This window comes from Paraprevotella sp., from assembly GCF_986071375.1.
On sequence record NZ_CFQRNQ010000006.1, the window covers coordinates 1 to 57,671 of the forward strand.

The 57,671-nt window shown below is 50.7% G+C and carries 57 protein-coding genes (1 of these 57 running past the window's edge); 34 read left to right on the plus strand and 23 right to left on the minus strand.

The features are described 5' to 3' along the window. Window positions 1-210 precede the first annotated feature (210 nt). The 9 genes from AC5RDV_RS04490 (at window position 211) to AC5RDV_RS04530 (ending at window position 7,805) form a co-directional block, all read left to right on the plus strand. Window positions 211-1,140, plus strand: coding sequence for a VapE domain-containing protein (locus AC5RDV_RS04490; protein ID WP_494222141.1), 930 nt, complete (start codon window positions 211-213; stop codon window positions 1,138-1,140). A 347-nt stretch (window positions 1,141-1,487) separates the two neighbouring features. Continuing rightward, a complete protein-coding gene (locus tag AC5RDV_RS04495; protein ID WP_276789264.1) occupies window positions 1,488-1,763 on the plus strand; it encodes a tetratricopeptide repeat protein in 276 nt (91 codons plus the stop codon). 25 nt (window positions 1,764-1,788) lie between these two features. After that, window positions 1,789-2,019, plus strand: a complete 231-nt coding sequence (locus tag AC5RDV_RS04500; protein ID WP_130892980.1) for a 4Fe-4S dicluster domain-containing protein — start codon at window positions 1,789-1,791, stop codon at window positions 2,017-2,019. A gap of 5 nt (window positions 2,020-2,024) precedes the next feature. Next, on the plus strand, window positions 2,025-3,110 hold the full coding sequence (locus AC5RDV_RS04505; protein WP_008627483.1) for a 3-methyl-2-oxobutanoate dehydrogenase subunit VorB: 1,086 nt from the start codon (window positions 2,025-2,027) through the stop codon (window positions 3,108-3,110). A 6-nt stretch (window positions 3,111-3,116) separates the two neighbouring features. Beyond that, window positions 3,117-3,353: a hypothetical protein gene (locus AC5RDV_RS04510; RefSeq protein ID WP_282747234.1), complete on the plus strand. Its 237-nt coding sequence runs from the start codon at window positions 3,117-3,119 to the stop codon at window positions 3,351-3,353. 11 nt (window positions 3,354-3,364) lie between these two features. Next, window positions 3,365-4,147 carry a thiamine pyrophosphate-dependent enzyme gene (locus AC5RDV_RS04515; protein ID WP_282747232.1) on the plus strand — a complete coding sequence of 261 codons (783 nt, stop codon included), beginning with the start codon at window positions 3,365-3,367 and terminating at the stop codon, window positions 4,145-4,147. Window positions 4,148-4,161: 14 nt separating this feature from the next. After that, window positions 4,162-4,707 (plus strand): 2-oxoacid:ferredoxin oxidoreductase subunit gamma family protein, encoded by a 546-nt coding sequence (locus AC5RDV_RS04520; RefSeq protein WP_040602849.1) that lies wholly within the window; start codon window positions 4,162-4,164, stop codon window positions 4,705-4,707. Between the two features lie 181 nt (window positions 4,708-4,888). Beyond that, window positions 4,889-7,153, plus strand: coding sequence for a putative porin (locus AC5RDV_RS04525; RefSeq protein ID WP_282747230.1), 2,265 nt, complete (start codon window positions 4,889-4,891; stop codon window positions 7,151-7,153). Between the two features lie 19 nt (window positions 7,154-7,172). Further along, window positions 7,173-7,805 carry a chloramphenicol acetyltransferase gene (locus AC5RDV_RS04530; protein WP_282747228.1) on the plus strand — a complete coding sequence of 211 codons (633 nt, stop codon included), beginning with the start codon at window positions 7,173-7,175 and terminating at the stop codon, window positions 7,803-7,805. 122 nt (window positions 7,806-7,927) lie between these two features. Here the strand turns inward: AC5RDV_RS04530 and AC5RDV_RS04535 are convergent, their stop codons facing one another. Continuing rightward, window positions 7,928-8,863, minus strand: a complete 936-nt coding sequence (locus tag AC5RDV_RS04535; RefSeq protein WP_282747226.1) for a hypothetical protein — start codon at window positions 8,861-8,863, stop codon at window positions 7,928-7,930. Between the two features lie 199 nt (window positions 8,864-9,062). Here AC5RDV_RS04535 and AC5RDV_RS04540 point away from each other — a divergent pair, with 199 nt between their 5' ends. The 3 genes from AC5RDV_RS04540 to AC5RDV_RS04550 are packed head-to-tail and all read left to right on the plus strand — an operon-like array spanning window position 9,063 to window position 11,808. Next, window positions 9,063-10,052 carry a Gfo/Idh/MocA family protein gene (locus tag AC5RDV_RS04540; RefSeq protein WP_008627474.1) on the plus strand — a complete coding sequence of 330 codons (990 nt, stop codon included), beginning with the start codon at window positions 9,063-9,065 and terminating at the stop codon, window positions 10,050-10,052. A gap of 1 nt (window position 10,053) precedes the next feature. Continuing rightward, window positions 10,054-11,199 (plus strand): DUF4421 domain-containing protein, encoded by a 1,146-nt coding sequence (locus AC5RDV_RS04545; protein ID WP_282747225.1) that lies wholly within the window; start codon window positions 10,054-10,056, stop codon window positions 11,197-11,199. Between the two features lie 6 nt (window positions 11,200-11,205). Further along, complete coding sequence (locus tag AC5RDV_RS04550) at window positions 11,206-11,808, plus strand: uracil-DNA glycosylase family protein (protein ID WP_172604649.1); 603 nt, start codon at window positions 11,206-11,208, stop codon at window positions 11,806-11,808. A gap of 139 nt (window positions 11,809-11,947) precedes the next feature. Here AC5RDV_RS04550 and AC5RDV_RS04555 read toward each other — a convergent pair whose 3' ends face one another. The 3 genes from AC5RDV_RS04555 to AC5RDV_RS04565 form a co-directional block, all read right to left on the minus strand. After that, entirely contained in the window at window positions 11,948-14,137 is a 2,190-nt protein-coding gene (locus tag AC5RDV_RS04555) for a fasciclin domain-containing protein (protein ID WP_008627469.1), read from the minus strand. 207 nt (window positions 14,138-14,344) lie between these two features. Next, entirely contained in the window at window positions 14,345-15,136 is a 792-nt protein-coding gene (locus AC5RDV_RS04560; protein WP_282747221.1) for a Cof-type HAD-IIB family hydrolase, read from the minus strand. Between the two features lie 4 nt (window positions 15,137-15,140). After that, the gene (locus AC5RDV_RS04565) at window positions 15,141-15,593 is read right to left on the minus strand and encodes a DUF1573 domain-containing protein (RefSeq protein WP_008627467.1); all 453 of its coding nucleotides are present in this window, start codon (window positions 15,591-15,593) and stop codon (window positions 15,141-15,143) included. Window positions 15,594-15,730: 137 nt separating this feature from the next. Here AC5RDV_RS04565 and AC5RDV_RS04570 point away from each other — a divergent pair, with 137 nt between their 5' ends. The 12 genes from AC5RDV_RS04570 (at window position 15,731) to AC5RDV_RS04625 (ending at window position 26,892) form a co-directional block, all read left to right on the plus strand. Next, window positions 15,731-16,042 (plus strand): DUF4286 family protein, encoded by a 312-nt coding sequence (locus AC5RDV_RS04570; RefSeq protein WP_008627466.1) that lies wholly within the window; start codon window positions 15,731-15,733, stop codon window positions 16,040-16,042. A 3-nt stretch (window positions 16,043-16,045) separates the two neighbouring features. Next, entirely contained in the window at window positions 16,046-16,624 is a 579-nt protein-coding gene (gene ruvC / locus AC5RDV_RS04575) for a crossover junction endodeoxyribonuclease RuvC (protein WP_008627464.1), read from the plus strand. Between the two features lie 10 nt (window positions 16,625-16,634). Next, the gene (locus AC5RDV_RS04580; RefSeq protein ID WP_282747218.1) at window positions 16,635-18,167 is read left to right on the plus strand and encodes an ATP-binding cassette domain-containing protein; all 1,533 of its coding nucleotides are present in this window, start codon (window positions 16,635-16,637) and stop codon (window positions 18,165-18,167) included. Between the two features lie 127 nt (window positions 18,168-18,294). Beyond that, window positions 18,295-18,891, plus strand: coding sequence for an imidazole glycerol phosphate synthase subunit HisH (gene hisH, locus AC5RDV_RS04585; protein WP_282747217.1), 597 nt, complete (start codon window positions 18,295-18,297; stop codon window positions 18,889-18,891). Then, a complete protein-coding gene (locus tag AC5RDV_RS04590; RefSeq protein WP_282747215.1) occupies window positions 18,888-19,619 on the plus strand; it encodes a 1-(5-phosphoribosyl)-5-[(5-phosphoribosylamino)methylideneamino]imidazole-4-carboxamide isomerase in 732 nt (243 codons plus the stop codon). The genes hisH and AC5RDV_RS04590 overlap by 4 nt, the downstream gene beginning before the upstream one ends. 2 nt (window positions 19,620-19,621) lie before the next feature. Then, complete coding sequence (hisF, locus tag AC5RDV_RS04595) at window positions 19,622-20,380, plus strand: imidazole glycerol phosphate synthase subunit HisF (RefSeq protein ID WP_130892994.1); 759 nt, start codon at window positions 19,622-19,624, stop codon at window positions 20,378-20,380. 23 nt (window positions 20,381-20,403) lie between these two features. After that, on the plus strand, window positions 20,404-21,024 hold the full coding sequence (gene hisIE / locus AC5RDV_RS04600) for a bifunctional phosphoribosyl-AMP cyclohydrolase/phosphoribosyl-ATP diphosphatase HisIE (RefSeq protein ID WP_261795444.1): 621 nt from the start codon (window positions 20,404-20,406) through the stop codon (window positions 21,022-21,024). A 19-nt stretch (window positions 21,025-21,043) separates the two neighbouring features. Further along, complete coding sequence (locus AC5RDV_RS04605; RefSeq protein WP_282747213.1) at window positions 21,044-21,781, plus strand: cell division ATP-binding protein FtsE; 738 nt, start codon at window positions 21,044-21,046, stop codon at window positions 21,779-21,781. Window positions 21,782-21,796: 15 nt separating this feature from the next. Then, window positions 21,797-23,116, plus strand: a complete 1,320-nt coding sequence (locus tag AC5RDV_RS04610) for an aspartate kinase (protein ID WP_008627444.1) — start codon at window positions 21,797-21,799, stop codon at window positions 23,114-23,116. Between the two features lie 9 nt (window positions 23,117-23,125). After that, window positions 23,126-24,286, plus strand: a complete 1,161-nt coding sequence (lysA, locus tag AC5RDV_RS04615; RefSeq protein WP_282747212.1) for a diaminopimelate decarboxylase — start codon at window positions 23,126-23,128, stop codon at window positions 24,284-24,286. Next, window positions 24,286-25,467, plus strand: coding sequence for a glycosyltransferase (locus AC5RDV_RS04620; RefSeq protein WP_282747211.1), 1,182 nt, complete (start codon window positions 24,286-24,288; stop codon window positions 25,465-25,467). The genes lysA and AC5RDV_RS04620 overlap by 1 nt, the downstream gene beginning before the upstream one ends. A 69-nt stretch (window positions 25,468-25,536) precedes the next feature. Further along, complete coding sequence (locus AC5RDV_RS04625; protein ID WP_008627440.1) at window positions 25,537-26,892, plus strand: MATE family efflux transporter; 1,356 nt, start codon at window positions 25,537-25,539, stop codon at window positions 26,890-26,892. 604 nt (window positions 26,893-27,496) lie between these two features. Here AC5RDV_RS04625 and AC5RDV_RS04630 read toward each other — a convergent pair. From AC5RDV_RS04630 to AC5RDV_RS04640, 3 genes are read right to left on the minus strand one after another with little or no spacing between them, the layout of a single operon-like run. Next, window positions 27,497-28,264: an MBL fold metallo-hydrolase gene (locus tag AC5RDV_RS04630; RefSeq protein WP_008627434.1), complete on the minus strand. Its 768-nt coding sequence runs from the start codon at window positions 28,262-28,264 to the stop codon at window positions 27,497-27,499. Further along, window positions 28,261-29,301 (minus strand): UDP-N-acetylmuramate dehydrogenase, encoded by a 1,041-nt coding sequence (gene murB / locus AC5RDV_RS04635; protein ID WP_282747210.1) that lies wholly within the window; start codon window positions 29,299-29,301, stop codon window positions 28,261-28,263. The genes AC5RDV_RS04630 and murB overlap by 4 nt, the downstream gene beginning before the upstream one ends. A gap of 8 nt (window positions 29,302-29,309) precedes the next feature. Then, window positions 29,310-30,155 carry a DUF4348 domain-containing protein gene (locus AC5RDV_RS04640; RefSeq protein WP_282747209.1) on the minus strand — a complete coding sequence of 282 codons (846 nt, stop codon included), beginning with the start codon at window positions 30,153-30,155 and terminating at the stop codon, window positions 29,310-29,312. A gap of 130 nt (window positions 30,156-30,285) precedes the next feature. Here AC5RDV_RS04640 and pheS point away from each other — a divergent pair, with 130 nt between their 5' ends. The 4 genes from pheS (at window position 30,286) to AC5RDV_RS04660 (ending at window position 33,553) form a co-directional block, all read left to right on the plus strand. Continuing rightward, the gene (gene pheS, locus AC5RDV_RS04645) at window positions 30,286-31,305 is read left to right on the plus strand and encodes a phenylalanine--tRNA ligase subunit alpha (protein ID WP_282747208.1); all 1,020 of its coding nucleotides are present in this window, start codon (window positions 30,286-30,288) and stop codon (window positions 31,303-31,305) included. Window positions 31,306-31,311: 6 nt separating this feature from the next. Beyond that, complete coding sequence (locus AC5RDV_RS04650) at window positions 31,312-32,508, plus strand: MFS transporter (protein ID WP_282747206.1); 1,197 nt, start codon at window positions 31,312-31,314, stop codon at window positions 32,506-32,508. Window positions 32,509-32,792: 284 nt separating this feature from the next. After that, window positions 32,793-32,975, plus strand: coding sequence for a hypothetical protein (locus tag AC5RDV_RS04655; RefSeq protein WP_008622266.1), 183 nt, complete (start codon window positions 32,793-32,795; stop codon window positions 32,973-32,975). A gap of 203 nt (window positions 32,976-33,178) precedes the next feature. Then, window positions 33,179-33,553, plus strand: a complete 375-nt coding sequence (locus AC5RDV_RS04660) for a thioesterase family protein (RefSeq protein ID WP_282747204.1) — start codon at window positions 33,179-33,181, stop codon at window positions 33,551-33,553. A gap of 114 nt (window positions 33,554-33,667) precedes the next feature. Here AC5RDV_RS04660 and AC5RDV_RS04665 read toward each other — a convergent pair whose 3' ends face one another. From AC5RDV_RS04665 to AC5RDV_RS04690, 6 genes are all read right to left on the minus strand, one after another. Then, window positions 33,668-34,240 carry a hypothetical protein gene (locus tag AC5RDV_RS04665; protein WP_130893004.1) on the minus strand — a complete coding sequence of 191 codons (573 nt, stop codon included), beginning with the start codon at window positions 34,238-34,240 and terminating at the stop codon, window positions 33,668-33,670. A gap of 95 nt (window positions 34,241-34,335) precedes the next feature. Next, on the minus strand, window positions 34,336-35,247 hold the full coding sequence (locus AC5RDV_RS04670; RefSeq protein WP_282747203.1) for a dihydroorotate dehydrogenase: 912 nt from the start codon (window positions 35,245-35,247) through the stop codon (window positions 34,336-34,338). After that, entirely contained in the window at window positions 35,235-36,011 is a 777-nt protein-coding gene (locus AC5RDV_RS04675; RefSeq protein ID WP_282747201.1) for a dihydroorotate dehydrogenase electron transfer subunit, read from the minus strand. The genes AC5RDV_RS04670 and AC5RDV_RS04675 overlap by 13 nt, the downstream gene beginning before the upstream one ends. Before the next feature lie 254 nt (window positions 36,012-36,265). Further along, a complete protein-coding gene (locus AC5RDV_RS04680; RefSeq protein WP_443688491.1) occupies window positions 36,266-36,763 on the minus strand; it encodes a helix-turn-helix domain-containing protein in 498 nt (165 codons plus the stop codon). A 765-nt stretch (window positions 36,764-37,528) separates the two neighbouring features. Continuing rightward, a complete protein-coding gene (gene holA, locus AC5RDV_RS04685; RefSeq protein WP_282747244.1) occupies window positions 37,529-38,548 on the minus strand; it encodes a DNA polymerase III subunit delta in 1,020 nt (339 codons plus the stop codon). A 24-nt stretch (window positions 38,549-38,572) separates the two neighbouring features. Continuing rightward, window positions 38,573-39,349: an AMP nucleosidase gene (locus tag AC5RDV_RS04690; RefSeq protein WP_008627401.1), complete on the minus strand. Its 777-nt coding sequence runs from the start codon at window positions 39,347-39,349 to the stop codon at window positions 38,573-38,575. 70 nt (window positions 39,350-39,419) lie between these two features. On the opposite strand from AC5RDV_RS04690, the gene AC5RDV_RS04695 reads away from it, so the two are divergent. Next, window positions 39,420-39,872 (plus strand): type I restriction enzyme HsdR N-terminal domain-containing protein, encoded by a 453-nt coding sequence (locus AC5RDV_RS04695; protein ID WP_008627400.1) that lies wholly within the window; start codon window positions 39,420-39,422, stop codon window positions 39,870-39,872. A gap of 119 nt (window positions 39,873-39,991) precedes the next feature. On the opposite strand, the gene AC5RDV_RS04700 is transcribed toward AC5RDV_RS04695, so the two are convergent. The 6 genes from AC5RDV_RS04700 to AC5RDV_RS04725 form a co-directional block, all read right to left on the minus strand. Continuing rightward, window positions 39,992-40,246, minus strand: coding sequence for a hypothetical protein (locus AC5RDV_RS04700; protein WP_282747197.1), 255 nt, complete (start codon window positions 40,244-40,246; stop codon window positions 39,992-39,994). Between the two features lie 24 nt (window positions 40,247-40,270). Continuing rightward, window positions 40,271-40,954, minus strand: coding sequence for a hypothetical protein (locus tag AC5RDV_RS04705; protein WP_282747194.1), 684 nt, complete (start codon window positions 40,952-40,954; stop codon window positions 40,271-40,273). An 840-nt stretch (window positions 40,955-41,794) separates the two neighbouring features. After that, window positions 41,795-42,622 (minus strand): zinc ribbon domain-containing protein, encoded by an 828-nt coding sequence (locus tag AC5RDV_RS04710; RefSeq protein WP_008627390.1) that lies wholly within the window; start codon window positions 42,620-42,622, stop codon window positions 41,795-41,797. Window positions 42,623-42,630: 8 nt separating this feature from the next. Then, window positions 42,631-43,440, minus strand: coding sequence for a Nif3-like dinuclear metal center hexameric protein (locus AC5RDV_RS04715; RefSeq protein ID WP_040602844.1), 810 nt, complete (start codon window positions 43,438-43,440; stop codon window positions 42,631-42,633). Window positions 43,441-43,511: 71 nt separating this feature from the next. After that, a complete protein-coding gene (locus AC5RDV_RS04720) occupies window positions 43,512-44,312 on the minus strand; it encodes an ABC transporter permease (RefSeq protein ID WP_008627385.1) in 801 nt (266 codons plus the stop codon). Window positions 44,313-44,322: 10 nt separating this feature from the next. Continuing rightward, window positions 44,323-44,952, minus strand: coding sequence for an ABC transporter ATP-binding protein (locus AC5RDV_RS04725; protein ID WP_008627383.1), 630 nt, complete (start codon window positions 44,950-44,952; stop codon window positions 44,323-44,325). 91 nt (window positions 44,953-45,043) lie between these two features. On the opposite strand from AC5RDV_RS04725, the gene AC5RDV_RS04730 reads away from it, so the two are divergent. The 5 genes from AC5RDV_RS04730 (at window position 45,044) to AC5RDV_RS04750 (ending at window position 52,034) form a co-directional block, all read left to right on the plus strand. Beyond that, the gene (locus AC5RDV_RS04730) at window positions 45,044-46,174 is read left to right on the plus strand and encodes an agmatine deiminase family protein (RefSeq protein ID WP_282747190.1); all 1,131 of its coding nucleotides are present in this window, start codon (window positions 45,044-45,046) and stop codon (window positions 46,172-46,174) included. 12 nt (window positions 46,175-46,186) lie between these two features. Continuing rightward, on the plus strand, window positions 46,187-47,071 hold the full coding sequence (locus AC5RDV_RS04735) for a carbon-nitrogen hydrolase (RefSeq protein WP_282747189.1): 885 nt from the start codon (window positions 46,187-46,189) through the stop codon (window positions 47,069-47,071). Between the two features lie 32 nt (window positions 47,072-47,103). Further along, complete coding sequence (locus AC5RDV_RS04740) at window positions 47,104-49,296, plus strand: glutamine synthetase III family protein (RefSeq protein ID WP_282747188.1); 2,193 nt, start codon at window positions 47,104-47,106, stop codon at window positions 49,294-49,296. An 87-nt stretch (window positions 49,297-49,383) separates the two neighbouring features. After that, the gene (locus AC5RDV_RS04745) at window positions 49,384-51,105 is read left to right on the plus strand and encodes a GIN domain-containing protein (protein ID WP_282747186.1); all 1,722 of its coding nucleotides are present in this window, start codon (window positions 49,384-49,386) and stop codon (window positions 51,103-51,105) included. A 5-nt stretch (window positions 51,106-51,110) separates the two neighbouring features. Further along, a complete protein-coding gene (locus AC5RDV_RS04750; protein ID WP_282747185.1) occupies window positions 51,111-52,034 on the plus strand; it encodes a head GIN domain-containing protein in 924 nt (307 codons plus the stop codon). 86 nt (window positions 52,035-52,120) lie between these two features. On the opposite strand, the gene AC5RDV_RS04755 is transcribed toward AC5RDV_RS04750, so the two are convergent. From AC5RDV_RS04755 to AC5RDV_RS04770, 4 genes are all read right to left on the minus strand, one after another. After that, window positions 52,121-53,038: a DMT family transporter gene (locus AC5RDV_RS04755; RefSeq protein ID WP_130893015.1), complete on the minus strand. Its 918-nt coding sequence runs from the start codon at window positions 53,036-53,038 to the stop codon at window positions 52,121-52,123. Window positions 53,039-53,048: 10 nt separating this feature from the next. After that, the gene (locus AC5RDV_RS04760) at window positions 53,049-53,579 is read right to left on the minus strand and encodes a nitroreductase family protein (protein ID WP_008627375.1); all 531 of its coding nucleotides are present in this window, start codon (window positions 53,577-53,579) and stop codon (window positions 53,049-53,051) included. Window positions 53,580-53,660: 81 nt separating this feature from the next. Then, window positions 53,661-55,007 (minus strand): MATE family efflux transporter, encoded by a 1,347-nt coding sequence (locus tag AC5RDV_RS04765; protein WP_282747184.1) that lies wholly within the window; start codon window positions 55,005-55,007, stop codon window positions 53,661-53,663. Between the two features lie 615 nt (window positions 55,008-55,622). Then, window positions 55,623-57,671: the 3' portion of a leucine-rich repeat domain-containing protein gene (locus tag AC5RDV_RS04770; RefSeq protein ID WP_282747182.1), read on the minus strand. 4,185 nt of this gene lie beyond the right edge of the window; 2,049 of the gene's 6,234 nt are visible here — the last part of the coding sequence; its start codon lies off the right edge, out of view; it ends in the stop codon at window positions 55,623-55,625.

Genomic DNA, 57,671 nt, shown 5'->3' on the forward strand with positions numbered 1-57,671 from the left:
AAAGCCGCCAACCTCGAATCCGCCCTCGGCAGCTTCCTTGCCGGACGATACGGGTTCCGCTTCAACGTGCTCACCGGAGCCACGGAATTCCGCTGCCTGCCTGATAAGGAAAACGGCACCTTCCGGCCCGTCACGGAACGAGACCTGAACGCCGTATGCCTCGAAGCGCACCGACACGGCATAGACTGTTGGGACCGGGACGTGGCACGCATGGTGCACTCCGCAGACATACCGGAATACCATCCCTTCCGGCAGTATTTCCAACGGCTACCGGCATGGGACGGGCGCGACCGGCTGCACGACCTGGCCGCCCACGTGTCGGACAGCCCCTTGTGGATACAAGCCTTCCACCGGTGGATGCTCGGGTTGGCCGCGCAATGGGCAGGTCTCTCCGACGGGCTGCACGCACACAGCACCGCGCCCCTGCTCGTCAGCGACGAACAGGGACTCGGGAAGTCCACCTTCTGCCGCGCCCTGCTGCCACCGCAGTTGCAGGCCTACTACACCGACAGCGTCGACCTCGCACGTCCCGACAAGGTGGAACGGCAGCTCACCGAGATGGGGCTGCTGAACCTTGACGAGTTCGACCGCATCCCCGAGAAGAAACACCCGCTCCTGAAAAACCTCATGCAGCTCTCCGCACTCAACCTGCGCAAGGCCTACCAAAGGCACGGCCAAGCCCTGCCGCGCATCGCCTCCTTCATCGGCACATCCAACTCGCGCGAACTGCTTTCCGACCCTTCGGGAAGCCGCAGGTTCATCTGTGTGCTCGTGGAGCATCCCATCGACTGCACGGGCATCGACCATGCGCAAATCTACGCCCAACTGAAGGCGGAACTGGAAAACGGGGAACGGTACTGGTTCAGCCACGGGGAAGAGAACGCCCTGCGGTTGCACAACGCGGCTTTCTACCGCATCTGCCCGGCCGGGGAGGTGTTGCGCCGCTACTATCGTGCGGCTCAGCCGGGCGAGAAGGTACGCCCGCTTTCGCTACCCGAAATATTCGCACGGTTGCGACGGTTGGAACCCGGGGCAATGGCAGGCGTGACGCTGCCGAAACTTGCCCAGGCCCTCGTGGCCGAAGGGGTGCAGAAAGTGCACACGCATTACGGCAACCGGTACAGAGTGGTGGAATTGTAACATCCCATTCATACAGAATTATACCATTTGACAAAAAGTGCAAAAAAAACTGATTTTACTAAATAAAAGACAGGATTACACACTTCTACCCCTTGATGTGCAATTTGCATAAAAACGGCACAAAAGAAAGAAATATGCGCAAAAAATACGTATTTCAAACGGCATATATCGTTTCATTTACAACCATATACAGCAACAAATGTCTTATACTGATATACAATAATTTAAAGAAAACACGGCATCATATATAGCTGTTTTAATTATTTAAAAGTATTTTAAAATGCAACTTTTTTAGCAGTTTTGATAAATATAGATTATCTTTGTAAAGACAGCAAACATCAGTAAAGATGGACATACAAAATGAAATCGACAAAATGCTACGTAAAGGGCAAATTGATGAGGCTATCTTACGGTTGGACAAACAGATTCAGGCCACAGCTACCCCCTGCGACCGGCTTTACTACCTTTTGGGCAACGCCTACCGCAAACGTGGAGATTTCGCACAAGCCTTGAACTGTTATTTAGAGGCCATGGCCATTAACCCGGACAGTCCGGCTGTCGAAGCCCATCAGATGTTGATGAATATCATAGAGTTTTATCACAAGGATTATTATAACCCGTAAAAAGATTTTTTAGTATTAAAGTATCATGGGGAAATTCAGAGGTATGATTGTAGTAGACCGCGAACGCTGCAAAGGTTGCAACCTGTGTGTGGTGGCTTGTCCGCTCCATATATTAGCGCTCACGGAGAAACAAGTAAACAAAAAAGGGTATCATTATGCCGAACAGGTCCAGAAGGATTTGTGCAACGGATGTGCATCTTGCGGCGTGGTGTGCCCGGACGGATGCATTACCGTGTATAAAAAGAAAGAAGAATAAAAGCTATGGCAGAAAAAGAAGTTGTATTAATGAAAGGTAATGAAGCCATCGCCCATGCAGCGATACGTTGCGGCTGCGACGGCTATTTCGGTTACCCCATTACTCCCCAGTCGGAAGTATTGGAAACGTTGGCTTTGGAAAAACCGTGGGAAACGACGGGGATGGTCGTATTGCAAGCCGAAAGCGAAGTGGCTTCCATCAATATGGTGTATGGTGCCGGTGCGGCAGGCAAACGCAGCATGACCTCGTCTTCAAGCCCCGGCGTGGCCCTGATGCAGGAAGGCATCGCATATATGGCCGGAGCGGAAATACCGGGACTGATTGTCAACGTGCAGCGGGGAGGTCCGGGATTGGGCACGATACAACCGAGCCAATCCGACTACTTCCAGGCCACACGCGGAGGCGGAAACGGCGACTACAATGTGATTGTGTTGGCTCCGGCTTCGGTACAGGAAATGGCCGACTTCGTGGATTTGGCGTTCGAACTCTCTTTCAAATACCGTAACCCGGCCATGATATTGAGTGACGGCGTCATCGGGCAAATGATGGAAAAGTTGGTGCTTCCCCCGTTCAAGCCGCGCCGTACGGAGGAAGAAATACGCCGGGAATGCCCTTGGGCCGCCATGGGTCGGATGCGTGGAGGAAGCCCCAACGTGCTTACGTCGCTCGACCTCGACAGCGCAAGCATGGAACAAAAGAACTTGCATTTGCAAGCCAAATACAAAGAAATCAAGGAAAAAGAAGTCCGCTTCGAATCCATCTTGTGCGATGATGCAGAGTATCTGATTGTCGCTTTCGGTTCTGCGGCCCGTATCGGACAAAAAGTCATTGAAATGTGCCGAGCCGAAGGAATTAAAGTCGGCTTGTTGCGCCCTATCACCTTATGGCCCTTCCCGTCTGCGGAAATTGCCCGTTTGAGCCGACAGGTCAAAGGAATCCTAAGCTTTGAAATCAATGCCGGGCAGATGTTGGAAGACATCCTGTTGGCCACGAACGGACGGACACCGGTAGCCCACTATGGCCGTATGGGGGGAGTCGTGCCCGCCCCGGATGAAGTGATACAAGCCCTGAAAGAAAAACTCATTAAATAAAATATCATGAACCGCGAGGAGATAGAAAAACTGATAGAAGAAACCGCATGCAAAGAACGCGCCAAAAAAGGAGTTTCCGTAGAAAAAGTGCGCAGCATATTAAACGTGATTTTTTTACTGTGCGCCGTGGTGGGGCTTATCCTCTATTTTGCCTGGCCGGACAACCGGTTGGCAGGCATGGCCGTTATCGGTGCCGGCATGGGCTTCAAAATCATCGAATTCTTTTTGCGTTTCTTGTTTTAACCGTTTGAACCATGACTGAAGAAGAAATCATACGACCGGAAAATCTGGTCTATAAGAAACCTACGCTGCTCAACGACACTCCGATGCATTACTGCCCGGGGTGCAGCCACGGAGTAGTTCACAAATTAGTGGCCGAAGTCATCGAAGAAATGGGTATGGAGAATAAGACCGTAGCCATCTCTCCTGTCGGCTGTGCCGTTTTTGCCTATAATTACATAGACGTGGATTGGGTAGAAGCCGCCCACGGGCGTGCTCCTGCCGTGGCTAGCGCCATCAAACGCTTGTGGCCCGACCGTCTGGTCTTCACCTATCAGGGTGATGGCGACCTGGCGTGCATCGGCACGGCCGAAAGCATCCATGCCCTGAACCGGGGAGAACATATCGCCATCATCTTCATCAACAATGCCATTTACGGCATGACGGGCGGACAAATGGCCCCCACGACGCTCATGGGGATGAAAACCGCCACGTGCCCTTACGGGCGGGAAGCTGACCTGCACGGTTACCCCCTGAAGTTCACAGAAATCGCCGCCTCTTTGGAGGGTACATGTTACGTTACCCGTCAATCCGTCCATTCCGTGGCTTCCATCCGGAAAACAAAAAAGGCTATCCGGAAAGCTTTTGAAAACTCCATGAACGGCAAAGGTGCCAGTCTGGTGGAAGTGGTAGCCACCTGCAACGCCGGTTGGAAACTTTCTCCGGAAAAAGCCAACCAATGGATGGAAGACAACATGTTTAAATTCTATCCGCTCGGTGATCTGAAAGACACCGCAACAGCAAACGATTCACATTAAACGAACTAATGGTCATGAAAGAAGAAATCATCATAGCCGGTTTCGGCGGCCAGGGCGTGCTTTCCATGGGGAAAATATTGGCATACGCTGCCTTGGTGGAGGGCAAGGAAGTAACCTGGATGCCCTCTTACGGCCCTGAACAACGTGGCGGTACAGCCAATGTCACCGTAATCGTCAGCGACGACAAAATATCCTCTCCCATCCTGAGCATGTATGATACGGCCGTTATCCTGAACCAACCTTCGTTGGAAAAATTCGAACAACGCATCAAACCGGGCGGTACACTGATTTACGACGGATACGGCATCAGCACGCCGCCTTCTCGCAAGGACATCACGGTCTATCGTATCGACGCCATGGACGCGGCCGCAGAGATGAAAGCAGCCAAGGCATTCAATATGATTGTCTTGGGAGGACTGTTGAAAGTACGTCCGTTGGTAGAAGTGGAAGATGTAATCCACGCACTACGCAAGACGTTGCCCGAACGCCATCACCACCTCATCCCGATGAACGAGGCAGCCTTACGCAAAGGCATGGAAATCATCAACCCGGCAGATTGACGGAAACCTCCGGTTGAAAAAACTTAAAGGGATGTATTTCCAAATCGGGAAATACATCCCTTTTTCTTTTCCATAACCTTGTACTATCGTCAAAACAGGATGCAGCCTGGCAGATCCAAACTTGAAAAACTTTGTTTTTCGTTTGCCTCTGCGCTCGCCTTTCGCTATCTTTGCACCCGTTATGAGACTCAAACTTACTTTTTTCTTATATGTCAGTTTGTGCATGGTGTCGCCCGCCATGGCACAAATGCCTGTCGGTAACCCCATCTATGGCACGGATGCCTACGGTAATCCGGTGGATGCCAACGGCAATCCCGTCCAACTCGATGCCAACGGCAATCCTGTCATCGACGGTTACGGTAACGATGCGTACACATGGGGACGCGACACAACACAAGCCGAAGACAAAATCATCCCTATCGGCTCATACGCCTGGAATATCGACGAACGTTTCGGCAACATCACTCCTGTAGACGTGGACACGCTGCCGAACAATTTCCAGAACTTCAACCTGACGGCCGGGCCTACGGGACAGTACAACTTTCTGGGCAATTTGGGTTCTCCCCGCCTGTCGCGCCTTTTCATGAACCGCAAGCCTTACAGCAACTTCATCTTTGCCGACCCGTTCGACTATTTCTACACTCCGGTGAGCGAATTCCAATTCACCAACACGCTAAGTCCCATCACCAACTTGTCTTACCACTCCTGCGGCAACAAGCAGGACGGAGAAGACCGACTGAGAGCTTATTTCGCCAGCAACATCAATAAGATTTCCGGTATCGGGTTCAAGCTCGACTACTTATACGGACGCGGGTATTACAACAACCAAGCCACTTCACTTTTCAACGGTTCGCTATACGGCTACTATCTGGACGACCGCTACAACATGCATGCATGGATTAGCGTGAACCACATGAGAATGGGCGAGAACGGCGGTATCGAGAATGACGACTACATCACCCATCCGGAAGACTTCACACGCTCCTACGGTTCAAGGGATATCCCGACCATCTTGTCGGAAAACTGGAACCGTAACGAAGACCAGACGTATTATCTCACACACCGTTATAACTTAGGATTCTACAAAGACATCGAACTGCCCGATTCGCTCCGTCCGGTGATGCCTGCCGATTCCGTATTGCTGAAAGGACTGCGCGACAGCTTGTTCACCGTATACCAAAAGGCGGACACGGCATACCAACATGCCGTCATGGACTCGTTGCGCAACGACTTCATGGCCAAACAGGACAATCCGCAGGATTTCGTACCGGTCACCAGTTTCATCCATACCCTGCGCATCCGCAACACCAAGCACACGGTGTATTCTTACGATACGCCCGACCACTATTATGCCGACTTGTTTTATGGCGACCCCAACAATATGAGTGACCGCACGCGGGGTTACGCCATCCAAAACACTTTAGGCATAGCCCTTCGCGAAGGTTTCAACAAATGGGCGAAAGCCGGCCTCACAGCCTTTGCATCCCATGAATACCGGCATTATACCATGCCGGACCTGAACGGCGGAAACAAAATCATCCGAAGCTATTCGGAAAATAATATCTCGGTAGGCGGACAACTGAGCAAACGGGAAGGAAAAACCCTGCACTACGATGTGACAGGCGAAGTGACGTTGCTCGGAGAAGACGTCGGGCAATTCGATGTGGAAGGCCGGGCAGACCTGAACTTCCGGTTGTTTAAAGATACCGTACAGTTGGCAGCCCGTGCATTCGTCAAGAACCTGAATCCGAGTTTCTACATGCGCCACTACCATTCGCAGTTCGCCTGGTGGGACAACGACCTGAACAAAGAATTCCGTACCCGGATAGAGGGAACGCTTTCCTTGAAACGTACACGGACAGCCCTCACCGTCGGAGTGGAAAACATCAAGAATTATGCCTACTTCGCCACAGACAAAATAGCTTATAACGATGAAGGGGGACAATTCGCCGGTTACAGCAACCGTATTTCCGTCAAACAATACGGGGGCAGCGTACAAGTGTTCAGCGCACGGCTTAACCAAAACTTCAAATTCGGTATCCTGCATTGGGACAACGAGGTGGCTTACCAGAAGACTAGTAATCAGGACATCCTCCCCCTGCCGGACCTCTCTGCCTACAGCAACCTCTACATCGTATTCCACATTGCCAAGGTACTGCGCGTGCAGTTGGGCGGCGACGTCCGTTATTTCACGGAATACTATGCTCCGGACTATGCCCCCATCATCCAACAGTTTACGGTGCAGTCGCCGGAAACGCGGATGAAGTTAGGCAACTATCCCATTTGCAACGCCTACGTCAATCTCTTCCTGAAGCACTGCCGCTTTTATGTGAACGTGAACCATGTAAACAACGGAACAGGCAACAAGAACGCATTCCTCGTCCCCCACTATCCCATCAATCCGATGAACATCCATTTCGGACTCTCGTGGAATTTCTTCAATTAAAAAGTTTTCACTCATATCCATGAAACAAAGCATCGACATCACCCATTGGAACCGCAGGGAGCATTTCGAATTCTTTTCCCGGTTCGACGATCCTTTTTTCGGAATCACCACACTCGTAGACTTCACTAAAGCCTACGAACATATCAAAGCACACCAACGCCCCTTCTTCCTCTCGTCCGTACATTTCCTGTTGAAATGCGCCAATGAAACGGAAGCCTTCCGGCTCCGGATAGAAGACGGGAAGCCCGTGCGGTACGACACCATACACGTATCTCCCACCATTGGACGAGAAGACGGAACTTTCGGGTTCGGCTTTTTCGAGTACCATGACGACATCGACATTTTTATACGGAATGCGGAAAAAGAAATAGAACGAGTGAAAAAAGGGAGTGGCCTGTCCGTTACCGAAAACACATGGCGACCCGATGTCATCCGCTATTCGGCATTGCCCTGGTTCGCATTTTCCGAAATGAAACATGTCGGTTCCATCCGGACCGGAGATTCCGTCCCTCGTATTTCCACGGGAAAGCTGACACAGGAAAACGGACTATATAAACTTCCTCTTTCTATCACCGTGCATCACGGGCTCATGGACGGGCGTGACGTAGCTGAATTTCTGCAAAAAATAGAATACCATCAACACTTTCTATAAATCCATTCGCCCGCACAGGAGAACACCTTTCCCGAGCAAAAAACTCCCTTTCCATATACCGTCATGCCCCGTATCAAATCATTCATTGATACGGGGCATGACGGTTTTATTCTTACCTGAAACTACTGCAAACCCTGCAAACGGCGTTCTTCCTCTTCAAAAGAGGCCTTCTCCTGTTTCCGTGCCTCGACCGAACCATACAAGTAAGACAACGGGAACAGCGTAAGCCAACTGAACACGTTCGCTATCACCGAAGCCAACATAAAGAAGAATACGACCAAAGCCGGGACGTATGAAGGCAGGTCTGTTGCGTCTCCTTCCAACACCCCCGTCAGGGAAGCATGACCGGCGTATGCCAGAATCCCCGCCGGCAACCAACTCACAGCTGCCAACACTCCCATGATAAGACCTCCGCAAAACAAGATTATGAAAAACGCACCCCAGTACTGGTAACCATCTTTCATACGCTTCAGGCTATACCAAAAGTCGCGGCGTTCGCCCAACATATAGTCCATAATCACCATACAGTAAGGCACTCCCAACGCAAGCAGCAGGACATACGACACCACAGTCACCCAGACGTTGCCCGGCCCCAACCACAAAGTCACAGGCACGATGAGCAAAGAGAAAACCACGACGGCCACCAACGTACACGTCAAAGCCCGCAGGGAAGCATCGAATACCTCACGCTTGGCCTCACCGAACCGCAACACAGGCCACGCCCCGGCCGTAGCAAAACGGGAAATAGCCGTCATCACGTTACCCATATAAAAGCTATCGGCCAACAGGGACAACACACTTAATAGGATAAGAGTAAACAATGGAAAAGAAAGCACGACCGGTTCGCTTGCTGCCATCCAACGCGTCAAAGCCACGGTAATCTGATTGAAAAACACGCCCCACAATCCCATCACCACCGCACCCACGATGAGCGAAGGGTACAAAAACTTCAATAAAGGCAGGATATGACGTGTAGGCAATTTCAGTCCCTCGTTCAGACAACTCAGATAACTACGGCTTTTGAACAAGCCCCCATCCATTTCTTTCTTCTCTTCCATAACCGAATTTGAAACTTTAATGTTCTTTTGCCGGACAAAAATACCATATTTTTCCATACCTCAGTGATGAGATAACATTTTTTATACCTCGTCGGAAACGGCACTACCGGCTTTATCCAAACTTTCTGCCGCCCATCAGCCGGAATATGCCGCCTTTTTTGTACATTTGCGTAAAGATTACATTTTTCATTGCACGAATATGGACGCGGAAATCATCATCAAATGGGGATTTATCGGATGTGGGGAAGTGACGGAAAAGAAAAGCGGGCCGGCTTTCAGTCTCGTGCCCGGCTCTAAAATCGAAGCCGTCATGAGCCGTAATAAAGAAAAAGCACGTTCGTACGCCGAAAGGCACGGTATCCCCAAATGGTACACCGACGCACAGGAATTAGTGGACGACCCCGACGTAAATGCCGTCTATATCGCCACTCCTCCTTCTTCACATGCCACTTTTGCCATCATGGCCATGAAGGCCGGCAAGCCGGTATATGTAGAGAAGCCCCTCGCGGTAAGCTACGAAGAATGCTGCCGCATCAACCGTGTCTCCCAACAAACGGGTGTGCCTTGCTTCGTGGCCTATTACCGGCGTTACCTGCCTTACTTTGCCAAAGTAAAGGAACTGATACGAAGCGGAGCCATCGGACGGGTGCTCAACGTGCAGATCCGGTTTGCTGTTCCACCGCGTGATTTGGACTACAACAGCCGGGAACTGCCCTGGCGTGTGCAACGCGACATCGCAGGAGGAGGTTATTTCTACGACCTCGCCCCGCACCAGTTGGATTTGTTACAGGAATTTTTCGGCCCGATTATCAAAGCCCACGGATACTGTTCCAACCGGGAAGGACTATATGCCACGGAAGATAACGTCAGTGCCTGTTTCCAATTCCCGGACGGTACGCCGGGTTCCGGTTCTTGGTGTTTTGTCGCCCATGAATCGGCAAAGACCGACCGTATTGAAATCATCGGCGACAAAGGACAGATTTGCTTCTCGGTATTCACCTACGACCCCATTGCCCTGCATACGGAACGCGGTCGCGAAGAACTCGTCATTCCGAATCCCGACCACGTGCAACTCCCTTTGATTCACAACATCGTCGAACATTTGCAAAAGCAAGCCATCTGTACTTGCGACAGCGTGAGTGCCACACCGGTTAATTGGGTTATGGACAAAATCTTGGGAAAACTGTAAGATGAAATTACGGAACGCACTGATCATACACGCCTGTCTTCTTTGTTTTTCCGCTTCCGCACAATCTCCTATCGGTGAAGCCTACACTGCTGTTACGGAATTTGCTGACAGCGCAAAGACAGCCATACCATCCGACTTGCCCCAAAAACGGAAAGGAAATATCTTCAAACAATTTTTCCGTGTATTCAACGCCATGGACACGACTTATATCACCCCGAACAAATACAACTGGGCGTTCATGTTGCAAAACACGAACAGCTTCGAAACCTACACGCTGCACAGCCGGGAGTTAGGTCAAAAGCTGTCATTCTCTCCCCGCCCGGCCATCAAAATAGGACCTTATTTAGGTTGGCGTTGGATTTTTTTAGGATATACCTTCGAAGTATCCTCTTTAGGCAAAGGCCAACAATCGAAGAAGACGGAGTTTGAACTGAGCCTGTATAGTTCCATGCTCGGTTGCGACCTTATTTACCGCCGGACAGGAGACGATTTCCGCCTGCGTAAAGTGAAAGGCCTTGGCGAAGAAGCACAAGAAGTAGAAGGCGAAAACTGCCACGGCATCAACGTAAAAATGACAGGCATCAATGCCTATTACATCTTCAACCACAAACGTTTTTCTTATCCAGCCGCATTTGCACAGAGTACCGTACAACGCAAAAGCTGCGGGTCGTGGAAAGTCGGTTTTGCCTATACCCGGCACGAACTGGATTTCGATTATAATGCCCTACCGCCCGTGCTCACCCATAACCCGGACCACGAACTCAGCCAGGATTTCCAGGTAGATAAAGTCAAATACACGGATTTCAGCCTGAGTTGCGGTTATGCCTACAACTGGGTGTTCAAGAAAAACTGGTTGTTATGCATTTCCATCGTGCCGGCCATCGGTTATAAAAAAACACATACAGCCGCCGTGCAATCGGAAAACGAGACGGAGACTTCGGCTTTGGCTTCTCATCTGAGAAACCTGAATTTCGACGTCACGGGGCGTGCGGGACTGGTATGGAACAACACCAAATATTTCGGTGGCTTGTCTTTAATCGTGCACAACTACAATTACCGCCACAACCGCCTGTCCATCAACAACACGTTCGGCACACTGAATTTATATATCGGACTGAATTTTCATAAACGTAAAGCATACAGATAGATACACATGACACCAACAGATTCCCCCACCCCCGTTCCCACCGAAGAACATCCCTTGCAACCGTTCCTTCCACCCCATGCACGCCTGTTGATGCTGGGCAGTTTCCCACCCCAGAAGAAACGTTGGTGCATGGATTTCTACTACCCGAACTTCATCAACGACATGTGGCGCATCATGGGATACATTTTCCATGGCGACCGGAATTGGTTTGTAGATGAACGGGCCAAATGTTTCAAGAAAGCAATGATCGTGGAGTTCCTGCTCGACAAGGGCATCGCCCTATACGATACGGCTTCCGCCGTCCGCCGTCTTCAGGATAATGCGTCGGACAAGTTTTTGGAAGTCGTCACCCCGACCGACCTACCCCGGTTGCTCGGACAAATCCCCCATTGCACGGCCATCGTCACCACCGGACAAAAAGCTACCGACACGTTGTGCGATACCTTCCATATATCGCAGCCAGCCATCGGAAGCTTCAGCCCGTTCGTGACGGAAGGACGCGAATTACGGCTGTATCGCATGCCGTCCAGTTCACGGGCCTATCCCATGAAATTGGAGAAGAAAGCCGACTTTTACCGTAAAATGTTGGACGAAACAGGGCTGCTGTAAAACGCAACCTCCACAATCCACAACTCCCCACCAATTTTCATAGCCTTTCCGAAGCGTAAACAAAAAAGTGGCGGCCGGGATTCCTGATGTCAAGAATTAACCCAACCGCCACAACTACACAAACTAATACCTGTGTACGTTAATAAAGGTCTTCACCGATACCTCCGGCCCCGCAAATGCTAATCGGAACCATCTCCATATATTCCAACACGAAAGCGGCATCGCTACTTCCCGTGAACACCGAGCGGAACCGCACCGTATGCTCCCTGTTGGGGAGGACTACGACCTCGCAAACCTTACGACGCAGGCAGGAAGCGACATTGTACAACACATTGGAAGACATGGGTACGTATTGCGGCGTTTCCGGAATATTTCCGGCGTTATAGCATATCACGCTCTTCCCCGCGCTATAGTAACCGTTGTTCTTCATGACACGGGCATTTTCCTCCAATTCCTCCGTCGTATAAATACCGTTGGAGTTTTCATCCTTGTTACGCCACCCGGAGCCTCCGTTATAAAGACCGGCCACGCGGCTGTCCGACCCACCGTAACGCATGTCAATGGGAAGTCCCTGCGGCACATCGTCCAAGTAAACCTGAGCTATGCCTCGGTTCCCCACTCCGCCCGGATAAGCTATCCGGAGTTCATACGTGCCGGGAGGAACATGGGGCAAATTGAACTCCACGTCGTAACTTGAACCTTGAACGGTTATCTCGTCTCCTCCGAAGTCCCACCAACGTAACTTGGGACGATGCACCATGAATACCGAAGTCTCCGAGAATTTGACCCCTTCTATATATCCCTTGGGAGCATAGTAATTGAATCCCCCTGCTTTTCCACCTGTCTCCGAATTGTCGGATGCCTCGCTGTAAGCCTCACGCGGGTCACCGTTCAAACGCATGTCGTTATTGGTCAATTCCGGCCACACGGTCTGGAAATCTATTCTCAAACGCGTATTGTAAACGTTGTTCCGTGTCGTCTGGTCGTAAGCCAACACGTCGTCCACATAATAATAGGCCACGTTGAGAGAGAAATTCTCCACATCAGGCACCGTCACGCGTGAACCGCGTACTCGCTCGTTGGAATTATACTTACTGGCCTCGCTGTGGTTGATATAGAACTCACGGGGATATTCCACAGCCGGATCCGTGGTAGAATACACCTTTTCCAACTTCATGGACGAGAAATCAAGCATCGTGTTTATCCATTCCGTAGGGCTGGCATAAGCCGTATTGAATCCCCAACAATTGATGAACTTGTCCGTACTGGCAAACATACGGTCCAAGATATGGTAAGTCATAAAAATCTTCAACGGGTTGTGAGGATTGGTCAGGCTATTCTTGTTCCAATACAGTTCCTTGTAAGTCTTGCCTTCCGGATTAGTCGGATCCACCTTATTCAACCCGAATATCTCAGCCGACTGGTTATCATTATATTTTTCGACGGCCAATTCGTACAAGGCATCTATCTTTTGCTCCATCGACATGCCCTCGCTGAAAAGGTTCGCATATTTCTCGTACAGCACGCGGTCTGGCACAATGAACAAAGTAAAGCCCGAGTAACGGTGGTCCGGACGTTTCAAGGTGTAGGTATAATTCCCTGGCTTTTGATTGTACAGGAACTCGGGAAAACTCGCCTTTTCCGCCTCGTAATCATCATCTCGGTATTCCGACAAGGAATCCAACAGACCTGTACGGCGGAGTGCCTCATAATAAATGGTAAAGTCAGCTTTGTTCTCTTCGAGCAAGGAAGCCCCCAAACTGGTACTTGGGACAAGCACTTTGCTCACCGGATGACACACGCCGTTTTCCACCGAGTCATTCTTCAACTCATTGATAATAGCAGCCCTACGGTTCACAATACTCAACACCATGCCATTGGCATCAACCGTATCGCCCGTGGTCTGAATCACCAAAGGCAAATCCAGTTCATTCTTCTGCTGCGATGTCTCCGCCAGGTTATATGTATAAACTATCGAGTTGTCTATCATGCAGGCTTTCACAAGTGTGTCGCAATAAGCCTCCGGAATGTCCTCCACGGAAGCATAACCATACTCCTTCAAAAAATCTTCCACACCGGAGTTTACCGGCGGAAACAAAGTGCGCCCGCCACGGCTCGCCAAAAAGTCCATTTGCCCTGCACGCTCCACGATACGTGTGAACAAACTGAAATCCTCACGGGACTTCAAATAATCACTCATCATTTCACCCGTAAAAGTATAATAACTCGCAGAAGGCAAGTCATCATTACAACCGGACAAGAAAACCGACTGCCCGACCACGAAGAAGGCACTGCATACGGTTAACCATCGCTTGATTTGTTTTTTCATACATTTAATAAAATTAGAACGAAATTAGGAATTATTATGGAGGCAAATTTACAAGAAGTATTTAATAATACGAATTATTCCAGTCAAAAAAAGAAGAAAAACTTCAATTTTTAACACTTTTGTGCTCCCACACAACTATAATCTGTGTGGGAGCACAGGAAAGAAGTGCAACTCATCCCCATAAAAGCCACGGAACGTTTCTTAAAATCAATTTATCAAGCCAAAATGACGCAATGCCCTTGCCACGCCATCCTCATCCACAGAAGCCGTCACGTACGCCGCAACCTCCTTCAACTCTTCGCACGCGTTTCCCATGGCTATCCCGCATGGAACGTGGGACAGCATAGCCATATCATTCCCCCCATCGCCAAACGCCATGGCTTCGTCCAACGAAAGCCCCTCGTATGCCAGCACTTTGTCTATGCCGACACTCTTGTCCACTCCCCCGGCAATGACATCCGTGAAGAAAGGATGCCAACGCATGGAAGTGCAGTCGGGCATCAACGCAGACATGAAATGCGGTTCACGGTCAGCTTTGAAGAAAGAAATGAGTTGCAAGACATCTTTTCCGCGGGCATACGAAGCCGGACGAACGGGCGGCATTTTGATGTCCAACAAACGGGCCACCGCATCGACATCTTCGTTAAGTTCTGTAATGAACATCTCATCGCTGCAAACAAATATAACAGGATATGCGTCTGCCCCGTGTGTCAGGTGCCCCACGACACGCCCCACGCTCTCCGCTGAAACCGACTGATGATAAATCACTTCTCCGCCGCTCGTAAAACAATGAGCACCCGTCACGGTAATCATGCCGTCGTACTCCAATTCACCCAAATTGTCGATAAAGGGAACCGGACGCCCCGTAGCTATATAAACTTTGATGCCACGGCTGCGAAGGGCGGCCACGGCATCAAGGGTGGATGGGGGAATGCGATGGGTCTTAAAAGAGACCAACGTCCCGTCGATATCGAAAAATACCGCTTTTATCTTTCCCATCGGCTTATTTCTTATCTTTTTCGGAAGCTGTCATTACACCGGTAATATACAATTTCACCATAGGTTCCTTGGCATTGGTACGCACCGTAATGCTTTTCTTGAACCGCCCCGGATATTTTCCACTGCCGTTGTACGTCACCTCCATCTTGCCCTTCTCCCCGGGTTTTACCGGCATCCGGGTATAAGTGGGTACCGTGCATCCGCATGAAGCGATAGCCTGATGAATCACCAACGGGGCATTCCCCTCATTGGTAAACGTAAACGTACATTTCACAATCGGGTCGTCTTCCGAAAAGGTTCCCAAATCCTGGGTTGTCTTGTCGAACACAATACTGGCTTCCTTCACGTCGGACTTTGTCTCCTGTGCAGCCACCAAGGCACTCCCTTCCGTCTTTTGCGCCGAGACCGGAACGCCTCCCAACATGCACAGCAAAGACCATGCTATAAACTTTTTCATATCCTTCTTCTATTAAAATCACTGCAAAAATAGGTCCTTTATTTAAAATAAGGTAGGTATTCCACGAAAAAATAGGAATTATTAGCACATCAACCGCCTTTTTCGTAACTTTGCAAACTCAATAAAACTTAGAAAACATGTTGGTTTACAATACGACTTATCACGTGACTTTCGACGATGCCCGGAACTTTGTCATCTGGATTCATCAAGTCTATATCCCGCAGGCATTGGCTTCCGGCTTTTTGGACAAGCCAAGGCTGTGCAAGATCCTGTCCCACCACGATGAAGATTCCGAATGCTTTTCCTTGCAATTCGAGGTGGAAAGTTCGGCACGGCTGCACGAATGGTATGTCAAGCACGGCGAAAAGCTCTTCCAGGAAATGCAGAAGATATTCAAAGACAAGGCTGCCGGGTTCACCACTTTAATGGAAGTCATAGAGGAACACTGATTCATGACGGACAAGCAAAACAGCGAAAAGATAATCCTGGGCATAGACCCGGGCACGAACCTCATGGGATACGGCGTGCTGCGTGTAACCGGGAACAAGGCGGTCATGGAAACCATGGGCATCATCGACCTGCGCAAATATACCGGACCTTACTTGAAACTCGGCCGGATATTCGAAAGGGTGACAGGCATCATCGAATCATACCTGCCGGACGAAATGGCCATCGAAGCGCCTTTCTTCGGCAAAAACGTGCAGAGCATGCTGAAATTGGGGCGCGCACAGGGCGTGGCCATTGCGGCGGCTATCCACCGCGACATCCCCATCACCGAATATGCGCCGCTCAAAATCAAAATGGCCATCACCGGAAACGGGCAGGCCAGCAAAGAACAAGTGGCAGGCATGCTGACCCGTATGCTCCATATCCGCGAGGAAGACATGCTGCCGTATATGGATGCCACCGACGGACTAGCTGCCGCCTACTGCCATTTCCTACAGATGGGGAAGCCGGCCGTGGCCCAACCTTACCACAGTTGGAAAGATTTCATCCGGAAAAATCCGGATAAGGTGAAAGGACAGATTTAACACGAACACAATGCAACACATCATTGAAATCACGGACGGGGTACCCCGTCATCCGCTTTACCGCATGAACCATCCGGTAAATTTGGCTATCGCATCCGGGGAACAAGTGGCCATCGTTGGAGCCAACGGGAGCGGCAAATCACGACTGGTGGACATCATCACCGGACGCTATCCGCTCCTGTTGAACGAAGTCCGTTACGACTTTTCCCCCTCGCCGTTGAAACTGGTCAGCGAAAATATCAAATATATCACTTTCCGCGATTCTTACGGAGACAGCGACGGCAGTTACTACTACCAACAACGTTGGAACCAACACGACATCGACGAGAAGACCCCGACCGCCGGACAAATGTTGGAGGAGGCTTTCACCGCAGCCGAAAACACTACGGGGTACGGCATGGACGAAGAGGGAAAGCGACAGATGCACGAGCGGCGCACGATGTTGCGGGACAAACTTTATGAGATGTTCCACCTCTCCACCCTGTTGGATAAATATATCATTACCTTGTCCAGCGGAGAGTTACGGAAGTTCCAACTCACCAAAACGTTGCTTTCCGGCCCGAGGCTTTTGATTATGGACAATCCTTTCATCGGGCTGGATGCACAGACGCGGGAGCAACTGGCCGGACTACTCCAAACGCTGATCCGCGAAACGGACCTGCAAACCATATTGGTCCTGTCGAAGACCGATGACATTCCGGAATTCATCACCCATGTCATTCCGGTGGAACATCTGGACATCCTGCCCAAAGTACCGCGTACGGAATACATCGGACAACGCCCTCGCATCCCGATACGTGTGCTCGAAGAAGACAAAGCCGCCCGCATCCTAACATTGCCTGAGAAAGAAAACCGCCTGACCACCACGGACACGGAGGGTTGCATGCTGCGGTTCAACCACGTGAGCATCCGTTACGGACAGCGCACCATCCTGAAAGACTTGGACTGGACGGTGAAGCAAAACGAGAAATGGGCTTTGAGCGGCGAAAACGGTGCCGGGAAATCCACCCTCCTCAGTCTGGTATGTGCCGACAATCCGCAAAGCTACGCCTGCGACATCGAACTGTTCGGACGGAAACGAGGTTCGGGAGAGAGCATTTGGGACATCAAACGGCATATCGGTTACGTCAGTCCGGAAATGCACCGTGCATACCTGAAAGACCTCCCGGCCATAGACATCGTAGCCAGCGGACTGAACGACTCCGTAGGGCTTTACGTGCATCCTCGTCCGGACCAACGGGCCGTCTGCGAATGGTGGATGGACATTTTCGGCATCGCCGGACTGAAAGACCGTACTTTCCTGAAACTCTCCAGCGGAGAGCAACGGCTCTGCCTGTTGGCCCGCGCATTCGTCAAAGACCCGGAGCTGCTAATCTTAGACGAGCCATTGCACGGCTTGGACGACCGTAACCGTCAGTTGACACGTGAGATTATTTCGGCTTTTTGCCGACGAAAAGACAAGACCATGATTATGGTAACGCATTATGCCGAAGAGCTGCCCGATGTCATTACGCATAATCTGTTCCTGAAAAAGAACAAGTAGCATGCAGTTCGTCACAAAAAAGCAACGAAATGTAAGCAAAATACGTTTTTTCATGTTACTTTATCCCGTCTGTCAACTAAAATTAGTATATTTGCAGACATCAAAAAAAGACAGAGCATATTAAAAGATGAATGTAGCCATCGTAAAGTATAATGCAGGAAACATTTATTCCGTAGCCAACGCACTGAAACGGTTGGGGATTACGCCGGAACTGACCGACGACGCAGAGCGGTTGTCGAAAGCCGACCGCGTGCTTTTTCCGGGACAAGGAGAAGCCGGCAGTACGATGGCTTACCTGCGTTCGCGGGGATTGGACCGCCTGATACGCGACCTGAAGCAACCCGTTTTGGGCATCTGCATCGGCCAGCAACTGATGTGCGGCCATTCCGAAGAAAGCGATACGGACTGCTTAGGCATTTTCGACGCGGAAGTCCTGAAGTTCCGTCCGGAAAAGCACGAAGACAAAGTGCCCCACATGGGATGGAACACCTTGGCACGTACAAGCAGCCCGCTGTTCAAAGGCTTCGGCACGGACGAATTCGTTTATTTCGTACACAGCTATTACGTGCCGGTCAACCCGTACACCATAGCCGTGACCGACTATGTCGTGCCGTTCAGTGCTGCCTTGCATAAAGACAATTTCTACGCCACGCAATTCCATCCGGAGAAAAGCGGAAGCGTGGGTGAACGCATATTGAAAAACTTTTTAGATTTGGCAGTATGATCGAACTGATACCGGCCATAGACCTGATAGACGGCAAATGCGTACGGCTGACCAAAGGAGATTACGCCACGCAGAAGACCTACAACGAAGACCCGGTAGCCGTGGCACGGGAAATTGAAAGTTACGGCTTCAAACGTTTGCACGTCGTGGACCTCGACGGGGCACGATCCAAACATATCGTCAACCATAAAGTATTGGAACGCCTGGCTTCGTCCACCGGCTTGACAATAGACTTCGGTGGCGGCATCAAAGCCGACGAAGACCTCCGCATCGCCTTCGAAAACGGGGCGGCACTGGTCACGATAGGCAGTGTGGCGGCCACCTGTCCGGAATTGTTCCTCGGATGGCTCGGGCAATATGGGCCAGACCATATCATATTGGGCGCAGACGTCAAAGACGGACTGATTTCCATCAACGGTTGGAAAGAGGAAAGCACGCAGGAGCTGCTTCCTTTCCTCCGTCGTTACATGGACGAAGGCGTACGGCATGTGCTCTGTACGGACATCAGCAAGGACGGCATGTTGCAAGGCCCCTCCACCGGCCTCTACCGGAAAGTCATGGCAGAGTTTCCGGACTGCGGGCTGATAGCGAGCGGAGGGGTCAGTTGCCTGCAAGACCTCATCGGCCTGAACGAAGCCGGCATCCCGGCCGTAGTCTTCGGAAAAGCCATCTACGAGGGCAGAATCTCATTAAACGAATTGGCCGAATGGGCTGAAAACAAAGGATAAGTATGGCATTGGCAAAACGTATCATCCCCTGTCTGGATGTCAAGAACGGACAGACGGTAAAGGGGACTAATTTCGTGAACCTGCGCCAAGCCGGAGACCCGGTGGAACTGGGCAAGGCTTACAGCGAACAGGGAGCGGACGAACTGGTGTATTTGGACATTACGGCCAGCCACGAAGGCCGCAAGACATTCACGGAAATGGTGCAGCGTGTGGCAGCAGAAATATCCATCCCCTTCACCGTCGGCGGCGGTATCAACGAACTGGCCGACGTGGAACGGTTGCTGAATGCCGGAGCCGACAAAGTGAGTGTCAACTCGGCAGCCTTGCGTAACCCCGTACTTATCAACGAGATTACGGGGCATTTCGGGTCACAAGTCTGCGTGGTGGCCATTGATGCCAAAGAGACCGAAGAAGGTTGGTTCTGTTACCTGAACGGCGGACGCATACGCACAGGACGGAACCTGTTCGAATGGGCACGCGAAGCATGCGACCGGGGAGCCGGTGAAATCCTGTTTACGTCCATGGACCACGACGGAGTGAAAGACGGCTATGCCAACCAAGCTCTTTCACGTCTCGCAGAGGAGCTGAGCATCCCGGTTATCGCCTCGGGAGGAGCCGGAAGCAAAGAGCATTTCCGGGACACTTTCATCGAAGGGAAAAGCGATGCCGCACTGGCTGCCAGCGTCTTCCATTTCGGAGAGATTTCCATTCCGGAACTGAAAACATGGCTAAAGTCGGAAGGCATTAACGTTAGAATTTAAAAAAGACATATCAAACACCTATTATATATATGGAAATAGATTTCGACAAGATGGACGGCCTCGTACCGGCTGTCATCCAGGACGCCGAGACTAAAAACGTCTTGATGTTGGGATTCATGAACCGTGAAGCCTACGACAAGACATTGGAAACCGGAAAGGTAACATTCTTCAGCCGCAGTAAAAGCCGGCTATGGACCAAAGGTGAAACCAGTGGAAACTTTTTGCATGTCGTTTCCATCAAAAACGACTGCGACCATGATACGCTACTCGTCCGGGTACATCCCGAAGGCCCGGTGTGCCATACCGGTACCGATACTTGCTGGGGAGAGAAAAATGAAGCCAATCCCTTGACATTCCTTAGCGAGTTACAAGATTTTATCGAAACACGACATAAGGAAATGCCTGAAGGGTCATACACTACGAGTTTGTTTAAGGACGGTATCAACCGTATGGCGCAGAAAGTGGGCGAAGAAGCCTTGGAGGCCGTCATAGAGGCTGTTAACGGCACAGACGAACGCCTCATTTATGAAGGTTCGGACATGCTATACCATCTCATCGTCCTGCTTACCTCCAAAGGACTACGTATAGAGCAGATGGCCGCAGAATTACAGGCCCGCCACAAGCCAGGGTGGAAAAAACACTAACCTCCTAAAAGAAACATATATGCGCATCGAATATCAAAATGTGGATATAGTCCAAGAAGAACATGTCATTCTGAAAGGCGTGAATTTTCAGGCTGAAGCCGGAGAATTCATTTACCTGACCGGTAAAGTAGGTACCGGGAAAAGTTCCCTGCTGAAGACGTTCTATGGCGAACTGGATGTGCATACGGGAAGTGCGCGTGTGCTCGATCGCGAAATGACCAAAATCAAACGCAGGCACATCCCGGCACTACGCAAACGGCTAGGTATCGTATTTCAGGATTTCCAACTGCTCAACGACCGTACCGTACGAGCCAACCTGGATTTCGTACTCAAAGCTACCGGATGGAAAAAGAAGAAGGAACGGAACACGCGCATCCATGAAGTGCTTGAACAAGTGGGCATGACGGCCAAAGCCGACCAAATGCCCTATCAGTTGTCGGGTGGAGAACAGCAATGCGTGTGCATCGCAAGAGCCATCCTGAACCGTCCGGACATTATCCTGGCCGACGAAGCGACCGGAAATTTAGACAAAGAGAACGGTCGTCGGGCCGCCGCAATATTGTACGACATCAGCAAAGCGGGTACCACCGTCGTGCTGAGCACGCACAACGAAGAACTGATATCCGAATTTCCGGGCGTAGTCTATCGTTGCGGAGAAGGACGTTTGCAGGAATGCACAGACGCCTACACTCCCCTGTTGGCTCCTGACGCCATCGAATCGAAAAGCATTGAAGAAAATATAAATGAGAATAACTAAAACCCAATATTCGATATGAAAGTAATGAAGTTCGGCGGAACATCTGTGGGTTCCGCACAAAGGATGAAAGATGTATGTCGGTTGATTACGCAGGACGGCACGCCCAACATGATTGTGCTTTCCGCCATGTCCGGTACAACGAATACGTTAGTCGAAATATCCGATTACCTTTATAAGAAGAATCCGGAAGGTGCCAATAACGTCATCAACCAGTTGGAACAAAAATACCGCCAACATGTAGATGAATTGTATGCCACGGAAGAATACAAACAGAAAACATTGGACTTTTTGAAAGATGAGTTCGACTATTTGAGAAGTTTCACTAAAATCCTGTTCACTTCGTTCGAAGAAAAAGTCGTCCTGGCCCAAGGAGAAGTCATCAGTACCAACATGGTGACAAATTACCTAAAGGAATGTGGTGTAAAGACTATCCTGTTGTCGGCACTCGATTTTATGCGTACGGACAAAAATTCCGAACCGGATTTCAATTACATCAAAGAGAAAATCAACGAATTGTTGGCTGCCAACCCCGGATACCAGATTTACATCACACAAGGCTTCATCTGCCGTAACGCATACGGCGAGGTGGACAACTTGCAACGTGGCGGTTCGGACTATACGGCCTGCCTCATCGGGGCTGCGATAAAGAGTGAGGAAATCCAGATATGGACGGACATCGACGGCATGCACAACAACGACCCGCGCATCGTAGACAAAACGAAGCCCGTACGTCAACTTCATTTCGAAGAAGCGGCGGAACTGGCTTATTTCGGAGCCAAAATCCTGCATCCGACCTGCATCCAACCGGCTAAATTCGCCGGAGTACCCGTACGCTTGCTGAACACCATGGACCCATCGGCTCCCGGAACGATAATCAACAACGAGTTTCAGGAAGGAAAAATCAAAGCCGTTGCTGCCAAAGACAACATCATCTCCATACAAATACACTCTAGCCGTATGTTGTTGGCCTACGGCTTCTTACGCAAAGTGTTCGAAATCTTCGAAAGCTACAAAACGAGCATCGACATGGTAAGCACCTCGGAAGTAGGTGTGTCTGTTACGATCGACAACAAGTCGTATTTGAAAGACATTGTGGCCGACCTGATGAAATACGGAACGGTGACCGTCAAAGAGAATATGTGTATCATTTGTGTAGTAGGCGACCTTTCGCGAGACAACGTCGGTTTTGAAAGCCAGGCTGCAAAAGCGTTAAAAGACATCCCCGTACAAATGATTTCATACGGTGGAAGCAACCATAACATCTCATTCCTGATTAACGAAGAAGACAAGAAAAGTGCGCTTCAGGCACTCAGCGACACGTTGTTCAACAATTAATATGAGGATATGAAAGGTTCATTTCCGATAGAAAAATTCAATACGGTAAGAACTCCGTTTTATTATTATGACACGGAGCTGCTCCGCAAAACACTGGATACCATCAAGTCAGAAACAGGCAAAAACGATAATTATCATGTACATTATGCCGTAAAAGCCAATGCCAACCGCAAACTGCTGCGCATCATCTGTGCGGCAGGATTCGGAGCCGACTGCGTAAGCGGCGGAGAAATCAAGGCCTGTCTGGATGCCGGATTCCCGGCGGATAAAATCGTGTTTGCCGGCGTAGGAAAAAGCGATTGGGAAATCAATGTAGGACTGGATGCCGGTATCGCATACTTCAACGTGGAAAGCATACCGGAACTGGAAGTCATCAACCAGTTGGCCGGCGAAAAAGACAAAATCGCCCGCGTCTCATTCCGCATCAATCCAGACGTAGGGGCGCATACCCATGCCAATATCACGACCGGACTGGCCGAAAACAAATTCGGCATAGCCATGGCCGACATGGAAAAGGTCATAGAAATCGCTGCATCGTTAAAACATGTGGAGTTCGTCGGGCTGCATTTCCATATCGGTTCACAGATACTTGAAATGGGAGATTTCGTGGCATTGTGCAACCGCGTCAACGAACTGCAAGACCGGCTAGAACGCCACCACATTACGGTGAAGAACATCAACGTGGGTGGCGGATTGGGCATCGACTACCAACATCCGAACGAAGTGCCGGTTCCCCATTTTGCAGACTATTTCCAAACCTACCGCAAGCATCTGAATCTGCGACCGGACCAACAGCTCCATTTCGAACTGGGACGGGCCGTCGTGGGGCAGTGTGGCAGCCTGATTACACGTGTACTCTATGTCAAACAAGCCACATACAAGCAGTTTGCCATCGTAGACGCAGGCATGACAGACCTCATCCGCCCTGCCCTCTACCAGGCTTTCCATTCCATTGAGAACCTGAGCAGCGACGAGCGCAAGGAAACCTACGACGTTGTAGGCCCTATCTGCGAGTCGAGCGATGTATTTGTCAAGGCATTCGACCTCAACCGTTGCCATCGCGGCGACCTTTTGGCTCTGCGTTCAGCCGGGGCTTACGGTGAGATCATGGCTTCAAGATATAACTGCCGCGAATTGCCGGCCGGATATACTACTGAAGATTTCGTATAATGTATCCACTCATAACTTTCCTTTTGGAAAATGCTGCCTACGCCGGTTTCGCACTGACGTGGGCAGCACATTTCTGTACCGCCCGTTCCTATAAGCGGACGGCACGCATGGTAGAACAGCAAGAAACGGAGGCGCAATCCTCGGACAGTCGCCCGAAAGAGGCCATTTCCGTCGTCATCGCCACGCACAACCAAGCCGACGCGTTACGCAGCAACCTTCCCCGGATACTGGAACAGGAATATGAGCGTTTCGAAGTTATCGTCGTGAATAACGCATCGACCGACGACACGGAAGACGTACTGAAAACCCTGGAACTGAAATACGCCAACCTGCATCATACCTTCACCCCGTCCGGTGCACGCCATATCAGCCATAAACGCCTGTCGCTGACCATCGGTATCAAGGCCGCACAATACGAATGGCTGCTGCTGACCGAACCGGACAGCCGTCCGTGTTCTCCTCATTGGCTCTCCACTATGGCCGGACATTTCCACGACGGCATACAAATCGTATTGGGATATGCCAACTATATGCCGGACAAGCGCTTGCTTTCCCGTAAAACTATTTTCTTCAACCTCTTCCACCAGATGCAATACTTGCCTTGGGCCACACGACATAAGGCCTACCGTTGTAATCCGGCCAATATAGCCTATCGCAAAAGCCTGTTCATGGCTCATAAAGGATTTGCCGACGACATCAACCTTATCGGTGGGGTGACGGAATTGTTGGTCAACCGCCACAGCTGTGTCGGAAATACCGCCGTTTCCCTACATCCGGACAGCAAAGTGGAGTGTGAGGACATGACATCCGGAAAACAATGGAGACTCAAGCGCACTTTCTATATGGAAACCCGGAGACATTTCAAGAAAACATGGCGTTATCGACTGACGTTCAACTTGAAACAAGCCGTCGTACCTTTATTCTATTGTGCCACGGCCCTGTCCCTCGGATGGAGCGTATGGCAGCATCAATGGGCGGCCACGGCCATCATATCCCTATTGTTTATCCTCCTCTGCATATGGAAAACCGTATGGTTCAACCGTTCGGCACGTGCGTTGGGAGAACGCCCCTACCACCTGTCTTTCCTTTGGTACGAAATGCGTCTGTTCGGATGGCACGCCTGTTCGTGGATGGACTACCGGACCGCTCCACGCACACGGTTCTACCGCAAGGCTTTCTGAAACAGAGCGGAAGAATCGTTTGCACATAAGCCTGATAAATCGTAACTTTGCGGCCTAAAATCACGACTTATGCAAGCATCCGATCAGGCTATCACGTACGGCAGGCACATTCGTGCCTTGGCCACATTAGGCATCCCCATCATTGTAGGGCAGTTAGGTACCATCATACAAGGACTGGCCGACACCATCATGGTGGGTCGTTTCAGTGCACACTCATTGGCCGCCGCAGGCTTCGTCAACAACATCATGGTGTTGGTGTTGATTTTTGCCTTAGGTTATTCTTACGCCATCACTCCGGTCATAGGTCCAATGCACGCCCGGGGGGAATTCGAAAATGCCGGCAAGGCATTGAAAGCCGGACTTCAAGTCAACGGCGCACTGGGCATGGTACTGTTCCTGCTGATGGGGACGCTCTACTTTTTCTTGGGGCACATGGGACAACCCGAAGAGCTTCTCCCCGAAATCCGGCCGTACTACATCGTCGTCGCGCTTTCCATACCCATCCAATCCCTTTTCAATGCTTTCAAGCAATTCTTCGACAGTATCGGCAACACCCGTACACCGATGTGGATTATGATCAGTGCAAACTTGTTCAACATCGTGGGAAACTACCTGCTGATTTACGGTATAGGCCCTTTCCCACAACTCGGACTATTAGGCGCCGGCATCTCTACCACCCTGTCACGCATCCTTATGCTGATGGTCATTTACGGTATATTCACTTCAAACGAAAAGTATAAAAAATATCATTCCGGCTTCCAAGCCAAAGGCGAAACCACCGACATGCGCCGTCTGCTGCATAAACTGGGCCGGCCGCTCGGACTGCAAATGGGCATGGAGACAGCTTCGTTTTCTTTGTGCGCCGTGATGCAAGGTTGGATTGGTGCCGCTCCCCTCGCCGCCCATCAAATCATGACGAGCGTCGGTTCCACCTGCTTCATGGTATATTATGGCATCGGGGCGGCCGTAGCCATACGGGTCAGCCATTTCCATGGGGTAAACGACACCAGGAACGTGCGCCGCAGTTCCCTCACCGGCTACCTGATGATTCTGGCCACCGGACTGGCACTGGCCATCACCATCAGCACTTTCATCACAGACATCTGCGCTTTCTTCACCGACGACACGGACATCCGGCATATTGTCGTCAGCCTGGTCATCCCGTTCGTATTATACCAATTCGGTGACGGCCTGCAAATCAATTTCGCCAATTCACTAAGAGGCATTGCCGACGTACGCCCGCTCATGCGTTACGCTTTCCTGTGCTACATTGTCATTTCCCTGCCGCTGAGCTATCTATTGGGCTTTACGTTCCATGGAGGGCCGGCTGGAATATGGATGGCTTTCCCTGTGGCATTGACGTTGGCCGGGGCACTCTTCTGCCGCCGTTTCCTCCGTAAAACACGCACGATGGCCGCCGGGTGAAAAACTACTGCATCGGACAAAATATCCCCCGATGGAACGGCATTTCGTAATATCTGCCAAAATGGCAGTCTGAACCCTTACAAGAATCCCGTATTTCCACCCTTTCGGCTCACCGGACGGAAATACGGGATTCTCATGAATGGAGACTTTGACATAAAGAAAGCATTCTACGCTTCTTTCGGACAAACCGGCACGACACCAAAGCCCCTATCCTCATGACAGAAGGCAAGCGGTCAGTAAAAAGCAAAAATCACTTTCCTCGGGTCAGGAAATCCTGTATGGAAAAAAGAAGCAAATAGAAAAAACAAAACTGAAAAACGAGGCTTTCCTTCCCGTCACAGCCCGTTTTTATGCCATTTGAGGTTCCTCCGAAAATCAATCTGCGCCAAACGAAAAATCGCTTTCAGGCGAACGATTTTTCGTTTGGCGCAGAAAAACGGAGATACTTACGCTGAAAAACAGCATAAAAACCGTATAAAAATCCATTTTGAAGCATTTTTTCTTCCCAGAACAACCTTTTTCCCGTTTTTTTAGCACCTAAGAACAATAAAAGTCTGCCAAAATGGCAGACTTTGAACATCCTTTTATAAAATCCTGTCGCCAATCATTCTCCTTCCACCTCCACCACCAAGCCGTCGTAAGCCATCCGTACGCCCTCGGGCAGGCTAGCATCCTCCACGGCATGCAAGTCGATATGGTGCCCCATGTGGATGAGGTAAGTGCGCGGCACACGTAAGCGGCGGGCAAACGCACAAGCCTCCTCTATCGTCTGGTGGGAATAATGAGGCTCGTGGCGAAGACCGTTCAGGACGAGCAACTCCAGCCCTTGAAGGTAATCCAACTCGCAGTCCGCTATCGTTTTCATGTCCGTAATGTAAGCCATGCGCCCCACACGGTAGCCCAATATGGGCAACCGGGCGTGCATCACTTCTATGGGAGTGACCTGCAATTCCCCCACCCGGAACGCTTCGTGCGGACGGACGGCATGAAGCCGGAGCTGGGGCACGCCGGGATATTTATGCTCCACAAAACAATAAGGCAGGCTCTGGCGCAACTGCCCGCCCGTACGCTCCGACGCATAAAGCTGCACGTCGCCGAACACGCCGAAAGGGCGCAGGTCGTCTATCCCTCCCACATGGTCGTAATGTTCGTGGGTAAGCAACACGGCGTCTATACGACGGAAATCCAACGGCAGGATTTGTTGGCGGAAGTCCGGGCCGCAGTCCAACAGGATTCTCGTCTGCTCCGTCTCCACCAATACGGAAGTCCGCAAACGTTTGTCACGGGCATCCGTACTGCGGCACACCTTGCACGAGCAACCGATTTGCGGCACTCCCGTACTCGTCCCCGTACCCAAAAACGTGATTTTCATGCGCACCCTCCTATAATATTTACTTCCGGGGTGATGGATATGCCGAAGCGGGACAGCACGTCCGCACGGATGGCTTCGCACAACGCCAGTATGTCGCGCCCCGTCGCGCCGCCCTTGTTCACCAACACCAATGCCTGCCGGTCGTGCACCGCCGCCCGTCCGAGCGACCGCCCTTTCCAACCGCACCGCTCGATGAGCCATCCGGCCGGTATCTTCACCCGTTCCGCGTCCACCTCATAGCGGGGCACGTCGGGGTAATCCCCTTTTATCGCCTCATAGACCTCACGCGAAACCACGGGATTCATGAAAAAGCTGCCTGCATTCCCCTGCACTTTCGGGTCCGGAAGCTTGGCCTTGCGTATGGCAATCACTACGCGGCGCAAATCCTGTGCCGTGACCTCCTCAGGACGAATGCCCCCGGCACTCAAAGCCTCACGTATCCCCCCGTAATCCAGATTCGGGCGGAACGTGGACGACAACCGGAAATGCACATGCGTCACCGCGTAACGTCCGCGCCACTCTTCCTTAAAAATACTTTTCCGATAAGCATAACCGCATTCCGAAACATCGAACACCCGGACTTCGCCGTCCCGTAAGCCGACGGCCTCCACCGCCGTAATTACATCTTTGGCTTCCGCACCGTATGCCCCGATGTTCTGCACGGCAGAGGCACCCACTTCGCCCGGTATGAACGAAAGGTTCTCCAGGCCGTAGAACCCGTGCTCCACGCAGTAGGCCACCAAATCGTCCCACACGATGGCCGCCCCCACACGAAGCCGTATCCCGTCCGGCCGTTCCTCACACTCGATTCCACCGATGGCGGAATGCAGCACCACGCCCTTGAAATCGGACAGGAACAAAAGGTTGCTCCCGCCGCCGATATGCAACACCGGCACGTCGGGACTGTCCGCCCGGAGACGGCGAACGACTTGCCGCAAGTCTTCTACGCTGTCGTATGCGACAAAACGGTCTGCATGCGCTTCGATGCCGAACGTGTTATGGGAAAGTAACGGATAATTATATTCTATTCTTGCCATAAAGCGGTTTAATTTTCGTACGAAACCAGTTTCCACTCCCCGTCTTTCTGCCTGAAATCGAGGATGTCCATCAGCCCGTTGGAGATTCCGGCCTTCACCAGAATCATCCCGTCCGGATTGTCATACGTCTGGCCGTAACGGATATTGGTAATGACCCCGTCCGGCAACTGGGGCTTGAAGGCATCCCACTGGTCGTGGTCCAACGTGCCTTCTATCGTATTGAAATCATCATCGGGGTCTGTCGTGACATAGCGCAAAGGATTCGACACGCTTCTTTGCTGAAAGGCGGCATCCGACACAAATCTCCTGTAGAAATCCATGAACTTATCCAAGGGTTCGGCAGCCGTGAAATCACGTATGCTCTCCTGCGTCAACCGCCATTCCCCTTTCAGCCGTTGGAAACGGCATGTCTTGACCCACCGTTTTTCCAAATGGATTTGTTCCACGTCCACTTTGTCCAAATCCGTGCGCTTTTCCAAATCCATCTGTTCCTCGTCGTTATAAAACACGGTATAATAATCCTGATCCATGAAAAGCGATTCATATTTCCATTGTTCCTCCGTGAGCCATACCGTGTCTCCCCGCACAACCGAAAGCAATGGAAATTCGACACGTTCGAGCCGGACTTTTTTAAGACGGGCGAACTCAAAAATAAAATCATCAAAAAGTTCATCAGCCCTTTTGGGCAATTCCTCGTCCAACGAGGCAGAAGAAGCATTGAATGAATCCGACGGACCGAACGAGGACTCAAAAACCGAGTCGGCTGCATAGTCCACTTCCGAAGCAGCCTTTTTCCCGTTGCACGCCGCCAACACAGCCGCCAACGCCATGCACCATACTACATTTTCCCTCATACTAACACAGGATAAAATCCTCTCTAAAATCATGCAAAAGTACACTTTTTATTTTCAACAACGGCAAGTTTTTGGGGATAATTGATTACCTTTGCAAAGTTTTTTAAAGCGAACAATATCTTAGAAGATTATGATAGCAAAAATCCAAGAACTTCTGGAAGAAGTCGAGAAGCTGCAAGCCTCAAATCTTGAAGAAGTAGAAGCGTTGCGCATCAAATACTTGAGCAAGAAAGGAAGCCTGAACGCCCTGATGGCGGACTTCCGGAATGTCCCTGCCGAAATGAAGAAAGAGGTGGGAATGAAACTGAACGACCTGAAGGCCAAAGCCCAGGAAAAAATTGCGGCTTTGAAGGAGGCCGTGGACACGCAAGACTGCGGCACCGACGAATTGGACCTGACCCGCACGGCCTATCCCGTATCGTTGGGCACGCGCCATCCGCTCACCATCGTGAAGAATGAGATTGTAGATATCTTTTCGCGCCTTGGCTTCACACTGGCCGAAGGACCTGAAATCGAGGACGACTGGCACGTGTATTCGTCGATGAACTTCGCCGACGACCATCCTGCCCGGGACATGCAAGACACCTTCTTCGTAGAGGCCCGTCCGGACATCGTGCTCCGTTCGCATACATCCTCGGTACAGGCCCGCGTCATGGAAAGCCAACAACCACCCATCCGTGTGATTTGCCCGGGACGCGTGTACCGTAATGAGGCCATTTCAGCCCGTGCACATTGCTTCTTCCACCAAGTCGAAGGACTATATATTGATAAAAACGTGTCGTTCACCGATTTGAAACAAGTCTTGTTGCTCTTCGCACAGGAAATGTTCGGCAAAGACACGAAAATACGTCTCCGTCCGTCTTATTTCCCTTTCACGGAACCTTCTGCCGAAATGGACATCAGTTGCAACATCTGCGGCGGAGAGGGCTGTTCCTTCTGCAAGCACACCGGATGGGTGGAAATTCTTGGATGCGGCATGGTAGACCCGGCCGTGCTCGAAGCCAACGGCATAGACAGCAGCGTCTATACAGGATATGCTTTCGGCATGGGTATCGAACGTATCACCAATCTGAAATACCAGGTGAAGGATTTGCGCATGTTCTCTGAAAACGACACCCGTTTCCTGGAAGAGTTCAAGTCCGCCAACTAAAGCCACGTGGAAGACAGGTTAGTCACACGCAGCTTCATCTGTATACTTGCAGCCAATTTCCTACTTTATTTCGGATTTTGGCTGCTTGTTCCTGTTTTGCCTTTCTATCTGAAAGAAACTTTCTCTTGCGGAGAGGCGGCTGTCGGTACCATCCTGAGTTGCTACACCGTATCGGCCTTGTGTACGCGCCCCTTCATGGGATATCTGTACGATGGATTTGCCCGCAAACCCATCTACATCATGGCCTATCTGCTGTTTACAGCCATTTTTGCCGGTTATGTCCTGACAAGCCTGCTGGCCGTATTCATCCTTTTGCGTGCCGTCCACGGCGTGGCATTCGGCACGGTTACCGTAGGCGGCAACACGTTGGTCATCGACATCACGCCTTCCAACCGCCGGGGAGAAGCCCTCGGGTATTACGGACTCACCAACAACGTGGCCATGAGCATCGGACCGATGACGGGCCTGTTCCTGCATGATTCCCATTTAAGCTATGAACATATCTTCAGCATCGGACTGCTTACCTGTGTCCTCGGCTTCCTGGCAGCCGTTTCCGTCAAGACACCGAAGAAGATCCCGGTCAAACGTCCGCCGGTTTCGCTCGACCGCTTCATCCTGCTGAAAGGCATTCCCGCCGGCATCGCCTTGCTCCTGCTTTCCATTCCCTATGGGGCGACAACCAATTATGTGGCCGTTTATGCCCGCGAAATAGGGCTTCACGTACCCACTGGTTTCTTTTTCACCCTCATGGCCGTGGGGATGGGCATCAGCCGTATCTTCGCCGGAAAGTTCGTGGACCGCGGATACATCACCCAGACTATCTCGTATGGTTTTTATGTAGTCATTGCGGCATTCTTCCTGCTATCCTGCTGCTCTACGGTCATTGCTTACAGCGAAGCATGGTGTTCTTTCATATTCTACCTCGTACCCTTCATGTTGGGCATCGGGTTCGGTGTGATGTTCCCGGCCTACAACACACTGTATGTCAACCTCGCCCCTAACAACCAACGGGGAACCGCCACCAGTACTTATCTGACTTCATGGGACATAGGCATCGGTCTGGGCATCTCCACGGGCGGTTACATCGCACAGCAATATGCCTTCGACGCCGTCTATCTGTTCGGCAGCATACTTTGCGTGGCTTCCATGCTGTTTTTCAACCTTTATGTCAGCCCGCATTACCATCGCAATAAAGTACGTTGAAACCGGTTTTTCCCTATTTTCATGCCATTTTGTCAGCAATCACTGTCATTCCAACCTTCTTTGTAACCATAAAGCAACAAACGGGATATAATTTCTTGATATACGTCAATTATTTCCCCTTATTCTTCAAATATAGGCGGCAAAGTCTTGACCTTCGGCCTTTTTGGTTATAACTTTGCAGTGTCATAAGAAGAAAAAAGGTTATTACTAAGATTAAAAGAACTCTCTAAGGTAGAGGTTTTGAAAGGTAAAAAAGATTGTTTAATTAAAAAGGTAAAAAGATTATGATGACAATGGGTATTATGCTGTTTGCCGTAATACTTATGGCAGCAGTACTTTTGGTACTTTTCGCTGTAGTAATGTTGGCGGGTATGCACAAAGAATCCAAGTTAAATCGGGACTTCTTTATGTCCAGTACCTCCATGCAATTCGGCAAGGGCGGTTTCCAAACCGGAACGGCTTGCTAAGTGCGACTAAAAAAGAAAATGTAGAAAAAGCAAATCTCGATTAAAAGTAAAGAAATGGGTTACAGGTGGATGAGGATACAGGTTCTTCATTCGCCTGTAATCGGTTTTATCGCTCCCGTCCTTCCACTTTTCCGCAACAACACACCCCGGATTTTATTTTAAATTCGTATTTTTGCCCTGTCATTATCAAACAGCAAAAACAAATGGAAATAGGATTGACACACACCAGTACACTCACCGTCGAAAACAAACATCTGGCTATCCAGGCAGGTAGCGGAGACTTGGAAGTCCTGGCCACGCCCGTCATGATGGCCTTAATGGAGAATGCGGCCATGCTAGCCGTAAAAGGGGCTTTGGACGAAGGCATGACAACCGTAGGAGGACATATCAGTTCCTCTCACCTCAAACCTACGGCTTTGGGTAAGACCATTACGGCCACGGCCGTACTAACCGGAATTGAAGGACGCAAACTGACTTTCAAGGTCGTGGCAGAGGATGAGGCAGGAACCATCGGAGAAGGGGAACATCTTCGCTTTATAGTAGACCGCAAGAAATTCATGGCCAAATTGCAAGGATAAGGAAAACGTTCCGAACCGTACGGACGGATGATACACACGTTTCCCTTGAAATAAAATAAAAGCGCGGAAGCCTCTCCCCAGACTTCCACGCTTTGCTTTCTGAACAAATTAAAATCACTTGTTGCCTTGCATGAGAGAATCTACATTTACAGTTCTCACACATTTCGGAACCTTCTTATAGACTTGCACGCTGTCACTCCGGACATCGGCACCGTTACCGTAAGAATATCCCGCACTCCAATATCCATAGTCATTCCAATAACGCTCATAGTTACGTAACGTGAACCATGTGGAAGAATACACCCCATCCATATAACCCTTGAAATAATCGGGGGACAAACTGTAATCACGGATGTTGCAATCAAGTTCCGGATTATCAAAGCGAAGATAGATAATGCCGTCTCTTACCATCCAGGTAAAGTAGTGCTCTACGATTTCCACCCGGCCACGCCAACCGTGATAGTAATCCGTTTCGTAACCATATCCCCGGGTATAGCCTCCATAATCCTGGGGAATAAATTCCAAGTCGGAACCAATAGCCGGTTGACCGTCCACCATCATTCCCAAATCCCCGAACCAACGCCCCGAAAGCATGTATCCCCGGTAATCGTCATCTTCCTCGCACCCGCTGAACACTGCTATCAAGCAGCAGACCATAAGGAATTTGCAATATTTGAACCATCTCATAATTATGCTTGTTTAAATGTTTATAATGCAAATATACATATAAGTCTCTTTATTATGCAAAGAAAAACCCGACGGAAAGATAGGGAAAATCCTATTTACTCTCCTAAAGCACCGATAATTTCACGCACACTGCGGCAACCGTGCCGTTCCAAATATTCGTCTATCCCTCGGGCCACCTTTACCGTCACGGCCGGATCTATGAAATTAGCTGTTCCGATTTCTATGGCCGAAGCCCCCGCCAAAAGAAATTCTATGGCATCACGCGCGTTCATGATTCCCCCTAAACCTACCACGGGTATCTTCACCGCTTTGGCTACTTGCCATACCATACGTAATGCCACGGGCTTCACAGCCGGACCGCTCAGCCCCCCTGTGGCTATGGACAATACCGGGCAACGTTTTTCGATGTCGATAGCCATTCCCATCAACGTATTGATAAGGCTCACGGCATCCGCTCCGGCGTCTGCCACACTACGGGCTATGTCTGCCACATTCGTCACATTCGGAGACAGTTTGACAATCAAAGTCTTGTCATACGCCTTACGTACAGCTTTTACCACAGCCGAAGCTCCTTCGGCTGTCACGCCGAAAGCCATCCCCCCTTGCTTCACGTTCGGACAGGATATGTTCAGTTCTATGGCCGGAATGCGCTCCAGTTCGTTAATCCGTGCGGCACACTCCGCATAGTCTTCGCAACACGAACCGGAGACATTCACAATCATATTCGTGCGGATGTCTTTAATTTGGGGATAAATATGCCCGCAAAAGTAATCCACACCCTTGTTTTGCAGCCCCACACAGTTCAACATCCCTTGAGGTGTCTCTGCCATGCGAGGATAAGGATTGCCTTCACGGGGTTTCAATGTCGTACCTTTCACAATGATTCCGCCGATATCTTCCAAGTTCACAAAGTCTGCGAACTCAAGACCGTACCCGAAAGTGCCGGAAGCGGTCATTACGGGATTTTTCAACTGTAATTTCCCTATATTTACACTTAAATCTGCCATAACAATCTATTCGTATTGAAAACGGGTCCCTCTTTACACACGCACAAATGCCCTTCCGTAGTATTCTCCACGCAACACAAGCAGGCCCCCACTCCACAAGCCATCATATTCTCCAACGAAACTTCACACGGTATGCCTTTTGACCGTGCATATCGCGCTACGGCCACCATCATCGGTTTGGGACCGCAGGTGGCTATACGGTCAAAATGTTCACGTTGCAGCACGGAATGCTGCGTTACAAAACCTTTCTCCCCCTCGGAAGCGTCCTCCGTCGTGATATACACATCCCCCAATGCCCTGAACATGTCCAACTGCATCAAGTCTCCCGCCGAACGGCCGCCCAATAAGAAAGCTGGCCGACAGCCAAGCTTCACCATCTCTTTTCCCATGAAAAGCAATGGAGCCGTACCGACACCGCCTCCTACCAACAGCACTTTCTCATCACCGGACGAAGGCATCGTAAAACCTTTCCCTAAGGGCATGACCACATTGAGTTTGTCTCCTACTTCCATAGCTCCTAAGTTACGGGTTCCGTCTCCTATTTCATGAATCAGGAACCAAACCTCATTTTTCTCTTCATCCACGTAATTGATAGAAATAGGACGCCGTAAAAAGGTCGTTTCCGAGCCCTCAACCTTCAACTCGGCAAATTGACCGGGACACATTTCCGGCAGAGGTTGCTCGTGCGTAAGCTTCAACAACGCATATCCTGCCCGTAAATGCTCATTAGCCGTCAGCGTCAAATCCAAAATATATTTTTTCATCTTATAAAATAGGTATATTCCAAATGGTACATCAAACTCCTGCAAAGATAGTGAAAGGTGAGTGCAGAGACAAATGAAAACGAAGTTTTCTCATTCGGTCATGCCGAACCGAATCCCATCTTCACGGCAGCAAAGATAGGCAAGATGAATGCTGAAGCAGATGAAAAAACAAGGATAGAAATATGTATTTTATCCTAAAAGCAGAAGCCGTAGCAAAGAAATAGCTATAAGATTGTCCTGATTCTTCTTTTCAATCAACTAAAAACTTCAAAAGTTCCATCATCAAAGAAAATTCTTATCTCCGTAATCTTACGCTGGGGTTTGTCTACATACTTTACCACCTCGCGCACCACGGGAATTTGCCGGTTCTGGTCATCCACGTCTTTAATGTCTTCCATTCGTGCCCATGTGGCATAATGTCCGGGATCCGAAATGTCGAAAAGCGTAGGCTCCCCACTTGCATCTATGGAAGCTTTCTCCGCACCGCTTTTAATCGTACTTTCCCCTCCGTCGACACCATCTTTAGTTTCATCCGAAACAGTTGCATACATGTCACCTTCTCCAAACATCAACCAATTTATATTGATATCCGGAAAACGGCGGTGAATCGCACTCACATGATTGTTCGTTGGGTTGGTTTTACCATTGAAGATATTTGACAGGGATGCGGGAGACACCTCAATAGCTTTGGCAAACTCTTGTTGGGTCATGTTTTCCCTTCTCATGATTTGCAATATTCGTTCTTTCATCATTTTTTCTATTGCCCTTTGTTTTCCTCTCTCTACAAAGGAGTTTTTTACGTTTACAAAGGTAAAAACAAAAAATGGAACGCACAATAAACATAAACCACAAAATTAAATTCACCTCTATAAATATTCAGGAATATGTATTTTTATGTTTGTAAACAAGAAGGACTCGGGGTTTATATTCATAAACATAAATAGATTTATATTCTTATATCTAATTTATATGGTTTATTCAACGAATTTAGCTAAAAAACTGGCTTCCGCGCATTTATTCTTCATCATACATTCACACTTTGCCGTTTTGCATATTATTATTGCAAAAATATGAAGTACCCCATAAGAAAATATGATGATAAACTAATACAAATATATGGTTTTCAATAAAATAACATAGTTAACATTGCAAGGAATAAATATTCATTCATAAAACAAAATCGAATGTATCGGAAAAGTAAATTCAGCTGTTTACAAAGCGACAATCATGGTTTACATTCTTAAACCTTATGAATTTATTTCAAAACATAAATATCATTTGTTTCATATATAAACTGTAATCCAAAACATAAATGCAAAATAAACATAATGTAAATCACCGGAAAATGAAAAAAGGCTCTTTTTTTCAATACTAAAAAATTCCGACCCGATGGCAAGGACGGGCCGGAATTTTAAAATCTCAGGAAGCAAAAAACGAGCTAACCTCCTATAATCAAATACTATAACTTACTTTTTAACAGTTTCGACAAGGCTTCAAATAAATTAAAAACAGCCGTTTTAATGCAAAATGAAGTAGGCTAATTCCTTCAAAAGATCGCCGGGAGTGGCGATTGTATTACCCAAACCTTTCGATTTAGCGTCCGTTTCACGTAGTTTCCCAATTATCTGCATCACTTTCACACCCGAATACTTTTGCATGGCAGGAAGTATGTTCCGAGCCACTTGCCAACGCGGTTGCTCTATCCAATCGGCAATCGCCTCCTCCGTACGTTGCGGTGCATAGTAAGCCACCATCAAATTGCTGAAAAAACCGAACATGACGGAAAGCGTAAACTGCAAAGAAAAATTCTTAGGGTTATCGTTAAAATATTTCACGATACGATTTACTTTAAGTACGTCCTTGGCTACCAACGCAGATACCAATTCAAAGTTGTTAAAATCCTTGCTTATGCCGACATGTTGCTCCACAAAGGCAGCACCGATACGCGTCTCCCCTGCCGGCAAAGCCAACATCAGTTTGTCCAACTCGCCCGAAAGGCGCGACAGGTCACTTCCCACAGACTCACAGACCATCATCACGGCATTCTGTTCCATCGTCACCCCCTTACGGCGCAAGTAGGTCGTGACAAATCCTGGGAGTTGGCTATCATACAATTTTTTGGACTCAAACAAGACCCCAACCTTCTGTATATCCGCCGCCAACTTTTTCCTTTTATCCAAAACGCCATGTTTATGGCAAAAAATCAGCACCGTAGAGGGCTGCGGATGCTCCAGGTAAAAGGAAAGACGCTCTTTTCCGGGCAAGCTCTGTGCTTCGCGCACCAAAACCACCTGCCGTTCCGCCATCATCGGAAAACGCTTGGCCGCATTGATTACCTCGTCTACCGTCACATCCGTACCATAACATACCGTGAGATTAAAATCCTTCTCTTCCTCCTTTAACGCCGTGCCTACGATAAACTCGCTCACCTTGTCTATATAATAAGCCTCCTCGCCCATCAAATAATAAACGGGCGCGAAATTGCCCGCCCTTACGGAACGTACGATTTCATCATACGTCACCCCTTCTTTCTTCACTGCCATCTGCTTTTCTCTTTTGGATTACCAATCATATTTCAGGTGTTTCACAGTTTTCCGTTCACCTATTATCAGTTTCAACGCCTCTATTCCTATCGTGACATGCTCCGGCGCAAAGTTATGCGTCACTTCCCGGTCGCTCTCTGCCGTTTTTACCCCTTCGGGCATCATCGGATTGTCCGATACGAGCAGCAAAGCCCCGGTCGGGATGTGGTTGGCGAAACCGCACGTGAACAGCGTAGCCGTCTCCATATCCACGGCCATGGCACGGGTGTCTTTCAGATACGCCTTGAACTTTTCATCATGCTCCCATATCCTACGGTTCGTAGTGTACACCGTGCCCGTCCAATAATCGCGATGGGCATCCCGTATGGCAGTCGACACCGCACGTTGGAGCATGAAAGCCGGCAACGCAGGCACCTCGGGCGGATAATAATCGTTCGATGTCCCCTCTCCGCGGATTCCCGCCAAAGGAAGAATCAAGTCTCCCAGTTTCGTTTTAGAAGAGATTCCCCCGCATTTGCCCAAGAACAGGCAGGCTTTCGGCTCTATGGCACTCAGCAAATCCATAATGATGGCCGCATTCGGGCTTCCCATCCCAAAGTTGATGATGGTGATATTCTCCGCCGTGGCCATCCGCATGTTCGCCCCGTAACCGGGCTGAGGAAGCTTAAACTGTTCACAGAATATATCTACGTAATTATTGAAATTGGTCAGCAAGACATATTCCCCGAAGTCGGACAAGGGGTGTTGTGTATAGCGTGGCAACCAATTTTCCACGATTTCCGCTTTCGTTTTCATTGTTTTTGCGTATTTTTGTTCTGGCTTTACCCCACAAAAGACAGAGGGGTATTCCTTGCAAAGTTAGCAAATGATTACGTTAAACCTTCCACAATATCCCATAAAAGTGACAAAGCGGGACGGCCGGACGGTCGTCTTCGATGAATTGCGCCGCAAATATGTAGCTCTCACCCCGGAAGAATGGGTCAGGCAACATTTCGTGCATTACCTCGTCGCCCACAAACATTACCCGCCGGGCTTGGTGGCCAATGAAATCTCACTCACATTGAACGGCACGGCCAAGCGTTGCGACACGGTGGTCTACGACCGGCAAGCCCGTCCGCGCGTCATTGTGGAATACAAAGCCCCGCACATCGAAATCACCCAAAAGGTATTTGCCCAGGTTTCGCGTTACAATATGGTGTTGCGCGTAGACTATCTCATCGTCTCCAACGGCCTGCAACATTATTGTTGCAGGATGGATTACGACACGAACTCCTGCAAGTTCCTGCCGGACATACCTGAATATGGGGAGATTTTATAAGGGCTTTCCCTCACGATAGGAAACATAAAAAATTTCCTCCCACCTTGTTTGCTTCTTTGGATGGCAAAACAAGGAAGAAGGAATTCATTGCGGCACAATCACCAAAATGCGCCCGAGGTTTACAAAGTGGATTGTGAAAAGTCCAGTTCGTATATGACCTTGCCGGACTTGTCGCGGCTGAACTTGCCTACGGCTATAAGTTCAGGAAAATCCTTCGTCCAAAACGGGACTTCCACTTGTCTGCCTTCCGGCACATCCAATGTAGCCAGAAGCTTTTCGGCTTCCTCGCGGCACAACGATTCCAACGTCTCCATGCTATCCGTTACCTTGCCGCAATGGACAGTCATTTCCTTTTCCAAATTCATTTCTTCCATAAAAACCTCTTTTTAAATCGGTTATTATAAATCTTCACCATCTGCATGGTTGTATTCATTATCATAGAATATCACAATACGGTATTCCACCCCTTCTCCATCAATCATAAACCAAACCATTTTTTTTGACCAATAGTTCTCCCCCAGATACCCAACAAACACATCAGTCAGGTCATCTAAGCTTTTGGCAGACAAACTATCCAAATCCTTTTCGTGAAGCCCTGTCGCAGACAACATTTCTTGCCTCTCTTCCTCAGACAACGTACTGATTGTTTTGGGCGACTGAAAATAGGCCGACTCATACCTTTTATTATTCACTAACATCTCATAACCTATATTCTCTTCTTCGGACAATAGCGGATTATCATTTAAAGAACAATATTTCTCATTCTTGGCGAATTGTCGACACAAATCGTTATAACGGATTTTTATATTTGTTTCATCCATGGTCCACTTGTCCCTTACCGCAACACGCCACACCTTATTATTATTGGTAGCAATAAGCAAGACAACCTCACGGCCATTAAACTCCCCTTCCAACCAATCATAAGTGCTATTATACTTAAATCCTTTGGCCTTCAACTTTTGTACCATTTCCGTTTTCGTCCCGTCCACAGGAATACCGAGAAACTGCGTCACGTCCTTCTGTGCGAAAGCGTACACGCCCAACATCAAAAACATCAAGAAAGAAAAATACCTCATTTTCATGATTTCCACATTTTAACCCTCCGCCCGACTCCCCTGACGGAATCCATAAAAAGCCTGATTGTGTGCATATACGAAAAAAGCGTGGGAGCCTGTACCTGTTGCCCGTTCCGCTACTCAAGGCTCTCGCATTGCCCATCACTGTCCGAACGAGCAACGCAGAAGCCCACGCCGATATGTTTATATATACGTCCCCTCTATCCATGCAAAACACATATGGATACAATCGGGGCTGATATAAAACACCCACAGGGCATCTACCGTTGCTTTGTCTTCGACAGTGATTAGAACTTGCGAGATTCTGAGTAGCCAAAGAATCAAAGCGTCAAGTAAACGCCTTCTTTATATATGCCATCCCATGCCATCCCACCTCCGACGAGGCTTCCGCATGGGCACGTATGGAAAATATACGGAAAATAATCCAACAATTCGGGATTTTCTTCTACAAAAATTCAGCTTTACGTATAAAGCACTATATTACAACTATTTATAAATAATAAAAGAACACAAAATCATTCTCCGCAAAACGGAAAATCAATCTCAGGCAAACGATTTTTCATTCTCCTGAGATTGATTTTTTATTCTGCGGAGAGTAAATTTACATGCTTCCGAGGCTTGGATTCCGGACGGAAAAACACGGTTTTTATTTTACAATCAGAGAAATCCTCCTTATCCGGGCTGCGGGAAGAGCGACACGGGACATCCCTTACAAAAAGACTGAAAACGGCATGAGGATGTGGAAAAACGAAAAGGAGAATGCCCAATAGGGAAAAACGCGCCTGCGACACGGTTGTCGCAGGCGCGTTTGCAAATCTTTCCCGAATACCCCAAAAAGCGGTATGCTTACTCCTCTGCCGCAGCGGCAGCCCGACGGCGACGCTTCGGCTTTTCTTCCACCGCCTTGTTTTCGATTTCCACTCCGGCCAATTCCGGGTCTATCATGATACGGCCGCAGTATTCGCATACGATAATCTTCTTGCGCATACGAATATCCAACTGGCGTTGGGGGGGGATTTTATTGAAACAGCCACCGCAAGCATCGCGCTGCACGTAAACGATACCCAATCCGTTGCGGCTGTTCTTACGGATACGCTTGAATGCCAACAACAAACGGGGTTCTATGGTAGCCTCCAATTCTTTGGCTCTTTCGCGCAACTTCTCTTCCTCCGACCGTGTTTCGGAAATAATGTCGTCCAACTCTGACTTTTTCACATCCAAATCCGCACGCCGGTCGTCCATCAGCTCCGTGCAATGGGCGATTTCCCCGTTCTTGTGTTCAATGGCATCGCAAGCCTCGCGGATACGCTTCTCATTCAGCTCCACGTCCAAGGTTTGATATTCTATTTCCTTGGTCAAGGAGTCATATTCACGATTGTTGCGCACGTTATCCAACTGCTGCGTGTACTTTTCGATAGCCGCCTTGCAAGTTTCTATATTGGCTTTGCGTGCCGCAATGTCCGCATTCAGATCCCCTATCTCTCCATGTATTTTTTCAATACGGGTAGACAAGCCTTCAATCTCGTCCTCCAAGTCCTGTACTTCCAACGGTAGCTCTCCGCGCAACGTCTTGATTTTGTCGATTTCGGAAAGCATGGTCTGCAACTGGTACAGGTTTTTCAACTTTTCTTCAATCGACAGGTCCGTCGCATCTTTCTTCATGTCTTTTGCCATAATGCTTATTACAAATATTTTATGGGATTCGTGTCCACCGCCGTCATGTAAAGCGGCAGTTCGGGACAAATCTCACCTATGATGGAATAAAAAATTTCTTTCGTATATTGCTCGCTCTGGTAATGCCCCATGACGGCAATCTGCAACTCCTGATCGTGGCCGAAGTACTGATGGTAGTGCATCTCCCCTGTCAGGAAAGCATCGGCTTTCTGATTGAGCGCCTCTTCAAGCATGAAATCGCCCGCCCCTCCGCAAAGCACGACTTTGCGCACCGGACGCTGCAACAGTTCATTGTGCATCAGGCACTCGATATGGAATACGGACTTGATGCGTTGGAGGAATTTCAGGGAATCCTCCGGTTGGGGCAAGACGCCGATGACCCCGCTCCCCGCCATGACGGTGTACTCATGCCCGCCGTCCTTCACCTTCACGGGATGTGGCTGAAGGAGCCTCACCTGTTCCAGTTCCAACTTCTCGGCGATTTTGAAGTTCACGCCATCCTCGGCATTGTCCAAGTTCGTATGCGCCGAATATATCGTCACGTCGTTTTGGATGGCCTTCCGTACGCACCGTTCCACGTAGTTGCGGTCGGACACAGTCTTCAGCCCGTGGAACAACAACGGATGGTGGGACACAACGAGATTGCAACCCAAAGAAACGGCTTCGTCTATTACCTCCTCGGTCACGTCAAGACACAATAAAGCCCCTGATGCTTCCACCTCTGTCAATCCTACTTGCAGACCGGCATTGTCATAGCTCTCCTGCAAGGGCAAAGGCGCGAATCTTTCAAGGGCAAAAACTACTTCCTTAATTTTCACGTCATAGAAAATTTCTGCAAAGATAGGGATAAGACGGGAGGTTTCCAAGGAAACCTAGCGGATTTTATCATTTATTTAATATTCCGGCCTTTCCTGAATATCGGCTTCAGCCGCCCGAACTCATCGAACGTACGGCGCACGGAAAGCGAAATCGTAATGACCAACGAAAGCATGGAAGCCACGACCGTGATAACGCTTATCATCAACTGGTATTTGATGGCTACTTCGGGCATCGAACCGCCGAGTATCTGGCCTATCATCGTCCCCGGGAAAGACACGATGCCCAACACGGCCATGTTGGCGATGCACGGGGAAAAGGATTTGATGACGGCCGAACGGAGGAAAGGCAACGTGGCCTCGAAGCGGGTCGCCCCGTTGCCCAACAGGTAATAATACATATTCTGTTCGCGCTGCAGCTCGCTGTAATAGACATTCACAGCCATGATATTCACCGTCAGCATATTGCCGAACAGCACACCGGCCACAGGAATGAAGAAGCGTGCGGCAAACACATCTGCGGCACGCACTACGAAGGCTAAGAAATACAACGACACCAACAAGGCCGTAACCAGAAAGCCTGTGAAAACCGGCAGAAGCAGCACCTCGCGACGCAAGGCCGTGCGGCTGACAGCCGTATGGGAAGCGATGATGGCCATGACCGCCATCCACAACACGTTGACCCATTCGTTGTCCCATTGGAACAATAAACGCAAGTACACCCCGATAAGCAACAACTGCACGGTCATCCTCACCGTCCCCAACAAAGCCGACGAAAGCAGCCCCGTGCGGAAACGCCACAAAAAATAAAAAGGCACCAACATCAGCAACATGCCGACGGCCAATCCTGTATAAGTCAAATCCTCCGTTCCCATCACAGCCCGTTCAAAGTTTTACCACCTGGTCGCAGGCTTCCAGAAAAGCCCGGTTATGCGACACGCTCAATACGGCCGTTCCTCCGGCCGTCAGACGGCGGAAAAGAGCCGACACCCTCCCCACGCTGTCCTCGTCGAGCGCGGAAGTCGGCTCATCGGCCAACAAAAGGCGTTTGTCCAACATGGCGGCCATGGACAGAATGATACGTTGCCGCTGTCCGCCAGACAACTGGACCACCTTACGATGGAACAAGTCCCGCTCCAGTCCCAATAACTTCCAAAAACGTAACAGCTTTTCTTCCGAAAAATCCTTGTCCCGGTTCGCTTTCAGGTGAAAAGGAAGGTGCAACATTTCTTCTACCGACTCAGCCGGAAGGAACAGTTCCTGAGGCACATAGGCCGTGCGTTTCCGGATACGCTCCACCGTACGCTCTGTCAACTCCTCCCCGCCGACAGACACCCGCCCTGACTCCAACGGCAGGAACCCCAACGCCGCACGCAGCAGCGAAGTCTTGCCGCAACCGGACTCACCGGTCACGCAAACCCACTTGCCTGCCCGTACCTCCAGACTGAAATCCCGGAAGAGCAAACGCCCCCCAAGCCGCAACGTAGCCGATTCTATTTTCAACATCTCGTCCATTCCATGCACAAAGTTAATAAAAATAAAGCCATTATTTCCGGAAGATTCGTATCTTTGTCCCGTAAATTTACACGAATTACAGGATTTATCTATGGGATTGCAATACAAAGTCCGTAGCAACAGCACAATGGAACGTTGGTACGAAATACGTTTTGACGAAGTAAACGGCCCGGAAGAGACGGAAATCCGGGGCACTTTCCTGCCTCCGGAATGGTTTCCGCAAAGCGGCGTACAGCTCACATGGCCGCATGCCGGAACGGATTGGTGCTACATGTTGGAAGAGGTGACCGCCTGTTACGTGCGGATGGCCTACGAAATCGCCTCGCGCGAACCTTTATTAATAGTGACACCCGAACGCCCCCAAGTAGAGGCTCTCCTGAAAGAGAAACTTCCAGCACAGGCTTTCGCGCAAATACGTTGGGCCAATTGCCCTACCGATGACACGTGGGCGCGAGACCATGGGTTCATTACCTTGGTAGGCGAGACCGGACCGCAGCTTCTGGATTTCTGTTTCAACGGATGGGGAAAGAAGTTTGCCGCCGACCAGGACAACCGCATCAACGGGAAGCTGATGGAACAAGGCGTATTCAATGGAACGTACACGGACCATCTGGACTTCGTACTCGAAGGCGGTTCCATCGAAAGCGACGGCCACGGCACGCTCCTGACCACTTCGGAATGCCTGCTCTCGGCCAACCGTAACGACCGTCTGAACCGCGCCGACATCGAAGAACGGCTCAAAGCGTTCCTGCACGTCGAGAGAATCCTATGGCTCGACCACGGCTACTTGTCCGGCGATGACACGGACAGCCATATAGATACTTTAGCCCGTTTCTGCCCCGACCAGACCATCGCTTACGTGAAATGCGAAGACCGTAAGGACGAACACTACGAGGCACTCGCACGCATGGAAGAACAGCTTCGCACGTTCCGCACGCTTCAGGGCACCCCCTACCGGCTCGTCGCCCTACCCATGCCGGAAGCCATCTTCGACGAAGACGGGCAACGACTTCCGGCCACATACGCCAATTTCCTGGTGGTCAACGGAGCCGTACTGATGCCGACTTACCATCAGCCCGCCTTGGACGAACAAGCCCGGAAAGCCTTGCAAAAAGCCTTTCCTCAGCATGAAGTGGTCGGTATCGACTGCCGCCCGCTCATCCGGCAGCACGGTTCGCTGCATTGCTGCACGATGCAATTTCCCGTACCCGTACTCAAATAAAAGAACACCCTCATGAAAAAGATAAAAGTAGGACTGGTGCAACAGTCCAATACCGCAGACACCAAAGCCAACCTTTACAAGTTGGCACAAAACATAGAAGACGTATGCAAGCGCGGCGCACAGCTCGTCGTTCTTCAGGAGTTACACAACTCGCTTTATTTCTGCCAGACGGAAGATACGCGGAATTTCGATTTGGCCGAGCCGGTTCCCGGCCCGTCCACAGGATTCTTCGGCGAATTGGCCCGGCAATTCGGTATCGTGCTGGTCACGTCCTTATTCGAACGGCGCTCAGCCGGCCTGTACCATAACACGGCGGTGGTGTTCGACACCGACGGTTCCATCACAGGAACCTACCGCAAGATGCACATCCCCGACGATCCGGCTTATTACGAGAAATTTTATTTCACCCCGGGCGACTTAGGTTTCCACCCGATATCGACATCGTTGTGCAAGTTAGGCGTGCAAGTGTGTTGGGACCAGTGGTATCCCGAAGGTGCGCGTCTCATGGCACTGCAAGGCGCAGAACTCCTGATCTACCCTACGGCCATCGGATACGAAAGCAGCGATGCCCCCGAAGAGCAGGAACGCCAACGCGAGGCCTGGACCACGGTACAACGGGGCCATGCCGTTGCCAACGGCCTGCCGGTCATCGCGGTGAACCGTGTGGGACTTGAGCCGGACCCATCCGGGCAAACCCGTGGCATACAGTTCTGGGGAAGCAGTTTCGTAGTCGGCCCGCAGGGCGAGATGTTGGCACGTGCCAGTCGCGACGCGGAAGAAAACATGGTGGTGGAAATTGATTTGGAACGCTCGGAAAACGTGCGCCGCTGGTGGCCTTTCCTGCGCGACCGCCGCATCGAAGAGTTCGCTCCGCTCACCCGCCGTTTTATTGATTAAACATTTAAATAACCCATAATACAAAAAGGTATATGTCATCCTCACTTAGATTTAAAGTTGTAGGCGAAGCTTTTAAGAAGAAAGCCGTAGAAGTTCCGGCCCCGGCCGAAAGACCGTCCGAATTCTTCGGCAAATATGTATTCACCCGCCAGAAGATGTTCAAATATCTCCCGGCCGACGTATATAAAAAGATGTGCGACGTGATAGACAACGGTGCGTCGCTCGACCTGCAAACGGCCGATGTCGTGGCTGCCGGCATGAAGAAATGGGCCATGGAGTTGGGTGTGACCCACTGTACACACTGGTTCCAACCGCTCACCGAAGGCACGGCCGAAAAACATGATGCTTTTGTGGAACACGACGGCAAAGACGGCATGGTGGAAGAATTTTCCGGCAAGCAGCTCATCCAACAGGAAACCGATGCCTCTTCGTTCCCCAACGGGGGAATCCGCTCCACGTTCGAAGCGCGCGGCTATTCTGCCTGGGACACCGCTTCGCCTGTCTTCGTCCTCGGCGATACCCTGATGATTCCCACTATTTTCATTTCTTATACCGGCGAGGCGCTCGACTACAAGGCACCCCTGAAAAAGGCCATCCATGCCGTAGACAAAGCGGCCACCGACGTATGCCGCTACTTCTATCCGGACGTGAAAAAAGTCATTTCCAATTTGGGTTGGGAACAGGAATATTTCTTGGTGGACGAAGGACTTTACGCCACCCGACCCGACTTACTCATGACCGGGCGCACGCTGATGGGGCACGAATCGGCCAAAAACCAACAAATGGATGACCATTACTTCGGTTCTATCCCCGAACGGGTGGCCGAATTCATGAAAGACCTGGAAATACAGGCATTGGAACTGGGCATCCCTTGCAAGACACGCCACAATGAAGTGGCTCCAAACCAATTCGAATTGGCCCCCATCTATGAAGAGACCAACCTGGCAGTGGACCACAACATGCTACTCATGTCACTGATGAAGAAAATAGCCCGTAAACATGGATTCCGCTGTTTGCTCCACGAAAAGCCGTTCGCCGGTATCAACGGGTCAGGCAAACACAACAACTGGTCACTGGCCACCGATACCGGAATCCTGCTGCACGGGCCGGGCAAAACGCCGACCGACAATCTGCGTTTCGTCACCTTTATCGTGGAAACGCTCATGGCAGTCTATCGCCATAACGGGTTGCTCAAAGCCTCCATCATGAGTGCCACCAACGCCCACCGCCTGGGAGGGCATGAGGCTCCGCCGACCATCATTTCCTCGTTCCTCGGCCAACAACTGAGCGACATACTCGAACATTTGGAACATTCTACGGACGACGAACTGATAGACGTGGCCAGCAAACACGGCATGAAGCTCGACATCCCGCAAATTCCGGAACTGCTGTTCGACAACACCGACCGCAACCGTACGTCTCCCTTCGCTTTCACAGGCAACCGGTTCGAGTTCCGTGCCATCGGTTCACAAGCCAACTGTGCCGCTGCCATGATAGCCCTGAACGCGGCTATGGCCGAAGCCCTTATCGATTTCAAGACGCGGGTGGACGCTTTGATAGCAAACGGCGTAGACAAGACCAAAGCCATCCTGCAAGTGGTACGCGAGGACATCAAGACGTGCAAGCCCATCCATTTCGACGGTAACGGCTATTCCGAAAAATGGCAGGAAGAAGCCCGACGCCGGGGATTGGACACGGAACGCAGTTGCCCGCTTATCTTCGACCGCTATCTGGACGAAAGCAGCGTGAAGATGTTCGAGACGACCCATGTGTTCACACGCAATGAAATCGAGGCACGCAACGAAATCAAATGGGAAACCTATACCAAAAAGGTACAAGTGGAAGCACGCATCTTCGGCGACATGTGCATGAATCACATCATTCCCGTGGCCACACGCTACCAAAGTGCCTTGATAGACAACGTGCACAAAGTACAAGAGGTTTTCCCTGCCGAGACCGCAGCCCGGCTGAATGCCAAGAACTTGGAACTGATAGAAAAGATTTCGGAACACACGAGCTTCATCGCAGAAAACGCAGACCGGTTGGTGGAAAACCGGAAGGTGGCCAACCGCATTGAAAACGTACGTGAGAAAGCCATTGCCTACCACGACACAGTGGCTCCCATGTTGGAAAGCATACGCTACCACGTGGACAAACTCGAACTCATCGTGGACGACGAGATGTGGCCGCTTCCGAAATACCGCGAACTGTTGTTCATCCGATAACCATACGACATGGAGTATTCCTTTCCTGACCATCCGGATCCGGCAAGAATACTCCTTGTTTATTTATAAACCTCAACCCTACACCCAATGAAAAGCTCTTTGTTTAAAATTACCGCAGGACTCTATCTGCTCCTACTCACAGCCTGTTTCGGCGACCGCGACGGCAAGTACCCCGTCTTCCCGGAACTGCCGACACAAAAAGCGCGCCAAGGATTCAAATGGGAAATCGTATCCGGTGCGGGACTGCAATTCTGGGCACAACGCGACAGCCAGACTTGTGTCGTCACGGACGGACTGCTCGAAGGGGCAGTCGTCAAACATACAGGCCGCTCCCGCTCCGACGGCCGTCCCGTCATCAAAATCTTCCATATCGAAGACGGCGACATCGACGACGTACTGGACCAGTTGGAAAAAAGCCCGGGATGGAACAGCGAAGAAACCTGCAAGTTCAAGGAAGTGGATTGTGACCGCAAGGGAGTGACCCGCTACATCCTCCTGCCCACCGGCGACTATGCCGACCGGTTCGAAACCGCCATAGAAGCGAAAGAGGCCATCCCCTCCACTTGTAACGGTTGGGGCACGGGCAACAGCGGACGGAGGTATTTTGAAATCCACGACAGCCACCCGGACAAAGCCATCTTCGTGGAAATAGGACAAGAGCAGCCTCTCTTCGATCCGGAAAGTATCGTCCTCACGGATATTCCCCTACAAACAGTCCGGGGAGAATTGGTCATAGGACACGAAGTACGCACTTTCACCTCTTGCGGTGACACAATGGTGTATTGGATCAAGGACTTGACCGAGAAACTCCTGCCCACTTACGACAACGCCACCCAAGGAACCCGGAACGGCTACCCGGCCTATGCCGAACTGCAAATCCGGAATATGGGAAAAAGCCATGAGGGTTTTGCCGCCGGATACGCCGGTGTGTACGAAGTGACGGAGGTCAGGGAAGTCAAGACCGTGGCACTCACGGCAGGAAAGAATTACGATAGCCGGAAAATTTCGGTGGACAGTCTGAACACTCTTGTCACGTCGGCTTCCCTCGACATCATCTATACCCCCACTCCCGGCGAAAAAGACATAGAACTCAATGCGCCGGAGAACGTATTGCCATTTCTGGAAGTCTACGTCAACAAGAATGGAACGCTCTTTGTCAACATGAAACATTTCGCCGACATCTCTTCGGATACCCCGTTCAGCATCGAACTGAAAGCTCCTCCCATGGACACGTTCCACAATAAAGGAACCGGTACACTTATCCTGAAAGACGGGGCATATAGTGACGGTGACGTACACATCACAGCCAATGGTCCGGTAATATGCGGCCCCATCACTTGCAGGGATTTATACATTTCCGCCACGTCCGACAAGAGTTTCCATGCCGACCAACAATTCACCTGCCGCGACGTGATGCTGCATGCAAAAGCAAATGCCTCCATCGACCTGACCGGCGGCATCACTTGCCGCCTCCTGCATGCGCAAGCCGAAGGGGGAAGCAGCATCAACGCCAAGGAGATCACGGCTACCGACGTTGCGGCACAATCCTCTTCCTCCGGAACCGTCATCCTCACGGGCAGCTGCACAAAGGCCGCACTGGCCAATGCGTCGCACGGAAGCATCGAAGCCGAAGGGCTACAAGCCATGGATGCCACAGCCTCTGTGACAGGCGAAGGGACGGTCAGTTGCCATGCCACTCGCAAGATAGAGGGGGAAGTGAACGGCACGGGCAGCATATCCTACAAGGGACGTCCGCGCATCATTTGCAAGACACCTTCGGGAAGAGACCACATTAATCCTATAAAATAAAAAGTATGAAAAAACAAATTTTTCTTCTTCTCGTCTCAGCCATTGCCTACTGTAGCTGCACAAAGAGCCCTGCCCAATCCCTTTGTGACGGGGAAACCGGGGCAAGTCCCAAAGACATACAGACACAAAAAGTGACCGTCGGCGACTTCAACGCCATATCAGCCACGTCGTCTGTCGATGTGGTTTATATCCCATCTGACGATGAAACGTCCGTGGAAATCCGTGCGAGCAAGGCCGTCCTGCCTTACATCAGTGTGCAAGTGGATGCCCACGGGACATTGGTCGTAGGCATGAAAAAGCCCAAAGACCCCACAAAAACCAAAGGGATAAAGGAAGTGCATGTCAAGGCATGCCCGGTCGGTAGCTTGTCTGCCTCCAGTTCCGGGGACATTCTCGTAAAGGACGGCCTGCACGTAAAGGGTACCCTCCGTCTCACGGCAGGCAGCAGCGGCGACATCTCGTGCCAGGACATCAGCTGCAAAGACCTGCACGCCACATCCAACAGCAGCGGTGACATATCAGGCAAGTCCGTTTCCTGCGGCCTCCTCACTGCGGCCTCCAACAGCAGCGGCGACATCTATTTCGGTGGTTCAAAATGCCAACAGGCCGACTTGCAATGCAACAGTAGCGGGGATTTGCACATCAAAGGGTTGGAGTGCACGCATTTGATAGCCACAGCCACCTCCAGCGGAGACCTTCGTCTGCAGGGTAAATGTGAACAAGCCAAATATACAGCCTCGAGCAGCGGTGACATCGATGCCGGCAATATGGAAGCCCGGCATGTGGATGCCAACGCCTCTTCGGCAGGAGACATTTCGTGCCATGCCACGGAATCGTTGGATGCCCACACAAGCGGCGGAGGGAGCATCGCCTATTCGGGGAATCCCGTGCAAGTATCCGCTTCAGGCAAAAACATACAAAAGCGTTAACCTCCTCCCCCAAAGGGCAAAGGGACTGTTACCGGCCAATCCCGGGACAGTCCCTTTGCTGTTTTCCATACAAGCCGACAAGAGCTTTATCCAACCGTCCGCTTATGCCACACGGCCTTGAACCGCAACCATCCGCGCGGCCCGACTACAATCAGCGTCACAGCAAAAAGAATCAGCAAGATGCCGACCACATTACCGCCCGTAAGCCTCTCGTGGAACACCATGACACCTACGAACAATGCCGTAAGCGGCTCCAACGCCCCGAGAATGGCAGCCGGAGTGGCACCGATGTTCCGGATGGCTTTCGCGATGGTCACCATGGATATCAGGGACGGGAACAAAGCCAATCCCAACGCGTTCATCCATTGCGTTCCTCCCGTAAGCCATTGCAAATCCATCCCTCCGCGCAGACGGACGATATAGACCAACGAACCGAACAAAATGGCATAAAACGTGAGTTTCAATCCCGGCATCTCTTTTAAGGAAGACCGGTTCACGCCTACGATATACAGCGCGTAGGTCAACGAGGACATCAGCACCAGACACACGCCCGTCATGCTCAGCGTGGCACCGCCTTCGCCTTTATAAAGCATGGAAATACCTACAAAAGCCGTGGCAATGGATGCTATTTTCACCACGCTCAGCTTTTCCTTGAAGAATACCGCCATAATCACAGCCACAAGCACGGGATACATGAACAGGATGGTAGAGGCGATGCCCGCATCCATATAGTTGAAGCTTTGGAAAAGAAACAGCGAGGAGAAGGAGAACAGCAATCCCATGACCGCCACCGGAAGGATTTCACTCCGTTTCAGGGCAAACGATTGTCCGCTCATCTTCATCATCACGGCCAGGAACAGCAAGGCAAACACATAACGATAGAACAACACGGAATCCACCCTGATGCCCGAAGCATAAAGCGGAAGGGCAAACAACGGATTCAGCCCGTAGCTTACCGATGCTATGACACCGTAAGCATAGCCTTTCACCTTTTTATTATCCATGATTCCAGTACTAATATTGGTTCCAACTGCTCATTTCCTCCAACGACTTGCGCGCTTTCTTGCGGGTCTCCCCCGCCGGATAGCCCAGCGAGATGAGCAGAGGTACGCGCTTTCCTTTGATGCCAAGCAGCTTTTTCACTTTCTTTTCGTCGAACCAACCCATGATGCAAGTCCCTAAGCCAAGTTCGGCCGCTTGCAAACAAAAATGCTCCACTGCGATACCCACGTCGAGCAAAGAGTATTCCTTGTCTTTGATGACACTACCAATACGAGCCGTCAAGTTCATTTTCTCCAACACCACAGCTACGATGACGGGCACCTCACGGGCAAATCCGTTCATCCCCATCCCCGCAGCCGCCGCTCCCATTTGCGGCAACAACGCCGCATCGTCCACGACAACAAATTTCCACGGTTGTGAATTACAAGCCGAAGGGGCAAGACGTGCAGCTTCCAGACATTTCATCACCAGTTCACGGCTGACAGGACGCGATTCGTATTTCCGGTCACTTTGCCGTTTCTGTATCAGTTCAGACAAATTCATACTTACATTTTTTATTTACGCTGCAAAATTAGATATTTTACGGGAAATACGTTTTCCCCTCATCTGTTTTTAACAGCTTTCTTACACACAAACCGGCATAATTTCCTTTTTTCCCTTGTATCTCATATACCCGATACATATCATCAGCGAAACCAACGTGGACAACGGAGGAGCAAACCCCATGAGAAACAAAGAAGAAGAACTCGCCAGACTAAACGCATACGACAACGGAATGCGAAACAAGAAAGTGGAAATCACGCTGTGTACCATGGGGAACACGGAATTGCCCTGCCCGCTGAAATAGGCATTGATGCAAAACACGAAACTCACCATGATGCAATCTATGCTGTATCCCCGCAGATAGCCGGAAGCCATCTGCATGACTGCCGCGTCTTTCGTGAAGATGCCCGTCAGCGTATCCGGCAAGAACTGGCAATAGACGCACACGGAAACGCCGAAAACCAAGGCCATGGCGATGCCCGAGCGCAAGCAATACCGCATACGCCCCCTCAGCCCGGCACCGTAATTTTGGGCTGTCATGGCCGCCACAGCCGACGCTATGGCCATCGGCGGCAACATGGCAAAGACAATCAGCTTTTCAACGACACCCAAAGCCGCCGAAGCCACCACGCCCATCCCGTTGACAATGACCGTAATCAGCAGGAAAGAGAGGTTGACCAACAAGTCCTGCAAGGCGATGGGTGCCCCGAGCAACACCATTCGCCGGCACAACGCCCTCACCGGACGGATGTCGCGCCGCGTGAACTCGAAATGAAATCCCTTGCGGTACAAGAAGCCGAGTGCGGTCGCGAAACTGGCACCCTGCGCCGTGACCGTGGCCGCAGCAGCCCCGACCGCACGCATGCCGCACGCCCCCACAAGGATGAAATCCAACACGATGTTCAACACACAAGCCAACGCCACGAAATAGAGCGGCGTGCGCGAATCTCCCAACCCGCGCAAAATACCGCACACGACATTATAGCCCATAATAAAAGGAATGCCCATCGAACAAATCCAAAGATAGGCTTCCGTGTCGCGCATGGCCTCAACAGGCGTGTGCATCCAAACGGCTATCTGTCCGTGCAGTGCCACCATAAGGGCGGTCAGTACGGCAGCCACCACGGCAAAGAGCCAGATGCCCGTCCCCACGATGGAAGCCGTCTTACGGTCATCCTTCGCCCCCGTGGCAATGCCTATCAACACCGTTATCCCCGTCGTAAGCCCGAGAATGACGCCCGTCACAGTCTGCATCACCTGACTTCCGATGGCCACGGCGGCCACGCTCGCGGCACCGTCGTACTGCCCCACCACAAACAAGTCGGCTCCCCCATAGAGCGCCTGAAGCACGTTGGCCAATAAAAACGGGACTGCAAAATGTAGCAGAACCTTTGGCACGCTTCCTTGTGTCAAATCCAATTCTTTCATTTCTACGTCTTTTTTATTTTACCACACATAAAATGCCGGATAAGTGATTGGTTTTACCCAGTCATCTTATCCGGCATTTCATTGTTGCCCTCCGATGAGGATTACAAAACATTACGAATATTATTTCGGCTGCAAAGGTAGGACTTATTTTTCATCCGGCCAAAAGAAAAATGCCATTATGGCATTTTTTCGATAAATATGACATCATGCGCATCCCGTTTTCCGAACTCTGCAAACGCGATGTATCGCCTTTCCTTTCGGAAGAAAAGAACAGCCCATTTTATTCTGCCACTACATAAACTTCTATAAAACAATAAAATAAATCAGCACTCCCAAAGCAGGCGTTCCACCTTCAGCACTTCATTTCCACGTGCTCATCTTATCGTTTTTTCACCTTCAAGAGAAACGAAAATCATTTGGCGCAGAACGGAAAATCGTTCGGCTGAGATTGAAAAATCATTTGGCGCAGAAAAATCCGCAGATGAAAGCCAACCTTTTTAGAAGTATACTATATTTACAAACCCACCTTCTTGGTATCTAAAAAGCACCAAACGCCCCGGACATTACGGCCACAACCGAATGCCCGGGGCGCTTCCTTATGATGTACGTTCCGGCCTACTTGAAGAAACGGAACGTTTGCCTACCTTCACCGGTAACAACCTGAAGCAGATAGGTGCCGGAAGCCAGACGCGCCAAAGAGATTCTGCCCGAACGTCCCTCGCGCCGGTATTCCGTGGAAAGCACGCGTCCGGAGGGATCCACGATGCTTAAACCGCATTCGCTGTCCTCGGGCAGACCTTCAATCCACAGGTCGTCGCCGACGCGGCGCACCGACATCTGTCCGGCATTCACTCCCTCTACTCCATCGCCGGAGAAACCTTCCTTACGGAGAGTCAACTCGCCGTACACGGAAGCGTCCTCCAAAGAAGTGGCACGCACCACGATGTCGCCGTTACCCGTTTCGGTCGGGGTCAGGACGCCGTCTTCATCCAAAGTGGCCAGCCCGGCTCCCTGTACCACGCTCCATGCTACGAGCTGGGAGGCATTCTCGGGTTGCACGGATGCCTGCAAGTGCAACCGTCCGGTAAGGGGAGTCAACTGCGTAGTGCCTTCCACGGTAGTCACCGTGACCGACTGCGGCAGGATACCGAAGTCTTTTTTCACGACGGTCACACGGGCCTCGATGTTCGTTCCGTCTACGGTCGTGGCGCATACCACGATGTCGCCGTTCTCCTTTCCTTGGGCCGTCAACACACCGTTTTGAGTCAGCGAAGCCAGTTCGCCACCTTCCGTAATCTGCCAGTTCACCGTACGGATGTCCGCCATGGCCGGCAAGATTTCGGCCTGCAAATGCAACGTGGGCTGCAAAGGTGTCAGCACGAGTTCCTTCTCTATGGCCAGCACGTTCAACTGTTCGGCAGGTACCACCGTCCATGCCCCGTCCGTGCATACCACATTGGAGCGGCCGCTTCCGGACGACCTGCCATCAGATGTCCTCGCCATCGGTTGCCATTCGTCGGAATAAGTCTCGTCATACTCCAAGGCGTAGAAATACGTCCCGTCCCCGGCGTTCAGGTCGGTGTAGGCCGTATGGGCACCCGACACCTCGGCCAACAGTTCCAGACGGTCGGCGGACGTTCCGCGCAAGACGCGGTAACTGTTCACAATGCCACCCTCGTAGGCGTTCCATATCAGGTTGACGGCATCGCCCACTCCCTTGTTCAGCATCAGGTGCGTACCGCTATGCACACGGCTAGCCGGACTTTCCACACCGAACGTCGTGCCCAACTTGATGCAATAGCGGTCGGACGAGACAGAAGGATTGGAGGATGTGTCTACGAACTCTCCCGCCCCGGGAGCCACCTGTGCGATGCAGTCGAACGCATTGTAGCGTCCGCTCTCCTTATATATATTCACGGTGGTGACGAAATCCGGCATGCCGGGCATGTCCCACGTCACTTTGTTCTTGCCGGTAGCCGCATCGATGCCTACCAGACGGATAACGGGCACAGGTACTTCGCCCACGATGCGGATGTGCTTTTCTTCCGATTCCACCACGCCGCACACAGAGTCGCGCACCGACAAGCGGAAGGAATAATCACCGGCATCGGGGAACACCGCCTTGGCTTCCCGGCTCCCCACGCGGAGCAGCATCTCGACACGTTCGTCCGACAGCACGACATCTATGTCCTCGCGGGAAGCCTGTGCAAAGGCTTCGGGAAGCGTGAAGGTAATCTCCGTCCCGGCCAGTCCTTCGGTGGGGAAGTCGAACGAAAGGTCGATGTCGCGCACCATCACGTTCTTGGTGGCTGTTTCGCCATCTGCCGTGCGGACGGTCACGGTTTTCAGCCCCGGCTCGTCCCACGCCACCTCAAACCGTTTCCCTTCCTGACCGAGAAGCGTCCCGCCGTCCCAGTTCCACTCGGCGGTTTGCAAAGCGGCATCGGGCACATTATACGTCAAAGCCACGGCCTTGCGCGGTGCCGTCACCGTAGGTCCGGCGATGAACTGTTCGCTCACCGTAAAGGTATAGGTCTCCGACATGGGCGAATGGGCATCCCACAGGTCTATGGCCTGTACCTGCACCTCGTATTCCTGTCCGGCCTCGAACCGCTCGATGGGAATCATCTTGCGCGTGGCCTTCTGGTAGTATACGCCGGGGAT

Bases quoted from the DNA above. Each gene is read 5' to 3' on its own strand.
- AC5RDV_RS04670 (WP_282747203.1), bottom strand. From the start codon at position 35,247: ATGGCAGATTTAAGTGTAAATATAGGGAAATTACAGTTGAAAAATCCC.
- AC5RDV_RS04640 (WP_282747209.1), bottom strand. From the start codon at position 30,155: ATGAGGGAAAATGTAGTATGGTGCATGGCGTTGGCGGCTGTGTTGGCG.
- AC5RDV_RS04740 (WP_282747188.1), top strand. From the start codon at position 47,104: ATGTCATCCTCACTTAGATTTAAAGTTGTAGGCGAAGCTTTTAAGAAG.
- AC5RDV_RS04580 (WP_282747218.1), top strand. From the start codon at position 16,635: ATGCAACACATCATTGAAATCACGGACGGGGTACCCCGTCATCCGCTT.
- ruvC (WP_008627464.1), top strand. From the start codon at position 16,046: ATGACGGACAAGCAAAACAGCGAAAAGATAATCCTGGGCATAGACCCG.
- AC5RDV_RS04690 (WP_008627401.1), bottom strand. From the start codon at position 39,349: ATGAAAACGAAAGCGGAAATCGTGGAAAATTGGTTGCCACGCTATACA.
- AC5RDV_RS04695 (WP_008627400.1), top strand. From the start codon at position 39,420: ATGATTACGTTAAACCTTCCACAATATCCCATAAAAGTGACAAAGCGG.
- AC5RDV_RS04520 (WP_040602849.1), top strand. From the start codon at position 4,162: ATGAAAGAAGAAATCATCATAGCCGGTTTCGGCGGCCAGGGCGTGCTT.
- AC5RDV_RS04675 (WP_282747201.1), bottom strand. From the start codon at position 36,011: ATGAAAAAATATATTTTGGATTTGACGCTGACGGCTAATGAGCATTTA.
- AC5RDV_RS04605 (WP_282747213.1), top strand. From the start codon at position 21,044: ATGCGCATCGAATATCAAAATGTGGATATAGTCCAAGAAGAACATGTC.
- AC5RDV_RS04525 (WP_282747230.1), top strand. From the start codon at position 4,889: ATGAGACTCAAACTTACTTTTTTCTTATATGTCAGTTTGTGCATGGTG.
- AC5RDV_RS04540 (WP_008627474.1), top strand. From the start codon at position 9,063: ATGGACGCGGAAATCATCATCAAATGGGGATTTATCGGATGTGGGGAA.
- AC5RDV_RS04560 (WP_282747221.1), bottom strand. From the start codon at position 15,136: ATGGGAAAGATAAAAGCGGTATTTTTCGATATCGACGGGACGTTGGTC.
- AC5RDV_RS04750 (WP_282747185.1), top strand. From the start codon at position 51,111: ATGAAAAAACAAATTTTTCTTCTTCTCGTCTCAGCCATTGCCTACTGT.
- AC5RDV_RS04620 (WP_282747211.1), top strand. From the start codon at position 24,286: ATGTATCCACTCATAACTTTCCTTTTGGAAAATGCTGCCTACGCCGGT.
- AC5RDV_RS04630 (WP_008627434.1), bottom strand. From the start codon at position 28,264: ATGAAAATCACGTTTTTGGGTACGGGGACGAGTACGGGAGTGCCGCAA.
- AC5RDV_RS04535 (WP_282747226.1), bottom strand. From the start codon at position 8,863: ATGGAAGAGAAGAAAGAAATGGATGGGGGCTTGTTCAAAAGCCGTAGT.
- AC5RDV_RS04625 (WP_008627440.1), top strand. From the start codon at position 25,537: ATGCAAGCATCCGATCAGGCTATCACGTACGGCAGGCACATTCGTGCC.
- AC5RDV_RS04700 (WP_282747197.1), bottom strand. From the start codon at position 40,246: ATGGAAGAAATGAATTTGGAAAAGGAAATGACTGTCCATTGCGGCAAG.
- AC5RDV_RS04655 (WP_008622266.1), top strand. From the start codon at position 32,793: ATGATGACAATGGGTATTATGCTGTTTGCCGTAATACTTATGGCAGCA.
- AC5RDV_RS04500 (WP_130892980.1), top strand. From the start codon at position 1,789: ATGGGGAAATTCAGAGGTATGATTGTAGTAGACCGCGAACGCTGCAAA.
- AC5RDV_RS04510 (WP_282747234.1), top strand. From the start codon at position 3,117: ATGAACCGCGAGGAGATAGAAAAACTGATAGAAGAAACCGCATGCAAA.
- AC5RDV_RS04530 (WP_282747228.1), top strand. From the start codon at position 7,173: ATGAAACAAAGCATCGACATCACCCATTGGAACCGCAGGGAGCATTTC.
- AC5RDV_RS04515 (WP_282747232.1), top strand. From the start codon at position 3,365: ATGACTGAAGAAGAAATCATACGACCGGAAAATCTGGTCTATAAGAAA.
- AC5RDV_RS04495 (WP_276789264.1), top strand. From the start codon at position 1,488: ATGGACATACAAAATGAAATCGACAAAATGCTACGTAAAGGGCAAATT.
- AC5RDV_RS04705 (WP_282747194.1), bottom strand. From the start codon at position 40,954: ATGAAAATGAGGTATTTTTCTTTCTTGATGTTTTTGATGTTGGGCGTG.
- AC5RDV_RS04555 (WP_008627469.1), bottom strand. From the start codon at position 14,137: ATGAAAAAACAAATCAAGCGATGGTTAACCGTATGCAGTGCCTTCTTC.
- AC5RDV_RS04755 (WP_130893015.1), bottom strand. From the start codon at position 53,038: ATGGATAATAAAAAGGTGAAAGGCTATGCTTACGGTGTCATAGCATCG.
- murB (WP_282747210.1), bottom strand. From the start codon at position 29,301: ATGGCAAGAATAGAATATAATTATCCGTTACTTTCCCATAACACGTTC.
- pheS (WP_282747208.1), top strand. From the start codon at position 30,286: ATGATAGCAAAAATCCAAGAACTTCTGGAAGAAGTCGAGAAGCTGCAA.
- AC5RDV_RS04720 (WP_008627385.1), bottom strand. From the start codon at position 44,312: ATGGGAACGGAGGATTTGACTTATACAGGATTGGCCGTCGGCATGTTG.
- AC5RDV_RS04550 (WP_172604649.1), top strand. From the start codon at position 11,206: ATGACACCAACAGATTCCCCCACCCCCGTTCCCACCGAAGAACATCCC.
- AC5RDV_RS04490 (WP_494222141.1), top strand. From the start codon at position 211: ATGGTGCACTCCGCAGACATACCGGAATACCATCCCTTCCGGCAGTAT.
- hisF (WP_130892994.1), top strand. From the start codon at position 19,622: ATGGCATTGGCAAAACGTATCATCCCCTGTCTGGATGTCAAGAACGGA.
- lysA (WP_282747212.1), top strand. From the start codon at position 23,126: ATGAAAGGTTCATTTCCGATAGAAAAATTCAATACGGTAAGAACTCCG.
- AC5RDV_RS04760 (WP_008627375.1), bottom strand. From the start codon at position 53,579: ATGAATTTGTCTGAACTGATACAGAAACGGCAAAGTGACCGGAAATAC.
- AC5RDV_RS04565 (WP_008627467.1), bottom strand. From the start codon at position 15,593: ATGAAAAAGTTTATAGCATGGTCTTTGCTGTGCATGTTGGGAGGCGTT.
- AC5RDV_RS04590 (WP_282747215.1), top strand. From the start codon at position 18,888: ATGATCGAACTGATACCGGCCATAGACCTGATAGACGGCAAATGCGTA.
- AC5RDV_RS04570 (WP_008627466.1), top strand. From the start codon at position 15,731: ATGTTGGTTTACAATACGACTTATCACGTGACTTTCGACGATGCCCGG.
- AC5RDV_RS04610 (WP_008627444.1), top strand. From the start codon at position 21,797: ATGAAAGTAATGAAGTTCGGCGGAACATCTGTGGGTTCCGCACAAAGG.
- AC5RDV_RS04735 (WP_282747189.1), top strand. From the start codon at position 46,187: ATGAAAAAGATAAAAGTAGGACTGGTGCAACAGTCCAATACCGCAGAC.
- AC5RDV_RS04660 (WP_282747204.1), top strand. From the start codon at position 33,179: ATGGAAATAGGATTGACACACACCAGTACACTCACCGTCGAAAACAAA.
- hisH (WP_282747217.1), top strand. From the start codon at position 18,295: ATGAATGTAGCCATCGTAAAGTATAATGCAGGAAACATTTATTCCGTA.
- AC5RDV_RS04725 (WP_008627383.1), bottom strand. From the start codon at position 44,952: ATGGACGAGATGTTGAAAATAGAATCGGCTACGTTGCGGCTTGGGGGG.
- AC5RDV_RS04730 (WP_282747190.1), top strand. From the start codon at position 45,044: ATGGGATTGCAATACAAAGTCCGTAGCAACAGCACAATGGAACGTTGG.
- AC5RDV_RS04545 (WP_282747225.1), top strand. From the start codon at position 10,054: ATGAAATTACGGAACGCACTGATCATACACGCCTGTCTTCTTTGTTTT.
- AC5RDV_RS04680 (WP_443688491.1), bottom strand. From the start codon at position 36,763: ATGATGAAAGAACGAATATTGCAAATCATGAGAAGGGAAAACATGACC.
- AC5RDV_RS04710 (WP_008627390.1), bottom strand. From the start codon at position 42,622: ATGGCAAAAGACATGAAGAAAGATGCGACGGACCTGTCGATTGAAGAA.
- AC5RDV_RS04665 (WP_130893004.1), bottom strand. From the start codon at position 34,240: ATGAGATGGTTCAAATATTGCAAATTCCTTATGGTCTGCTGCTTGATA.
- AC5RDV_RS04745 (WP_282747186.1), top strand. From the start codon at position 49,384: ATGAAAAGCTCTTTGTTTAAAATTACCGCAGGACTCTATCTGCTCCTA.
- AC5RDV_RS04505 (WP_008627483.1), top strand. From the start codon at position 2,025: ATGGCAGAAAAAGAAGTTGTATTAATGAAAGGTAATGAAGCCATCGCC.
- AC5RDV_RS04765 (WP_282747184.1), bottom strand. From the start codon at position 55,007: ATGAAAGAATTGGATTTGACACAAGGAAGCGTGCCAAAGGTTCTGCTA.